The sequence below is a fragment of the Actinosynnema sp. NPDC049800 genome, from assembly GCF_040656635.1.
Taxonomy (GTDB): Bacteria; Actinomycetota; Actinomycetes; order Mycobacteriales; family Pseudonocardiaceae; genus Actinosynnema.
In genome coordinates, this window is sequence record NZ_JBFAMT010000061.1 from 1 (window position 1) to 52,050 (window position 52,050).

General features: G+C 71.7%; 53 protein-coding genes and 1 riboswitch. Of the genes, 27 read left to right on the plus strand and 26 right to left on the minus strand.

Translation table 11 applies throughout. The features are described 5' to 3' along the window. Positions 1 to 101 precede the first annotated feature (101 nt). Positions 102 to 893, minus strand: a complete 792-nt coding sequence (locus AB0I91_RS38365; RefSeq protein WP_498783901.1) for a SigB/SigF/SigG family RNA polymerase sigma factor — start codon at positions 891 to 893, stop codon at positions 102 to 104. Next, positions 890 to 1,321, minus strand: coding sequence for an ATP-binding protein (locus tag AB0I91_RS38370; protein ID WP_498783903.1), 432 nt, complete (start codon positions 1,319 to 1,321; stop codon positions 890 to 892). Before AB0I91_RS38370 ends, AB0I91_RS38365 begins: the two co-directional genes overlap by 4 nt. Positions 1,322 to 1,446: 125 nt before the next feature. Between AB0I91_RS38370 and AB0I91_RS38375 the strand changes: the two genes are divergently transcribed. Next, on the plus strand, positions 1,447 to 2,202 hold the full coding sequence (locus AB0I91_RS38375) for an ATP-binding protein (RefSeq protein ID WP_498783905.1): 756 nt from the start codon (positions 1,447 to 1,449) through the stop codon (positions 2,200 to 2,202). Between the two features lie 21 nt (positions 2,203 to 2,223). Here the strand turns inward: AB0I91_RS38375 and AB0I91_RS38380 are convergent, their stop codons facing one another. After that, the gene (locus AB0I91_RS38380; RefSeq protein WP_498783907.1) at positions 2,224 to 2,643 is read right to left on the minus strand and encodes an STAS domain-containing protein; all 420 of its coding nucleotides are present in this window, start codon (positions 2,641 to 2,643) and stop codon (positions 2,224 to 2,226) included. Positions 2,644 to 3,087: 444 nt separating this feature from the next. On the opposite strand from AB0I91_RS38380, the gene AB0I91_RS38385 reads away from it, so the two are divergent. The 8 genes from AB0I91_RS38385 (at position 3,088) to gcvP (ending at position 11,016) form a co-directional block, all read left to right on the plus strand. Further along, the gene (locus AB0I91_RS38385) at positions 3,088 to 3,330 is read left to right on the plus strand and encodes a hypothetical protein (protein WP_498783909.1); all 243 of its coding nucleotides are present in this window, start codon (positions 3,088 to 3,090) and stop codon (positions 3,328 to 3,330) included. A 70-nt stretch (positions 3,331 to 3,400) separates the two neighbouring features. Then, positions 3,401 to 3,988, plus strand: a complete 588-nt coding sequence (gene clsA / locus AB0I91_RS38390; protein WP_498783911.1) for a cardiolipin synthase ClsA — start codon at positions 3,401 to 3,403, stop codon at positions 3,986 to 3,988. A gap of 61 nt (positions 3,989 to 4,049) precedes the next feature. Further along, complete coding sequence (gene gcvH / locus AB0I91_RS38395) at positions 4,050 to 4,433, plus strand: glycine cleavage system protein GcvH (RefSeq protein ID WP_387499723.1); 384 nt, start codon at positions 4,050 to 4,052, stop codon at positions 4,431 to 4,433. A 113-nt stretch (positions 4,434 to 4,546) separates the two neighbouring features. Further along, a complete protein-coding gene (gene garA / locus AB0I91_RS38400; protein WP_033427969.1) occupies positions 4,547 to 5,008 on the plus strand; it encodes a glycogen accumulation regulator GarA in 462 nt (153 codons plus the stop codon). 14 nt (positions 5,009 to 5,022) lie between these two features. Continuing rightward, entirely contained in the window at positions 5,023 to 5,697 is a 675-nt protein-coding gene (gene ftsR, locus AB0I91_RS38405) for a transcriptional regulator FtsR (RefSeq protein WP_498783914.1), read from the plus strand. A 143-nt stretch (positions 5,698 to 5,840) separates the two neighbouring features. Beyond that, the gene (locus AB0I91_RS38410; RefSeq protein WP_053720858.1) at positions 5,841 to 6,314 is read left to right on the plus strand and encodes a bifunctional nuclease family protein; all 474 of its coding nucleotides are present in this window, start codon (positions 5,841 to 5,843) and stop codon (positions 6,312 to 6,314) included. An 848-nt stretch (positions 6,315 to 7,162) separates the two neighbouring features. Further along, positions 7,163 to 7,729, plus strand: coding sequence for a MerR family transcriptional regulator (locus AB0I91_RS38415; protein WP_308257181.1), 567 nt, complete (start codon positions 7,163 to 7,165; stop codon positions 7,727 to 7,729). 155 nt (positions 7,730 to 7,884) lie between these two features. After that, positions 7,885 to 7,975, plus strand: a riboswitch (glycine riboswitch). Positions 7,976 to 8,127: 152 nt separating this feature from the next. After that, positions 8,128 to 11,016 carry an aminomethyl-transferring glycine dehydrogenase gene (gene gcvP, locus AB0I91_RS38420; RefSeq protein WP_499641250.1) on the plus strand — a complete coding sequence of 963 codons (2,889 nt, stop codon included), beginning with the start codon at positions 8,128 to 8,130 and terminating at the stop codon, positions 11,014 to 11,016. Between the two features lie 263 nt (positions 11,017 to 11,279). Here gcvP and AB0I91_RS38425 read toward each other — a convergent pair whose 3' ends face one another. Beyond that, positions 11,280 to 11,684 carry a DUF3224 domain-containing protein gene (locus AB0I91_RS38425; protein ID WP_499641252.1) on the minus strand — a complete coding sequence of 135 codons (405 nt, stop codon included), beginning with the start codon at positions 11,682 to 11,684 and terminating at the stop codon, positions 11,280 to 11,282. 49 nt (positions 11,685 to 11,733) lie between these two features. On the opposite strand from AB0I91_RS38425, the gene AB0I91_RS38430 reads away from it, so the two are divergent. Continuing rightward, positions 11,734 to 12,693, plus strand: a complete 960-nt coding sequence (locus tag AB0I91_RS38430) for a helix-turn-helix transcriptional regulator (RefSeq protein ID WP_498783920.1) — start codon at positions 11,734 to 11,736, stop codon at positions 12,691 to 12,693. Positions 12,694 to 12,823: 130 nt separating this feature from the next. Here the strand turns inward: AB0I91_RS38430 and AB0I91_RS38435 are convergent, their stop codons facing one another. From AB0I91_RS38435 to AB0I91_RS38445, 3 genes are all read right to left on the minus strand, one after another. Further along, positions 12,824 to 13,357: a hypothetical protein gene (locus tag AB0I91_RS38435; protein ID WP_498783921.1), complete on the minus strand. Its 534-nt coding sequence runs from the start codon at positions 13,355 to 13,357 to the stop codon at positions 12,824 to 12,826. A 394-nt stretch (positions 13,358 to 13,751) separates the two neighbouring features. Beyond that, positions 13,752 to 15,533, minus strand: a complete 1,782-nt coding sequence (locus AB0I91_RS38440) for a substrate-binding domain-containing protein (protein WP_498783923.1) — start codon at positions 15,531 to 15,533, stop codon at positions 13,752 to 13,754. A gap of 98 nt (positions 15,534 to 15,631) precedes the next feature. Beyond that, positions 15,632 to 16,456 carry a 3-methyladenine DNA glycosylase gene (locus AB0I91_RS38445; RefSeq protein WP_498783927.1) on the minus strand — a complete coding sequence of 275 codons (825 nt, stop codon included), beginning with the start codon at positions 16,454 to 16,456 and terminating at the stop codon, positions 15,632 to 15,634. A 297-nt stretch (positions 16,457 to 16,753) separates the two neighbouring features. Here AB0I91_RS38445 and AB0I91_RS38450 point away from each other — a divergent pair, with 297 nt between their 5' ends. Beyond that, positions 16,754 to 18,118, plus strand: coding sequence for an MFS transporter (locus AB0I91_RS38450; protein WP_499641255.1), 1,365 nt, complete (start codon positions 16,754 to 16,756; stop codon positions 18,116 to 18,118). A gap of 446 nt (positions 18,119 to 18,564) precedes the next feature. Here the strand turns inward: AB0I91_RS38450 and AB0I91_RS38455 are convergent, their stop codons facing one another. From AB0I91_RS38455 to AB0I91_RS38465, 3 genes are all read right to left on the minus strand, one after another. Beyond that, positions 18,565 to 18,834: a hypothetical protein gene (locus tag AB0I91_RS38455; RefSeq protein WP_498776846.1), complete on the minus strand. Its 270-nt coding sequence runs from the start codon at positions 18,832 to 18,834 to the stop codon at positions 18,565 to 18,567. Between the two features lie 61 nt (positions 18,835 to 18,895). Next, on the minus strand, positions 18,896 to 19,828 hold the full coding sequence (locus tag AB0I91_RS38460) for a CU044_5270 family protein (protein ID WP_499641257.1): 933 nt from the start codon (positions 19,826 to 19,828) through the stop codon (positions 18,896 to 18,898). Continuing rightward, positions 19,821 to 20,390, minus strand: a complete 570-nt coding sequence (locus AB0I91_RS38465; RefSeq protein ID WP_499612106.1) for an RNA polymerase sigma factor — start codon at positions 20,388 to 20,390, stop codon at positions 19,821 to 19,823. The genes AB0I91_RS38460 and AB0I91_RS38465 overlap by 8 nt, the downstream gene beginning before the upstream one ends. Before the next feature lie 158 nt (positions 20,391 to 20,548). Between AB0I91_RS38465 and AB0I91_RS38470 the strand changes: the two genes are divergently transcribed. Then, on the plus strand, positions 20,549 to 21,211 hold the full coding sequence (locus AB0I91_RS38470; protein WP_498776852.1) for an LmbU family transcriptional regulator: 663 nt from the start codon (positions 20,549 to 20,551) through the stop codon (positions 21,209 to 21,211). Here AB0I91_RS38470 and AB0I91_RS38475 read toward each other — a convergent pair. From AB0I91_RS38475 to AB0I91_RS38495, 5 genes are all read right to left on the minus strand, one after another. Beyond that, positions 21,180 to 21,632 (minus strand): nuclear transport factor 2 family protein, encoded by a 453-nt coding sequence (locus AB0I91_RS38475; protein WP_499641259.1) that lies wholly within the window; start codon positions 21,630 to 21,632, stop codon positions 21,180 to 21,182. The genes AB0I91_RS38470 and AB0I91_RS38475 overlap by 32 nt on opposite strands. Positions 21,633 to 21,695: 63 nt before the next feature. Further along, complete coding sequence (locus AB0I91_RS38480) at positions 21,696 to 22,730, minus strand: hemolysin family protein (RefSeq protein ID WP_498776856.1); 1,035 nt, start codon at positions 22,728 to 22,730, stop codon at positions 21,696 to 21,698. Next, positions 22,727 to 24,067 carry a hemolysin family protein gene (locus AB0I91_RS38485; protein ID WP_499612110.1) on the minus strand — a complete coding sequence of 447 codons (1,341 nt, stop codon included), beginning with the start codon at positions 24,065 to 24,067 and terminating at the stop codon, positions 22,727 to 22,729. The genes AB0I91_RS38480 and AB0I91_RS38485 overlap by 4 nt, the downstream gene beginning before the upstream one ends. 151 nt (positions 24,068 to 24,218) lie before the next feature. Continuing rightward, the gene (locus AB0I91_RS38490) at positions 24,219 to 25,259 is read right to left on the minus strand and encodes a LacI family DNA-binding transcriptional regulator (RefSeq protein WP_499641262.1); all 1,041 of its coding nucleotides are present in this window, start codon (positions 25,257 to 25,259) and stop codon (positions 24,219 to 24,221) included. A gap of 114 nt (positions 25,260 to 25,373) precedes the next feature. After that, positions 25,374 to 25,982: a TetR/AcrR family transcriptional regulator gene (locus AB0I91_RS38495; RefSeq protein ID WP_499612112.1), complete on the minus strand. Its 609-nt coding sequence runs from the start codon at positions 25,980 to 25,982 to the stop codon at positions 25,374 to 25,376. Positions 25,983 to 26,047: 65 nt separating this feature from the next. On the opposite strand from AB0I91_RS38495, the gene AB0I91_RS38500 reads away from it, so the two are divergent. From AB0I91_RS38500 to AB0I91_RS38515, 4 genes are all read left to right on the plus strand, one after another. Continuing rightward, on the plus strand, positions 26,048 to 26,812 hold the full coding sequence (locus AB0I91_RS38500) for an SDR family oxidoreductase (RefSeq protein ID WP_499641265.1): 765 nt from the start codon (positions 26,048 to 26,050) through the stop codon (positions 26,810 to 26,812). A gap of 126 nt (positions 26,813 to 26,938) precedes the next feature. Continuing rightward, on the plus strand, positions 26,939 to 28,078 hold the full coding sequence (locus AB0I91_RS38505) for a Gfo/Idh/MocA family protein (protein WP_498776866.1): 1,140 nt from the start codon (positions 26,939 to 26,941) through the stop codon (positions 28,076 to 28,078). Then, positions 28,075 to 29,193 (plus strand): dihydrodipicolinate synthase family protein, encoded by a 1,119-nt coding sequence (locus AB0I91_RS38510; protein ID WP_499612116.1) that lies wholly within the window; start codon positions 28,075 to 28,077, stop codon positions 29,191 to 29,193. The genes AB0I91_RS38505 and AB0I91_RS38510 overlap by 4 nt, the downstream gene beginning before the upstream one ends. Continuing rightward, positions 29,190 to 30,023, plus strand: coding sequence for a sugar phosphate isomerase/epimerase family protein (locus AB0I91_RS38515; protein WP_498776870.1), 834 nt, complete (start codon positions 29,190 to 29,192; stop codon positions 30,021 to 30,023). The genes AB0I91_RS38510 and AB0I91_RS38515 overlap by 4 nt, the downstream gene beginning before the upstream one ends. Here the strand turns inward: AB0I91_RS38515 and AB0I91_RS38520 are convergent. Beyond that, positions 30,020 to 31,342, minus strand: a complete 1,323-nt coding sequence (locus tag AB0I91_RS38520) for a Dyp-type peroxidase (RefSeq protein WP_499612120.1) — start codon at positions 31,340 to 31,342, stop codon at positions 30,020 to 30,022. The two genes, AB0I91_RS38515 and AB0I91_RS38520, sit on opposite strands and share 4 nt — an antisense overlap. A gap of 124 nt (positions 31,343 to 31,466) precedes the next feature. On the opposite strand from AB0I91_RS38520, the gene AB0I91_RS38525 reads away from it, so the two are divergent. Beyond that, complete coding sequence (locus AB0I91_RS38525; RefSeq protein ID WP_499612121.1) at positions 31,467 to 32,306, plus strand: PP2C family protein-serine/threonine phosphatase; 840 nt, start codon at positions 31,467 to 31,469, stop codon at positions 32,304 to 32,306. Between the two features lie 35 nt (positions 32,307 to 32,341). Here AB0I91_RS38525 and AB0I91_RS38530 read toward each other — a convergent pair whose 3' ends face one another. Further along, positions 32,342 to 32,608, minus strand: a complete 267-nt coding sequence (locus AB0I91_RS38530; protein WP_498776876.1) for a hypothetical protein — start codon at positions 32,606 to 32,608, stop codon at positions 32,342 to 32,344. A gap of 168 nt (positions 32,609 to 32,776) precedes the next feature. Between AB0I91_RS38530 and AB0I91_RS38535 the strand changes: the two genes are divergently transcribed. Together AB0I91_RS38535 and AB0I91_RS38540 are read left to right on the plus strand one after the other, a co-directional pair. Continuing rightward, positions 32,777 to 33,652: a helix-turn-helix domain-containing protein gene (locus tag AB0I91_RS38535; protein ID WP_499612123.1), complete on the plus strand. Its 876-nt coding sequence runs from the start codon at positions 32,777 to 32,779 to the stop codon at positions 33,650 to 33,652. Continuing rightward, positions 33,649 to 33,837 (plus strand): DUF397 domain-containing protein, encoded by a 189-nt coding sequence (locus tag AB0I91_RS38540; RefSeq protein ID WP_499641267.1) that lies wholly within the window; start codon positions 33,649 to 33,651, stop codon positions 33,835 to 33,837. Before AB0I91_RS38535 ends, AB0I91_RS38540 begins: the two co-directional genes overlap by 4 nt. Positions 33,838 to 33,936: 99 nt before the next feature. On the opposite strand, the gene AB0I91_RS38545 is transcribed toward AB0I91_RS38540, so the two are convergent. From AB0I91_RS38545 to AB0I91_RS38555, 3 genes are all read right to left on the minus strand, one after another. After that, entirely contained in the window at positions 33,937 to 34,902 is a 966-nt protein-coding gene (locus tag AB0I91_RS38545; protein ID WP_499641269.1) for a hypothetical protein, read from the minus strand. Positions 34,903 to 35,002: 100 nt separating this feature from the next. Next, entirely contained in the window at positions 35,003 to 35,521 is a 519-nt protein-coding gene (locus AB0I91_RS38550) for a hypothetical protein (RefSeq protein ID WP_498776883.1), read from the minus strand. A 62-nt stretch (positions 35,522 to 35,583) separates the two neighbouring features. After that, positions 35,584 to 36,624, minus strand: coding sequence for a serine hydrolase (locus AB0I91_RS38555; RefSeq protein ID WP_499641271.1), 1,041 nt, complete (start codon positions 36,622 to 36,624; stop codon positions 35,584 to 35,586). A 99-nt stretch (positions 36,625 to 36,723) separates the two neighbouring features. On the opposite strand from AB0I91_RS38555, the gene AB0I91_RS38560 reads away from it, so the two are divergent. After that, positions 36,724 to 37,431 (plus strand): SDR family oxidoreductase, encoded by a 708-nt coding sequence (locus tag AB0I91_RS38560; protein WP_498776887.1) that lies wholly within the window; start codon positions 36,724 to 36,726, stop codon positions 37,429 to 37,431. Here AB0I91_RS38560 and AB0I91_RS38565 read toward each other — a convergent pair. Continuing rightward, complete coding sequence (locus AB0I91_RS38565) at positions 37,385 to 38,341, minus strand: helix-turn-helix transcriptional regulator (protein WP_498776889.1); 957 nt, start codon at positions 38,339 to 38,341, stop codon at positions 37,385 to 37,387. The two genes, AB0I91_RS38560 and AB0I91_RS38565, sit on opposite strands and share 47 nt — an antisense overlap. Positions 38,342 to 38,383: 42 nt before the next feature. Between AB0I91_RS38565 and AB0I91_RS38570 the strand changes: the two genes are divergently transcribed. Together AB0I91_RS38570 and AB0I91_RS38575 are read left to right on the plus strand one after the other, a co-directional pair. Next, entirely contained in the window at positions 38,384 to 39,028 is a 645-nt protein-coding gene (locus AB0I91_RS38570; protein WP_499641273.1) for an alpha/beta fold hydrolase, read from the plus strand. Positions 39,029 to 39,061: 33 nt separating this feature from the next. Further along, complete coding sequence (locus AB0I91_RS38575) at positions 39,062 to 39,793, plus strand: maleylpyruvate isomerase family mycothiol-dependent enzyme (protein ID WP_498776894.1); 732 nt, start codon at positions 39,062 to 39,064, stop codon at positions 39,791 to 39,793. 96 nt (positions 39,794 to 39,889) lie between these two features. On the opposite strand, the gene AB0I91_RS38580 is transcribed toward AB0I91_RS38575, so the two are convergent. Continuing rightward, a complete protein-coding gene (locus AB0I91_RS38580; protein ID WP_498776896.1) occupies positions 39,890 to 42,715 on the minus strand; it encodes a glycoside hydrolase family 9 protein in 2,826 nt (941 codons plus the stop codon). A 300-nt stretch (positions 42,716 to 43,015) separates the two neighbouring features. Here AB0I91_RS38580 and AB0I91_RS38585 point away from each other — a divergent pair, with 300 nt between their 5' ends. Together AB0I91_RS38585 and AB0I91_RS38590 are read left to right on the plus strand one after the other, a co-directional pair. Further along, positions 43,016 to 43,882, plus strand: coding sequence for an LLM class flavin-dependent oxidoreductase (locus AB0I91_RS38585; RefSeq protein WP_499612138.1), 867 nt, complete (start codon positions 43,016 to 43,018; stop codon positions 43,880 to 43,882). Then, complete coding sequence (locus AB0I91_RS38590; protein ID WP_498776900.1) at positions 43,882 to 44,778, plus strand: alpha/beta fold hydrolase; 897 nt, start codon at positions 43,882 to 43,884, stop codon at positions 44,776 to 44,778. Before AB0I91_RS38585 ends, AB0I91_RS38590 begins: the two co-directional genes overlap by 1 nt. A gap of 7 nt (positions 44,779 to 44,785) precedes the next feature. Here AB0I91_RS38590 and AB0I91_RS38595 read toward each other — a convergent pair whose 3' ends face one another. Beyond that, complete coding sequence (locus AB0I91_RS38595) at positions 44,786 to 45,295, minus strand: carboxymuconolactone decarboxylase family protein (protein WP_498776902.1); 510 nt, start codon at positions 45,293 to 45,295, stop codon at positions 44,786 to 44,788. A gap of 458 nt (positions 45,296 to 45,753) precedes the next feature. On the opposite strand from AB0I91_RS38595, the gene AB0I91_RS38600 reads away from it, so the two are divergent. Further along, a complete protein-coding gene (locus tag AB0I91_RS38600) occupies positions 45,754 to 46,821 on the plus strand; it encodes a glycoside hydrolase family 19 protein (protein WP_498776904.1) in 1,068 nt (355 codons plus the stop codon). A gap of 38 nt (positions 46,822 to 46,859) precedes the next feature. Here the strand turns inward: AB0I91_RS38600 and AB0I91_RS38605 are convergent, their stop codons facing one another. Further along, the gene (locus tag AB0I91_RS38605; protein ID WP_499641275.1) at positions 46,860 to 47,690 is read right to left on the minus strand and encodes an alpha/beta fold hydrolase; all 831 of its coding nucleotides are present in this window, start codon (positions 47,688 to 47,690) and stop codon (positions 46,860 to 46,862) included. 11 nt (positions 47,691 to 47,701) lie between these two features. Next, positions 47,702 to 48,718, minus strand: a complete 1,017-nt coding sequence (locus tag AB0I91_RS38610) for a C40 family peptidase (RefSeq protein WP_498776908.1) — start codon at positions 48,716 to 48,718, stop codon at positions 47,702 to 47,704. Between the two features lie 193 nt (positions 48,719 to 48,911). Between AB0I91_RS38610 and AB0I91_RS38615 the strand changes: the two genes are divergently transcribed. Continuing rightward, a complete protein-coding gene (locus tag AB0I91_RS38615; RefSeq protein WP_498776910.1) occupies positions 48,912 to 49,652 on the plus strand; it encodes a lytic polysaccharide monooxygenase in 741 nt (246 codons plus the stop codon). An 87-nt stretch (positions 49,653 to 49,739) separates the two neighbouring features. Next, complete coding sequence (locus AB0I91_RS38620; protein WP_499641277.1) at positions 49,740 to 50,306, plus strand: DUF305 domain-containing protein; 567 nt, start codon at positions 49,740 to 49,742, stop codon at positions 50,304 to 50,306. A gap of 72 nt (positions 50,307 to 50,378) precedes the next feature. Here AB0I91_RS38620 and AB0I91_RS38625 read toward each other — a convergent pair whose 3' ends face one another. Beyond that, positions 50,379 to 51,911 (minus strand): NF041680 family putative transposase, encoded by a 1,533-nt coding sequence (locus AB0I91_RS38625; RefSeq protein WP_499641279.1) that lies wholly within the window; start codon positions 51,909 to 51,911, stop codon positions 50,379 to 50,381. Between the last annotated feature and the right edge of the window lie 139 nt (positions 51,912 to 52,050).

Genomic DNA, 52,050 nt, shown 5'->3' on the forward strand with positions numbered 1-52,050 from the left:
TCGTTGGTGAGGTTTCTGCTGTCCTGCGGGTGGCTGTCCCGCTGCCCGCCTGACCCGGGTCAGGCGCCCTCCGCGCGATTCTTCTCGCTCCGCGCGCCGTCCTACTCGGTCAACCCCTCGCGCAGCTGCCGCAGCGTCTTGGCCAGCAGCCGCGACACGTGCATCTGCGAGATGCCGACCTTCTGCGCGATCTGGGTCTGCGTCATGTTCCCGAAGAACCGCATCACCACGATCTTGCGCTCCCGCTCCGGCAACTTCTCCAGCAACGGGTGCAGCGCCTCGCGCTGCTCGATCGCCTCCAGCTCCGGGTCCTCCTCGCCGAGCGTGCTGCCCAGCGAGATGGAGCTGTCGTCGGCCACGAGCAGGTCGTCCAGCGACGCGCTGTGGTAGGCGTTGCCGGCCGCCAGTCCTTCGTGGATCTCTTCCCGGGTCAACCCCAGGTGCTGCGCCAGCTCGCTGGGCGTCGGCGCGCGGCCGAGCTCCTGCGACAGCCGCGCCGACCCCGCGTTGATCGCCAGGTGCAGCTCCTTGAGCCGCCGCGGCATCCGCACCGACCAGCTGGAGTCGCGGAAGTACTTCCGGACCTCGCCCATGATCGTCGGCACCGCGAACGACAGGAAGTCGCTGCCGCGTTCCGGGTCGAACCGGTCCACGGCGTTGATCAACCCGACCGTCGCCACCTGCACCAGGTCGTCGTGCGGCTCGCCGCGGTGGCCGAACCGCCGGGCGATGTGCTTGGCCACGGGCAGGTGCTCGGTCACCAGCTCGTCGCGCAGCCGCTCCCGCTCCGGGTCGTCCTTCGCGGTCGCGGCGAGCCGGACGAACAGCGGCGCCAGGTGGTCGTAGTCACCCTGGGTGCCGGACCGCGTCGTGCCCCCGTCCGACCCCGTCACGCATCCACCGTCCCCAGCGACCGCTTGACCAGGTCGATGTGCACCTCGAACGCGTCCGCCTGCGGCGCGACCCACGTCGTGACCGAGTCGACCAGCGCGCTCAGCACCCGCCAGCCGAAGCTGTCCCGGTCCGGCGGCGCCGACCGCTGCGAGCCCACCTTGGTGAACACCTGCACCGAACCGTCGACCACCACGAACTGGGCGCTGAGCACGGCACCCCCGGCGGCCAGCGAGATCAGGGTCGAGCACGCCTCGTCGACCGCCAGCTTCAAGTCCTCGATGGAGTCAAGGTCGAAGTCCTGCCGCATGGCGATGTCCGCCGCCACGGCTCGGACGATCGACAGCTGCGTGGGGTCGGCCGCCATCCGCAACTCGACCCCGGCCAGGGCGTTATCCGACTCACCGCTTCGCGGCTCAGTGTGCGACACGCTCACCTCGTCGTCCGTTCTGTCTCGTTGTGCTGCTGAAGCTATCGATACCCGAATTGATCGTCGTTCACACGTGTAGCCGACGCGCGGGCCGGGAAGACTGCTTGGTGCGACGGGGAGGCCTTTTGACCGATCAACTCGCGGACCACCACTGGGGTGTCGAGTTCCCGGCACAGCCCGGGCAGCTCGCCGTGGTACGCGCCCGGCTCGACGCGTGGCTGGCCGCCGAGGGACTGCCGGAGGACGACCGGTACGACCTGCTCCTCGCGGTGAACGAGGCCGCGAGCAACGCCGTGGAGCACGCCTACGGCCCTGACGAGCACGGTCTCGTCCACATCGACGCCGACGCCAGGCCCGACGGCAGCGTGCGCGTCGTGGTCAGCGACCACGGCGGCTGGCGCGTGCCGCCGCCGACCCTGACCGCCCGCGGTCGGGGTCTGCTGCTCATGCGCGAGAACGTCGACGAGGTGATGGTCGACCGCAGCGCGACCGGCACCACCGTCACCCTGGTCCTCGGTCCGCGCCACCGCTCTCGCGGCACGTTGCTCGCCGTACCGCCACCGGTCGACCCGGTGGACGTGACGGCCCGTGACGGCTGGGTGGAAGTGCACGTTCGCGGCGACGTCCCGGCGCACGCCGCGCCCGCCGTCCGTCGCCGCATCCTGACCGCCGCACGGGGCGGGACCGTACCGGTGGTCGTCGACCTGCGCGCGTTGGGCGAGCGCAGCGAGGGCCTGATCCGCAGCCTGCGCGCCGTCGCCGACGCCGCCGCCGCGGCGGGCAACCGGGTCGTCGTGCGCGCACCCGAAGACGGCCACGCCCGCCGCGCACTCGTCGCGGCGGGCGTGGACCAAGTCGTCGACCTGGTGCCGCACGTCTAGCCCCGGTCCGTCATCGCCGGCTCAGCGGGACTCGTCGGCCTCCAGCGCCTGGTCGACCGACTCGAAGACGCTGAACACCTCGCCCAGGCCGGTCGCGGCCAGCGGGCGGGTCACGGCGCGCTCCACCGCCACGACGCGGAACGCCGCGCCACGGCGCTTGGCGTGCTGCGAGGCCTCCACCAGCACCGCGAGGCCGGCCGAGCCGAGGAAGCTGACCCCCGACAGGTCCAGCACCAGGGCGCTGCCCGCGTCGAGGTGCTGCAACGCGTCCGCCCGCAGTTGCGGCGCGGTGAGCATGTCGATCTCACCGCTCACCGCGAGCACGGTGACGCCTTCGGCCGCGGTGCGCGCGGCGAGTCCGAGCTGCCCGGCCCGCGGGCTCTCGGCCGCGGCGGACTCGGCTCCGCTCGTCGCCACGACGTCCGGATCCTGAACCGTCACGAGGCACTCCTCTTCAGCTGGAACCGCTGGGTGGGAAGCCCGGACGCACCAAGTGTGCGCGCACTACAGAACAGCAGCGTGGCGGAAACGTTTCCCCGCTAGCCGGACTTCCCGGCGCGGCTGTTGGCTCAACCGCTGCGCCACCCACCGTACGGAGCCGGTCGCGACACCACAAGCGCGTGGGTGGCGCCCTGATAGGCACCAGTGTAATGCGCTGTTCGGTGTGCGGTGGACGACGCACGGTGAACGGTTTGGGGCCGCCGGGGCCGGTTACACCTCGAGGGAAGCGTTACCGCCCGTGGCGCGCAACTGGGCGACACAACCGCCCGCCGGCCGGAATCGGGCATGAATGAGGAGGTGGTCTCGACCACAGTCGCGCAGAATCGGGTGACGGGGATAACGCCGCGAGAGCCGTGAGCGACAACCCTGGTGGAGGGATTTCACATGAGCACCAGAACGGAAACCGAGTCCGAGCCCGCGAAGCGCGGGGCGGCGCGTGCCGGCGCCACAGGCGCGGCGGCGCTGCCCACAGCCCCCTGCAGCGTGGTGTGGAGCAAGGGCCACGCCTACGTGCTCGAAGGTTTCCGGGCCCGCTGGGTCGGCGTCGACGACCGAGGTCGTCCGCAGGCGCTCAGCGGTGACGAACTGCAACGCCGCGGCTGGAGCCGCACCCGTTCGAACAACTGAACGAGCCCGCGAGGGGTCGCACCGCGAGTCGACCACCGGGGCACGCCGGGCGGCCATCTACAGTGCGGACGTGTCGCACGATCCAGCCGACCGGCTGCTGACCATCCCGAACGCGCTGAGCGTGTTGCGGCTGCTCGGCGTGCCCCTGTTCCTGTACCTGCTGCTCGGGCCGCACGCCGACGGCTGGGCGCTGGTCGTGCTGGTCGCGGCGGGCCTGTCCGACTGGCTCGACGGCAAGATCGCCCGCTGGCTCGACCAGGCCAGCAAGCTCGGCGCCCTGCTCGACCCGGCCGCCGACCGCCTCTACATCCTCGCCACGCTGGTCGCGTTCGTCGTGCGCGGCATCGTGCCCTGGTGGGTGGCGGCGGTGCTGGTCGGCCGCGAGCTCGTCGTCGGCGTCTGCCTGCCCGTGCTCCGGGCCCGCGGCTACGGCCCGTTCGAGGTCAACTACCTCGGCAAGGCGGCCACGTTCAACCTGCTCTACGCGTTCCCCATGCTCCTGCTCGCCCAGGGCGCCTCCACCGCCGCGCAGATCGCCCGTCCGGTGGCGTACGCGTTCATGGTCTGGGGAGGAGCCTTGTACCTGTGGTCAGGCGTGCTGTACGTCTACCAGTTCGGCCTCGCGATGCGGCGACGGCCGGGTGTCGCGCCGGCCTGAAGGTCGACGTGGGAAGATCCGGCGGAGCGTTGATCCACCGTCATTGAAGGAGCACACCGCGGTGATTCCCGAGGAGCTCAAGTACACCGAGGAACATGAGTGGGTGCTGCGCACCGGTGAGGACACCGTGCGCGTGGGCATCACCGACTACGCCCAGGAACAACTGGGTGACGTCGTGTTCGTCCAGCTCCCGGAGCTCGGCGAGCAGGTCGCGGCCGGGCAGACGCTCGGCGAGGTGGAGTCGACCAAGAGCGTGTCCGACATCTACGCGCCGCTCGCGGGCGAGGTCGTCGCCCGCAACGACTCGCTCGACCAGCAGCCCGACCTGGTGAACTCCGACCCGTACGGCGAGGGTTGGATGGTGGAATTGCGGCTGGAGGACCCGTCCGCGGTCGACGACCTGCTCGACGCCGCCGCGTACCAGGAGCTGGTGGCACAGGGGTGACGTCGATCTTCCGGCGGCTCTTCGGTCGGTGGGGGAGCCGCTCCTCAGACCAGGGTTCGGGCACGATAGGTTCTAGCGGTCTCGACGGTTCCAGCAGCAGGAGGAGAGCTCAGGTGAGCACGAACGACGGGCCAGGCGTTCCGCCCGAGCAGTCCCCGGAGCGGACCTCCGTTTTCCGGGCCGACTTCCTCGCCGAGGTCGAGGGCGCCGAGGCGCCCGCCCAGGAGCCGGCCGTCGCGGGTGTCGACGCACTGCCCGCCGGTTCGGCGCTGCTCGTGGTCAAGCGCGGCCCCAACGCGGGGTCGAGGTTCCTGCTGGACCGCGACACGACCAGCGCGGGGCGGCACCCCGACAGCGACATCTTCCTCGACGACGTGACGGTCTCCCGCCGCCACGCCGAGTTCCGCCGCGAGGGCGGCGAGTTCGTGGTCATCGACGTGGGCAGCCTCAACGGCACCTACGTCAACCGCGAGCCCGTCGACCAGGCGGTGCTGGCGAACGGCGACGAGGTGCAGATCGGCAAGTTCCGCCTCGTGTTCCTGACCGGTCCGGGCGCCGGGGGCCAGGGGGCCTGAGCGATGGGGCTCCGGTGACGGCGGCCGGGCGGCCACGCGGGGGGTTGAGCATCGGGGCGGTGCTGGCGCAGCTGCGACCCGACTTCCCCGACGTCACCATCTCCAAGATCCGATTCCTGGAGTCGGAGGGCTTGGTCCGCCCGGCGCGCACGGCCTCGGGGTACCGGCAGTTCACGTCCGCCGACGTGGACCGCCTGCGGTACATCCTGTCCGCTCAACGGGACAGGTACCTGCCGCTGAAAGTCATCAAGGAGCAGTTGGACGCGGCCGACCAGGGCGCGTCGAAGGCGATGCGCGCGGTCGACCTCGCACCGGCCGCCGGGCACCGGGTCACCCGCGAGGACCTGCTGGCGCGCGCGGGCATCGAGCCGGGCGTGCTGGCGGACCTGGAGCAGCACGGCCTGATCAGGCCAGGTGCGGGCGGGTTCTACGACCACGAGGCCGTGCAGATCGCCTCGACGGTGCGGGCGATGGCCGAGCACGGCCTGGAGGCCCGGCACCTGCGCCCCTTCCGCGCCGCGGCCGACCGCGAGGTCGGGTTGGTGGAGCAGGTCGTCGGCGCGGCCCACCGCTCGCGCGACCGTGACGACGTGGTGCGGGAGTTGGCGGCGCTCTCCGTAACGCTGCACACACTCTTGGTGAAGGTCGGTTTGCGAGAGGTCGTCGGACGACCTGTTTCGCCGAGGTGAACACGTGTCCGCATCGTGATCCGAAGCGGGCGGGCGGTTGCGCACAGGGCCCGCTTGGCGGGTAGCGTCGAAAGAGTACGTGGGGGATCCTCGTTGGTAGCGGGGACGCCAGAATTTCAGCGCGCTGAGGGAGGCGAGACCCGATGAGCGAAATGCGCGTCGTCGGCGTGCGGGTGGAACTGCCCGCCAACCAGCCGATCCTGCTGCTGCGCGAAACCGAGGGCGAACGGTACCTGCCGATCTGGATCGGATCGGTCGAGGCCACGGCGATCGCGTTGGAGCAGCAAGGTGTCCGTCCTGCCCGGCCGTTGACGCACGACCTGCTCAAGGACGTCATCGGAGCCCTCGGCCGGCAGCTGGAGCAGGTGCGGATCACGGACTTGCAGGAAGGCACCTACTTCGCGGAACTCGTCTTCGACGGCGACATCCGCGTGTCCGCGCGGCCGAGCGATTCGGTGGCGCTGGCCCTGCGGATCGGCGTGCCGATCCACGCGGAGGAGTCGGTGCTGGCGGAGGCGGGCCTCATCATCCCGGACGAGCAGGAGGACGAGGTCGAGAAGTTCCGCGAGTTCCTCGACTCCGTATCGCCCGAGGACTTCCGCGGCGCCGACACGTAACCGTCCGCCCCCACCACGCCCTGCCTACCGGCACGGCCCCGGCACACCAGAGCACGCCTCCCCACAGCCGTCCACTGACACGCCCTTGCCCACGTCCTTCCCGAAGGAAGGGCTTCGTGTCATCCCGCCGACCTGGCTCCGCCCTACCGCGCGTGTCAAGGGGGCTGTGTGTCCCTTGCCGCGCCCGTCCACCGATGCCTGCCCCCTTGATACGTGTGGTAGCCCGTAGGAGGTCGGTGGGATGACACGAAACCCGCACCACAACGGACCCGGCGCGTACCCACCCACCCCGCCGTCATCCTGCTGATCTGCCCGTCCGGCGAGGACATGCTTTTCAGCCTGCACGCACCCCCGCCGCACCCCGCCGCACCCCTACCGCCTGGGACCGCACACCACTGCCCCGGGCCTCACACCAACCTGCCGCTTGCGGACAAGCGGGTCGGGTGCTTGACAAAACCAGCCCGTCACCGATCCGTCGAACCGCTCTCCACCACGCCCCGCGAAGGGCCGCGCCCAACGGCCCCACACCGTCAACGGCCCCTCGCGAGCGTGTGCGGTGCGTTGTGGATCAACCCCGCGTGCCACCTCCAGGTGTCACGCCTCTGGGTTACACAACGTCAACCTTCGTCCGCTAAACGATCACTAAACGTCACCCGAATGGCTTACGACAGGCGACTCTCTCAACCTCAACCTCACGTTGAGGCAAGACACGCCCAGCGCGTCGCGTTGACCTGCCCCCTACCCGGTCTTACCGTCGAACTCAGGTGAATTGCCACGGTGTGATTCGGGCACCGCGGCGGCTTCACGTTGGTCGCCGGTCGTCGTGACCGGACCGAGGGGAGGCAGGCGTGGTCGAGGAAGCGCCCATCCGGGCCGGATCCGGCGAACAGGGTGAGCTGTTCCCGGACTCCTCGCTGCCGGACGAACTGGTCGGGTACCGCGGCCCCGCCGCGTGCCAGATCGCGGGCATCACCTACCGCCAGCTGGACTACTGGGCGCGCACGGGGTTGGTCAACCCGACGATAAGGAGTGCCCACGGCTCCGGCAGCCAACGGCTCTACTCGTTCAAGGACATCCTGGTCCTCAAGGTCGTCAAGCGGCTGCTGGACACCGGTGTCTCGTTGCAGAACATCCGGGTCGCGGTCGACCACCTGCGCCGCCGCGGCGTGCAGGACCTGGCCCGGATCACGCTGTTCAGCGACGGCACCACCGTCTACGAGTGCACGTCGCCGGAAGAGGTGGTCGACCTGCTCCAAGGCGGCCAAGGGGTGTTCGGCATCGCGGTCTCCGGCGCGATGCGGGAGATCAGCGGCACGATCCACGACTTCCCCGCCGAACGCGCGGACGGCGCCGAGATCGTGGAGCCTGCCGACGACGAGCTGTCCCGCCGGCGCCGCACGAGGGCCATCGGCTGACCGCCCGGCGCAAGGCGGCCGGCTGACCGACGTGCTCGCCCGGCGCAACGCGGCCGGCTGACCGGCCCGCACACCCGGCGCAACGCGATGAGATCCACGTCGCGCCGGCGGTACCGCTCACCCACCCGCCGGGTACGATTTCGCGCGTAGTCGCTTTATCCCGTGCGGGAGAGTCCGAGCCAGTCTCGGCGCCGAAGGAGCAAATCCTCCCCGGAACCTCTCAGGCGCAAGGACCGTGCGGGTGAGACGCCTCTGGAAAGCGGGTCGGCCACCACCGACCGACCCCGCCGACGGTGCAAACCCGACAGCCGGGTGAAGCTCTCAGGCGCCCGCCGGGCAGAAGACAGAGGGGGAGGGCAACGGCAGAAGTCTGTCCGGAGCCCTGGAGGCCAGCACCGATGACGCAGGACCGCATCCCCCTCGCCGCACTCGAGCACGGCACCCCGTTCGCCGACCGGCACGTGGGCCCGCGGCCCGCCGAGCTGGCCCGCATCCTCGACGTGATCGGTGTCGGCTCCCTGGAGGAACTGGCGCAGCACGCCGTCCCCGAGTCGATCCGCGAGCGCGACCTGGTGCTGGACCTGCCCGCGCCCGCCACCGAGACCGAGGCGCTGGCCGAGCTGCGCGCCCTCGCCTCCCGCAACCGCCCGATGACGCAGATGATCGGGCTCGGCTACTACGGCACGACCACGCCGCCGGTGATCCGCCGCAACGTGCTGGAGAGCCCCGCCTGGTACACCGCGTACACGCCGTACCAGCCGGAGATCTCCCAGGGCCGCCTCGAAGCCCTGCTGAACTTCCAGACGATGGTCGCCGACCTGACCGGCCTGCCGCTGGCCAACGCCTCGATGCTGGACGAGTCCACCGCGGCCGCCGAGGCCATGACGCTGGTTCGCCGCGCGGGACGGTCCAAATCGAACAAGTTCGTCGTGGACGCCGACACGCTGCCGCAGACGCTGGCCGTCATCGAGACGCGCGCCGAGCCGCTGGGCATCGAGATCGTGACCGCCGACCTGTCGCAGGGCATCGAGGGCCTCGGCCTCGGCGGCGACTTCTTCGGCGTGCTGCTGTCCTACCCCGGCGCGTCCGGCGTGGTGCGCGACCACGCGGCGGTCGTCGAGGAGATCCACAAGGCGGGCGCGCAGGCCGTGGTCGCCGCCGACCTGCTGGCGTTGACGCTGCTGCGCCCGCCCGGCGAGATCGGCGCGGACGTCGTCATCGGCACCACGCAGCGCTTCGGCGTGCCGATCGGGTTCGGCGGGCCGCACGCGGGCTACATGGCCGTGCGCCAGGGCTTGGAGCGGCAGCTGCCCGGCCGGCTCGTCGGCGTGTCCGTGGACGCGGACGGCTCGCTCGCCTACCGCCTCGCCCTGCAGACGCGCGAGCAGCACATCCGCCGGGAGAAGGCGACCAGCAACATCTGCACCGCTCAGGTCCTGCTGGCGGTGATCGCGTCGATGTACGCGGTGTACCACGGTCCGGAAGGGCTGAAGGCGATCGCGACCCGCGCCCACCGGATGGCGACCGTGCTGGCCGCCGGCCTGCTGGAGGGCGGCGTCGAGATCGTGCACGGCGAGTTCTTCGACACCGTGCGCGCCCGCGTCGAAGGACGTGCCGCCGCCGTCGTCTCCGCCGCGCGCGACCTCGGCGTGAACCTGTGGCAGGTCGACGACGACGTGGTGTCCATCGCGTGCGACGAGACCACCACGCGCGAGCACCTGGTCGCGGTGTGGAAGGCGTTCGGCGTGACCGTCGCGGACGTGGACGGCCTGGACGCCGACACCGCCGACGGCATCCCCGCGGACCTGCGCCGCACCAGCGACTACCTGACCCACCCGGTGTTCCACTCGCACCGCTCCGAGACCGCGCTGCTGCGCTACCTGCGCGCGTTGTCGGACAAGGACGTCGCGCTGGACCGCAGCATGATCCCGCTGGGCTCGTGCACGATGAAGCTCAACGCCACGGCCGAGATGGAGCCGATCACGTGGCCGGAGTTCGCCGACCTGCACCCGTTCGCGCCCGCGTCGGACGCCGACGGGCTGCTGAGCATCGTCGGTGACCTGGAGCGGTGGCTGGCCGAGGTCACCGGGTACGACGCGGTGTCGTTGCAGCCGAACGCGGGCAGCCAGGGCGAGTTCGCGGGCCTGCTGGCGATCCGCGCCTACCACCGCGCCAACGGCGACGACCACCGCGACGTGTGCCTGATCCCGTCCAGCGCGCACGGCACCAACGCCGCGTCCGCCGTGATGGCCGGGATGCGGGTCGTGGTCGTCAAGTGCGACGACCACGGCAACGTGGACATCGAGCACCTGCGTTCGACGGTCGACGCGCACCGCGACGACCTGGCCGCGATCATGATCACCTACCCGTCGACGCACGGCGTGTACGAGGACACCGTGCGCGAGGTGTGCGGGCTGGTGCACGACGCCGGTGGCCAGGTGTACGTCGACGGCGCGAACCTCAACGCGCTGATCGGGTTGGCGCAGTACGGCAAGTTCGGGTCGGACGTGTCGCACCTGAACCTGCACAAGACGTTCTGCATCCCGCACGGCGGCGGTGGCCCGGGTGTCGGGCCGATCGGCGTGCGGTCGCACCTGGCGCCGTTCCTGCCGAACCACCCGTTGCAGCCGTCGGCCGGTCCGGCGACCGGTGTCGGCCCGATCAGCGCCGCGCCGTGGGGTTCGGCGTCGATCCTGCCGATCTCGTGGGCGTACGTGCGGATGATGGGCGCCGACGGCCTCCGCCGCGCCACCCTCACCGCCGTGGCGGCGGCGAACTACGTGGCCCGCCGCCTGGACGAGCACTTCCCGGTGCTCTACACCGGCGAGGGCGGTTTCGTGGCCCACGAGTGCATCCTCGACCTGCGGCCGATCACCAAGGCGACCGGCGTGACGGTGGACGACGTGGCGAAGCGGTTGGCGGACTACGGGCTGCACGCGCCGACCATGTCGTTCCCGGTGGCGGGCACGCTCATGGTGGAGCCGACGGAGAGCGAGGACCTGGGCGAGATCGACCGGTTCATCGACGCGATGATCGCGATCCGGCACGAGATCGACCGCGTCGGCTCGGGCGAGTGGCCGGTGGACGACAACCCGCTGCGCAACGCGCCGCACACGGCGGCCTCCATCGCGACGGAGTGGAACCACCCGTACAGCCGGGAGGTGGCGGTGTTCCCGGCGGGCACGTCGGCGCCGAAGACCTGGCCCCCGGTGCGCCGCATCGACGGCGCCAAGGGCGACCGCAACCTGGTCTGCTCCTGCCCGCCGGTCTCCGCTTACGGCGGCTGACCACCCGCCGGTCTCCGCTTGCGGCATCTGACCGGTCTCCGCTCACGGCGGCTGACCGGTTCCCGCTCACGGCGGTTGCCCACCGCGGCGTCGCACGGGAACCCGGGGGGACCGGGTTCCCGTGCGGCACCGTCGTGGCTCAGCCGGTCGCACGCGCAGCGGGCTGTCGCAGGGCGCCACGACGAACCCCTCACCCACGAGGTCGCGCGGACCAGTCGAGTGATTACGCACTGTCACCCGATCGGGTTTCCGGACGTCGACGATCAGGCGAGCTCGTAGTCCAGTTCGAACCGTCCCGGCTCGCCTTGGGCCCACGTGATCCGGCCCGTGCCGGTGAGGCCCGCCAGCTCGCCGGTGGCGGAGGTGATGGTGACGGTGGCGTCCGCCACGCCGTCGTGGAAGCCGCCGACGTGGTGCAGGACGAAGCTGCCGGTGCGGCCGTTCAGGGCCCCGGTGACGACCTCGTAGCCGGTCGAGGCGCAGGAGTCGTCGTCCGCGTACGACATGACGAAGCGCAGGTCGCCCACGGCTTCCAGGTCACCGGTGTAGGTGGCCGTCATGCCGCCGACCGTCTGCTTCGGGCCGGTGACCTCGTCGTAGCGCTTGCCGTCCCACGTGTGCTCGTCCCAGCTCTTCATCTCCGCGCGTGCGGTGGCGTGTGTGGTCATGGGGTGGAGCCTGCCGGACGTACCTGACAGTTCCTGTCAGGATGGTCCGATGCGCGCCAGTCGGTTGCTGTCCCTGCTCCTCCTGCTCCAGTCGCGCGGCCGGATGACGGCGCAGGAGCTGGCGGACGAGCTGGAGGTCTCGGTCCGCACCGTGTACCGCGACGTGGAGGCGCTCGGCGCGTCCGGCGTGCCCGTGTACGCCGACCGCGGGCCGGCGGGTGGCTACCGGCTGGTCGACGGGTACCGCACCCGGCTGACGGGGTTGACCACCGAGGAGGCCGACTCGCTGTTCCTGGCGGGTATGCCCGGCCCGGCGGCGGAACTCGGGTTGGGCGCGGTGGTGGCGGCGGCGCAGCTCAAGGTGCTCGCCGCGCTCCCGCCGGAGCTGCGGTCGCGGGCGTCGCGGGTCCGGGAGAGGTTCCACCTGGACGCGCCCGGCTGGTTCCGCGGCAACGAGGGGACGCCGCACGTGGCCGAGATCGCGGAGGCGGTGTGGCAGCAGCGGCGGCTGCGGATCCGGTACGTGCGGTGGGCGGGGGTCGAGGTGGAGCGGACGGTCGAGCCGCTCGGGCTCGTGCTCAAGGCCGGCACCTGGTACCTCGTCGCCCGGACGGACGGCCTGCGCACGTACCGGGTCTCGCGGGTGCTGGAGCTGACCGCGCTGGACGAGCCGTTCGACCGGCCCGAGGGGTTCGACCTGGTCGAGTACTGGGCCGGCTGGTCGGAGCGGTTCGAGGAGCGGATGTACCCGATGCGGGTCACGGTCCGGATGACGCCGGACGGGCTGCGCGGCGCCCGGGTCCTGCTCGGCCTCGTCGCCGCCCGGGAGTTGGAGGGCGTGGAACCGGAGGGGGAGTGGACGACCGTCCGGGTGCCGGTCGAGTCGCTGGACCACGCGCTGGTGGACCTGCTGCGCCTCGGGCCCGAGGTGGACGTGGTGGAGCCGCCGGAGCTGCGCGAACGCGTCATCGCCCGGATCGCGGCGATGGCCGCCGTCTACCAGCGCTGACGGTCGCCAGCCGGCGCTGGTGGTTGCTGATCGGCGTTGACGGGCGCTGGCGGGCGTTGACGGGCGTTAGAGGGCATTGGAGGGCGCTGACCGGGAGGGAGGCGCGCCCCGGCGGGACGCGCCTTCCGGGTCAATCGATCGTCGTGGCGTTGCTGTAGTTGCAGATGGCCGGCGCCATCACCTGCGCGGCGCTGCCCCAGCCGGCGCACTGGTAGGACGAGTGGCCGTACCAGTTGTGGCCGAACTCGTGGGCGGCCAGGAGGGCGTCGTCGTTCACGCCGCCCATGTAGAGCGCGATCCGCTGGCCCGCGCCCCAGTTGCAGCCGACCACCCGACTGCCGCCGCCGCAGTCGGTGATGTAGCCGTTGCGGCACTCGACCGGGGTGCCGCTGGAGCTCTCGGTCAGCCCGCTCCACGCCCGCGCGCCGGTGCGGATCGCCGACGCGTACGGCGAGCAGGAGCTGAGGATGCGGTACGTCCGGGGGTTCGGCACGGGCCACGCCGCCGCCGTGGGACCTTCGGACAGCACCTCGGCAGGTGCCGCCGCCAATTCCACGGCACTGGTGCCGTGCCCTTCCACGGTGAACGCGCTTTGCGAGCTCGGCGCCACGAGAACGGCGAGCACCAGCGCCAGCAGGGCAGGCGCCAAGAAGAGTTTCCTCACCTTGTTCGTCCTTTCGTGTGCAGGGATCTCGACGTTGTGCAGGGACGTCGAAGCACTCGAAGTTACGAGACCATTGGGCGCCGATCAACCGGGTCGGACCGCGATTGATCAGCGCGGAAACGATCAGATTACGGCCACCGGCCAGGGGTGATCCGATTCCGGGAAAGATCGGAAATGCGTCGGGTGTGAATTTAACAGGTCGAATGGCGCGGTCAGGTCCGTCGATCGGCGCAATTCGACGCGATGTCGCCACGCGCCGCAGCCGTCGTTCGCGGAAATGGGGTCACCGCGGCGACGGCTGCGGCCGTTCGAGTGCCGAGGCGCGTGGTCCCGGTCGCCGTGAGCAGCCGTCGAGGCCGGCCCAGCCGCTTCGGCCGCGATCAGTCGGCCGCGATCAGTCGGCCGAGAGGAGCTGGCCGAGGGCGGCGTCCACGCCGCGGCCGTCCTCGACCACCGACAGCGTGCCGCCGGTGGACCGGGCCAGCTCCGACAGCGGCGCGCGTTCCGGGTCGGGACCGAGCGCGATGACGCTGATCGCGATGTCCTTGCCCGGCTGCTTGAGCGACGCGAGCCGCGACGTCAGCTCCTCGAACGTCAGCCCGCCGTCGTTCACGCCGTCGGTGAGCACCACGATCCGGTTGCGCTTGCCGTCCTGGTAGTCGGCCAGCACCCGCTCGTACAGCGCGAGCACGCTGGTGTAGAGCTGCGTGGCGCTGCGGGGCTCCAGCTCGGCGACGCCGTCCAGCAGCGCCTGCCGCTGGGTGGCGACCGGTCCGGTGGCGACGAGCTGCCGGTACGGCTTGTCGCCGTCGAGCTGCCGGGAGAACTCCCACAGCCCGAGCGACCCGGACACCGACCGGTTGACCTGCCCGGACAGCGCCTGCTTCACCCAGTCCATCCGGCTGCGGCCCTCGCCGCCGGGCTCCTCCATCGACTTCGACGTGTCCACCAGCACGGTGACGACCTGGCCGTTGTCGGCGGTCGCCCACGCGGCCGAGATCTGCTGCGTCGTGTTGGCGTCGGCGGAGGTGAGCGTGTCGGTCACGGCGGCCCACCGGATGCCGGGCGACGGCTTGGGCCGCTCGGTGGTCGCCTCGACCCGCAGGCCCGCGCCCGCCAGGATCTTCTGCTGGTCCGGCTCGCGCAGGAACTCCCGGAACGCCTGGGCCGCGCGCACCTGGGCCTCGCCGACCCAGTCGCCGGCCAGCGGCACGAACGGGAAGTCCGCGATCGGCGTCGGCCCGCCCGCCGCCACCCCGTACAGGGGCTGCGACGGCGCCGTGCCGCTGTCCTTGCCGGTGTTGTGCCGGTACAGGTCCACCTCGAACACCGGCACCGCGCTGTACCCGGCCGCGTTCACCGCGTCGCCGTCGGACAGCGCCTTCAACGCCTCCCACGTGCTCGCGGGCGTGTGCTCGGGCTTGGACGCCGACAGCCGGCTCATCGTGCTCTTCACCGGTTCCAGCGCCAGCATCTCGGTGGTGACGGGGCCCTTGCCCTCGGGGCTCGCGCCCGCCAGCGCCGCCTGCACGGCCATCGCGGTCGCCGTGCTCGCGGTCGGGTCGGGCATGGCGACGGTGAACCGGCCCCACTCGGGGTGGCCGAACCGGCCCCAGCCGTCCGCCGCGCCCGCGAGGTCGGGCAGGTCGGTCCAGCGGAACCCGGAGCCGGACTGCACCGCCTGCGCCGCGTCCTGGGGCAGGGCGAGCAGCACGGGGCTGGCCGCGATCGACTCGGGAACCGCGCCGAGCAGGGCGGCGTTCTGCGCGGCGAGGCGGTTGGCCCACAGCATCGAGTCGGTGACCCACGCGTGCGGCCGTTCGCCGATCTTGGCGGTGTCCCAGCCCTGGGTGAGGCCGTGCAGCACGACCTCGGAGTCGATCGACTGCACCTCGATCTCGATGCAGTGGTCGTAGACGACGGGCCGCTGCCTGCTCCACGCCTCGGCGACCTGCTTGACCGCCTCGGCGACGCTGGGCGTCGAGGAGACCCGGAGCAGCGCCTGGCCCTCGTGGCAGTCGCCCGCCTGGGCCGCGGCACGGCGTTCCACCAGCCCGCCGACCCAGTTCCAGCCGAGCCACCCGAGCACGATGAGGACCACCAAGCCGACGATGGCCACGGGCCACGTCGCGATGCCGCGCCGCACCTTCGTCCGCAGCGCGCGGTGTCGAGACATCGTCTTCCCTCTCAGCGTCCGACCGGATACGGCTGGCGAATCCCGACCGGCGTCACGCTAACAGGTAACGTCTGCGGATCGGGTGAAGTTACTCCAGGTCATCGAGCGGCGACGGCCGCCGTCGCGAGCACGCGGCTCAGCTCGATCAGCCTGGCCCTCAGCGGCGCGGCGGCCTCGGCGAACGCGCTCTGCCGCCGGACGTACTCGGCGCGGCCCTCGGCGGTCTCGATCGGCACCGGCTCGTAGCCGAGGTCGGCCAGGTCGTACGGGCTGGCCCGCATGTCCAGCTCGCGGATCCGCACGGCCAGCTCGAAGCAGTCCGCGACCAGCTCCGACGGCGTGGCCGGGTCGAGCTTGTAGGCCCACTTGAACAGGTCCATGTTCGCGTGCAGGCAGCCCGGCTGTTCCAGTTCGACCTGCGTCTCGCGGGTCGGCTGCACCGCGTTGCGCGGCCGTGCGTCCGGGGTGAAGAAGCGGAACGCGTCGAAGTGCCCGCACTGCACCCGGTGCGACTCGACCACCCGGTCGGTGCCCTCGCTGCCCAGCCGCAACGGCCACGCGTCGTGCCGCACCTGCTCCGGCCGCTGCCGGTAGACCATCGCCCACTCGTGCAGCCCGAAGCAGCCGAGCCGGGGCGCGCGGCCGGCGGTCGCGGTGAGCAGGCGGCCGGCGAACTCGATCGTGTTGGCCCGTTCCCGTGCGAACGCCTCGACGTCCAGCGTCACGCCGTCGGTGGTGCGCCGGTAGACGGGCCACTTCAGGTAGGCGAGGGCGGCGTCGCCTTCGAGGACCACGCCGGGGCCGGGGTGCCAGCGCTCCAGTCGTGACGGGCGGTGCGAGTAGTAGGAGAACAGGAAGTCCAGCACCGGGTGCTTGCGGCCGGCGGCCTTGCGCTCGTGGTGCGGCCCGGTCCAGCGCCTCATCCGGGCCGCGTGCGCGTCACGGCGCGCGGTCCACTCCGATTGCGACAAAACGACCCCCACGAGATGACAGGGTACTTCGGGTCGGGCGGGGGTCGGTCCGAGCCCGGTGCGTGACGAGATCGACTCACGTTCGGTGCGGGTCGGTGGGACCTGGCGGTGGGCTGCTGGGCGGGACTGGTCTCAGGTGAAGTTGAGCAGGCGGTGTTTGGTCCGCGCGATTCGGCGATCGTTTTTGCATGGGTGCACTACACGCTAAAAGGACTGGCGTTGTCGGCACATGTTGGCAGGGTGTGGACCATGTCCAGGGGGTGGGTGCGGCTGCAGGCCGTCGTGGTGTCCGGTTCGGTGGCCGAAGGCCTGATGTTGTCGGTGTTGCCGTGGATCGCGGCGACGATCACGTCCGACCCGCGGCAGCTGTCGCTGGTCAACGTGGTCGGCCAGTCGCCGTGGCTGTTGTTCTCGCTGGTGGCGGGCGTGCTGATCGACCGGGTGCGGCGCAGCGCCATGCTGACGTGGGCGTACGCGGTGCAGGGGTGCGCGGCGCTGTCGATCGCGGTGGCGGGCGTGACGGACGCGTTGAGCTTGCCGCTGCTGGTGGTCGTGGCGTTCGTGGTGACGTCGGCGCAGGTGCTCGGTGACGGCACGACGGGCGCGTTGGTGCCCGAGGTGGTGGAGCAGGGGCGGTTGGCGGCGGCGAACACGCGGCTGATCGTGATCGACCGGGGCGTGGTGCAGTTCGCCGTGCCGCCGGTGGCGGGTTTCCTGGTGGCGTTCGGCCTCGGCACGCCCGCTTGGGTCGCCGTCGTGGCCGCTGTGGTGGCGTTGTTGCTGGTCCGGGGGCTGCGTTCGGCGCGGGTGTCGGGGGCGGTGTCCGGGGCGGGGACGGTGTCGGGGGCGGGGGCGGGGGCGGGGGAAGCGTCGGCGAAGAAGCACCCGTTGCGTGACATCGGTGAGGGGTTGAGGTTCCTGGTCCGCACGCGGCTGCTGTTGTCGATCACGGTGGCGGTGGCGCTCGGGTCGTTCGCGGCGAGCGCCACGATGTCGATGTTCGTGCTGTACGCCAAGGAGTTGCTGGGGCTCGGCGCGGTCGGCTACGGCGTGATGCAGGCGGCGATGGCGGCCGGGTGGGTGGCGTCGTCGTTCGTGGTCGCCCGGGTGGTGCACCGGCTCGGGTACGCGTGGTCGATGCGGCTCGCCCAGGTCGGGATGGTGGTGACCGTCGCGCTGTTCGTCGTGCTGCCGCCGTGGGCGTGGGCGATCGGGGCGGTGATGTTCGTGCAGTCGGCGATCGTGATGGTGTGGAACGTCTGCTCGCAGTCCAGCCGGCAGCTCTTCACGCCGTCCGCGCTGCTCGGGCGGGTGCTCACCAGCCATCGTGCGCTGGCGTGGGGCCTGACGCCGCTGGGCGCGCTGGCGGGCGGTTTCGTCGCCGCGGGGTTCGGGTTGCGCGCGGTGTGGGTGATGGCCGCGGTGATCCAGGTCGGCGCCCTGATCACCGCGTGGCGCGGCCTCTCGCCGAGGGCGTTCAGGGAGGCGGAGTTGGTGGCGGCGGGTGAGGTGAAGAGCGGTGAAGATCAGGGGCAGGGGCAGGGGCAGGGGAAGGGGAAGGGGAAGGGGAAGGGGAAGGGGAAGGGGAAGGGGCAGGAAGTCGGTCACGCCTAGGTCGTGTTCCGGACGGCGAGCTGACTCCGCTCAGTGCGGGAGCGGCACGTTGCGTGGTCGGAAAGGGAATCGGAAAGGGAAAGAGTCCTCGCCGGACGGGCAGATCAGCAGGATGACGGGCCGGTGGGTGGTTCGGCGGCGGGTCCGTTGTGGGTCGGGTTTCGTGTCATCCCACCGACCTCCCTACGGGCTACCACACGTATCAAGGGGGGCGACATCAGTGGACGCCGAGGTATAGGTGAGACAGCGCCCCCCTTGACACGCGCGGTAGGGCGGAGCCAGGTCGGCGGGATGACACGAAGCCCTTCCTTTGGGGAAGGGTGTAGGCAAGGGCGTGTCAGTGGACGGGCGCCTGGGCTGGTGTTGGGTGGGCTGCGCAGGCGTCCCCGGCAAGGGGACCCCTGTTTTTATTTTGCCGGCGAGGTCTGACAATTTGAGGCGGTCGGTTAGAGCGGAGGGATCAGGCCTGGGAATTTGCGGGCGCCCACGCAGTGTGGGCACTCGCGGCCGTTGTCGACGGTTCGCGGGGTGCCCCCGATCACGGCGGAGGTCGGATTGGCGATGAACCCCGCCCCGCCGCACAGGTGGCAGATGGTGCGGGGTTCCGAGGTCACGCCGAACAGGTCGTCCTCGTCCTCGACGTCATCGTCGTCGAACCCGTCCTCGTCCTCATCGGGGTCGAAGTCGTCCTCGTCGTCATCCTCACGCGGATCCACGTGACCAACCGTAGTCGGGTGGGACCGGGCGCGCCCCGGCGGACCGGTCCCACCCGCGGGGTCACGGCAGCTGCCCCACCTGGTCCACCACTGCCCGCGCGGTGATGGCGTGGAAGTTCGTGCCGAGCAGCTCGTAGGTCTTCGCGTCGAACACGATCACCACCGGCTTGGCCTTCGGCGACGAACCCGGCGGCACGGGCCACGTGATGCCGACCCCCGGCCGACCCGCCGCGTCACGAGCGTCCGCCACCACCGTCAGCCCCGGCACGCGAGCCGCCGCCTCGTACAGCGCCGCCCTGCTCAACGGCGGCAGGAGCGACTCGTTGATCAGGCCGAGGACGTCCTTGCCGCGCGCGTTGACGCTGCCCGGCTCGCCGCTGGCGTTCGCGTCGAGGTAGGTCAGCATCCCGTCCACGTCGGTCGGCAGGTCGGACCGGTACGCCGGGCGCGGCTCGCACGGCTCCGTGCCGAGCACCACGGCAGGATCCTTGAAGACCTCCTGCTGCCCGTTCACGCACCCCGGGAACCGGGACGTCGTGCCGTCGGGGTGCTTGAGCAGGCCGTCGTGGGTGCCGTCGACCGACAGCCAGATCTCCCGGGCCGGCTCCGGGCCCGCCTCGCTGCGCGTGTACACGAACTGGTCCGGGCGGGGCGGCGCGGACGGATCGGCGCGGGCCGCCCTGGCGGCGAACGCCAGCAGCCGCACGGGGTCGGTCACCGGCTCGGCCACCGGGGACGTCGTGGACTTGGTCAACGCCTGGCCACCCGGCGCGGGCTGACCGGAGGGCAGCAGCGTGATCGTCGCCGCCACGGCCGCCGCCAGGCCGATCGCCGACGCGCCGACCAGCGAGTACCTGGACCGGCGCTTGCGCAGCCGCACCGTGCCCCGTTCGGCGATGCCGGCCAGCAACGCCGCCCGCGCGGGCGCCAGCGCCGCCTCGTCCGGCAACGGCGTCTCGTCGCCCAGTTCGCGCAAAAGCTGCAGGTCATCCATTGTTCAGCAACTCCTCGACCTCGGTGGGGTTCCGCCCGCCCAACGCCTCCCTGACCTTGCGCCGGGCCCGGTGCAAGCGGGACCGCACCGTGCCGACGGGGATCGTCAGCGCCGCCGCGACCTCCTCGTAGCCCAGCTGTTCCCACGCCACGAGCAGCAGCACGTCGCGGTCCTCGGCGGACAGCCCGTCCAGCGCGCCCGCCAGCCGCGACCGCACGGCCCACGCGGTCACCTCGGCGGCGACGCGGTCCGAGTGGTCGTGCTCGGCGAGGTCCGCCGAACGCTCCCGGTAACGGCGCGCCTCGTGCCTGCGGTGCTGTCCGACGAGGTTGGTCGCGATGCCGTACAGCCACGGCCGGGCGTCCGGTCTGGCCGGGTCGTAGCGCTGCCGCTTGTCGAACGCGGTCAGGAACGTCTCGGCCACGAGGTCGTCCGCGACCTGCGCGCCGAGCCTGCGCTCGAGGTACCGCCGGATGTGCGGCGCGTGCCGGTCGAAGATCGCCGCGAAGGCGTCCGGCTCGTGCCGCGACCGGTCGATGATCTCGGCGTCGGTGGGTGTCATGGTGGCCTTTCCGGCTGGTTCCCGGTGAAGGGCGGTCACCCGTTATCCGCCGCCCGGCCCGATCGGGTTCACGGTGTGAGCGGAAGTTGACCGGTGTGTGAGGCCCCCTGGAGTAACAAGAACACCCATAAGCTGATCAGGGGGAGCAAGTGGACAAGGTGAACGCAGTGCAGCGCCGTCGTCCCGGCGGCGCGGTCGAAGGCCGGATCCTCACCACGCCGGTGGGGCTGGCGTTCCCTCGGGACGTCACGTTCGAGACGTGGGAGCAGGCGGGTCAGCGGATCTCCCGCATCGCCAGCTCGTCGGCCTGGTACCTGGGTGACTGGCTGGTCTTCGGGCAGGACAAGTACACGGACAGGTACCGCCGGGCGGTCGAGGCCGTGGGGCTGGACTACCAGACGCTGCGCAACTACGCGTGGATCGCGCGGAAGTTCGAGCCGTCACGGCGTCGTCAGGGCCTGCCGTTCCAGCACCACGCCGAGGTGGCCGCGCTGCCGCCGGCCGAGCAGGACGAGTGGCTCGACCGAGCCCAGCGGGAAGGCTGGTCGCGCACGGCGCTGCGGCGGGCGTTGCGGGAGAGCCGCGACCCGGGCGCGAGGTCCGAGCGGGTGGTGATGCCGCGGGTCAACCCGGGCAGCGACGCGGTGGACCGGTGGCGGCGGGCCGCGATGGCCGCGAACGCCGACTTCGAGGCGTGGATCGTGACGGCCCTCGACCGCGCCGCCGACCAGGACCTCGAGTTGGTCAGCGTGCCGCCGTTGGCGGAACTGCCGGAGGAGCGCGAGTACGTCAGCTTGCCCGCTGTGCGGCCAGCGTCATGATGTGCTGATTGCCCGTGGCCCACGTCGTGGTCATGGTGATCGCGTCGATGCGCCAGCCGCCGTCGGCGCGCACGAGGCCGAAGCGGTAGTGGCCGCCCAGGGTCCAGGTCGGGTCGCCGTGCGGGTTCGCCAGCACGTGCACGGCCTGGAACTGGGCGGTCACCACGGCCCGGTCGCCGTCGACGTCGACCAGGTGGTTGGACACCAGGTGCTGCGTCGCGTCGAGGCCGCCGAGCCCGGCGCGCCACCCGGCGACGACGTCGGCGGCCGCGAGCCGGGCGGGCTCGCCGCCGGTGAGGCTGGTGTAGTCGAGGTCCACCTCGTCGGCGAACACGGTGAGCAGGGCGTCCCAGTCGCGGCGGTCGGCGAACCACGCCATGCGGGTGGTCGCGTCGACGATCTCGAAGCGGTCGTTGATCACGGCGAGAACCTTAGGCGGACGGGCGTGGCGCGGGGCCGGAATCACGGCACCCGCGCCACCCCGTCACAGCTCGCGGCGGACGTGCGTGCCGTCGCGGACGGTGCCGACGTACTCCTCGACCAGGTCCTCCAACGCCACCAGGCCGCGCACGACGCCGTCGGCCGACACGGCCTGCGCCAGGTGGCTCTGCGAGCGCCGCAGCGCCGCCACCGCGTCGTCCAGGCTCGCGTCCACCGGCACCCGCGGCAGGCCGCGGACCCGGCCCGGCGGCACCCGCGTCGACGGGTCGGCGTGCGCCAGGTCCAGCACGTCCTTCACGTGCAGGTAGCCGATCAGCCGGTCGTCCTCGCGCACCGGGAACCGGGAGAAGCCGGTGGCCGACACGGCGGCCTCCACCTCCTCCATGGTCGGCCGCGACGGCACCGACGTGATCCGGTCCAGCGGCACCAGCACGTCGGCCACGGTCCGCTCGGCCGACGACAGCGTCTGCGTCAGCCGCCGGTGCTCGGAGTCCTCCAGCAGGCCTTCCTGCCGCGACTGCCCGATCAGCAGGGCCAGCTCGTCCCGCGTGTAGGCCGACTCCAGCTCGTCCCTCGGCGTCACGCCGACCAGCTTCAGCACCGCCGTCGACACCACGGTGAACCCGCGCAGCAGCGGCGCGACCAGCCGGCAGAACCAGTAGTGCGCGGGCACCAGCAGCAGCGCGGTGCGCTCGGGGCCCGCGATGGCCAGGTTCTTCGGCACCATCTCGCCCAGCACGGTGTGCAGCGCCACCACGATGATCAGCGCCAGCGCGAACGCCACGCCGTGCCGCACCGCGTCCGGGATGCCGACGCCGTGGAACGGCGCCTCCAGCAGCGCCGCCACCGCCGGCTCGCCCAGCGCGCCCAGGCCGAGCGAGCACAGCGTGATGCCCAGCTGCGCGCCCGCGATCAGCAGCGGCAGCTCGCGGCCCGCCTTGATCACCGTGCGCGCCCGGCTGCTGCCCGTGTCGGCCAACGCCTCCAGCCGGTCCCGCCGGGCGGTGATGATGGCGAACTCGGCGCCGACGAAGAACGCGTTGCCCGCCAGCAGCAGCATGATCACCAGCACGATCATCGCGACACCCCCGAGTGGTCGGAGGTCGCCGGGTCGACCCGGGCCACCCTCAGCTCGGCGATCCGGTGCCGGTCCATCTGCACCACGGTGATCCGCCAGTCGTCCACCCGGATCTCGTCACCCGCGTCGGGGATCCGGCCCAGGGTGGCCAGCACCAGGCCCGCCACGGTCTCGTAGTCGCCCTCGGGCATCCGGAACCCGGTCGCCTCGGCGATCTCGTCGTCGCGCAGCAGCCCGGACACCAGCCACGCCTCGCCGCCGAGCCGCCGCACCGGCGAGGTCTCCCGCCGGTCGTGCTCGTCCCGCACGTCGCCGACGATCTCCTCGACCAGGTCCTCCAGCGTGACCAGGCCCGCCGTGCCGCCGTACTCGTCGACGACCAGCGCCGTCTGCAGCCCGGAGGCGCGCAGCCGGTCCAGCAGCGCGTCGCCCTCCAAGGTGGCGGGCACCGTCTGCACCGGCCTGGTCAGCGCCGATACCGGAGTGGTCGCCCGCTGCGACCGGGGCACGCCGAACGCCTGCTTGACGTGCACGATGCCGCGCACCTCGTCCAGGTCGCCGGTGTAGACCGGGAACCGGGAGAACCCCGTCTCCCGCGCCTTGGCCACCAGGTCGAGCACGGTCGCGTCCGAGCGCAGCGACTCGACCCGCACGCGCGGCGTCATCAGCTCCTCCGCCGTGCGGTCGCCGAACCGCAGCGAGCGGTCCAGCAGGGTCGCGGTGCTCGGGTCGATGGTGCCCTGCTCGGCGCTGGAGCGGATCAGCGCGCCCAGCTCCTGCGGCGAGCGGGCCGAGGCCAGCTCCTCCGCGGGCTCGACGCCGAGCCTGCGCACCAGCCAGTTCGCGGTGCCGTTCAGCAGGGTGATCAGCCACTTGAACACCGCGGAGAACCCGGCCTGCACGCCCGCGACGGCACGTGCGGTCGCCAGCGGCTTGGCGATGGCGAGGTTCTTCGGCACCAGCTCGCCGAACACCATCGACAGCGACGTGGCCAGCGCCAGCGCCAGCGTCAACGCGATCGGCCCGGCCACCGACGCGGGCACGCCGGCGCCGGTCAGCGCGGGGGAGATGAGCTGCGCGATGGCGGGTTCGGCGATGTAGCCGGTGATCAGCGTGGTGATGGTGATCGCCAGCTGCGAGCCGGAGAGCTGGAAGGACAGCGACCGGTGCGCCTTCTCCACGGTCCGCGCCTTGGCGTCACCCACTTGGGCGACGTGCGCCTCGACCGTGCTGCGCTCCAGGGCGGTCAGGGAGAACTCGGCGGCGACCGCGATGAACGTGCCGACGGTGAGGAGCACGACGGCGCCGAGGCCGAGCAGGCTGAACAGGATGGTCATCGGACCCACCGGTGGTGGGCGGGGCGGGGCTGGCAGCCGGGTATCGGACCCGGCTCGGTACTGCAGCCCGGTGACTGCGCGTCGCGCACGGAAGGGATCACTCCTCGTGAGGGGTGGTCGAACGGAGTCCAGAATAGAGCGTAATCACCGGTCAGCGCAGTCCGATACCGCTGGGTTGCGAAGTCGACGCCCGGAGCACGACCTCGCCGGCGACCCGGACCGTGCGCGGGGAGGCCACCACGTCGTCGAGCACCAGCCGTGCCGCCCGTTCGCCCATCTCCTCCAGCGGCAGGCGCACGGTGCTCAGCGCCGGCACCAGGTCGCGCAGGGTGGGGATGTCGTCGAACCCGGCGACCGAGACGTCCTCCGGCACCCGCAGGCCGTGTTCGCGCAAGCCCGCCATCGCGCCGAGCGCCATCACGTCGTTCACGGCGAACACGCAGGTCGCGCCGGTGCGCGCGGCGATCAGGTCGGCCACGGCCGCGTGCCCGCCGTCCCGGGTGAAACCGCTCGCGATCACGTTGGCGTCGGGCAGCTCCAGCCCTTCGTCGGCCAGTCCCGCCTTGAACCCGGCCAGCCGGTCGCGCGCCACCAGCAGGTCCGGCGGCCCGGCCAGCACGGCGAACCGGCGGTGGCCGAGCGCGGCCAGCCTGCGCGCCAGCGCACGGGCGCCGGAGCGGTTCGCGGGCACCACCGTGTCCGTGCCGAGCTTGGCCTGGGAGACGCACGCCACCCGGCCGCCCTGCGCGGTGAACGCGGTGATCTCCTCGGCCAGCAGCCGTGACGCCGACCGGTCGGTGGTGCGGCTGCCCGCGATCACCAGGGCACGGGCCCGGTGCGCGCGCAGCGTGTTGACCAGCTCCACCTCGCGGCGCGGGTCGCGGCCGGTCGTGCCGAGCACGACGACCAGCCCGGCGTCCTCGGCGATCCTCGTCACACCGGCGGCGATGCTGGAGAAGTAGGGGTCGGCGATGTCGTGCACGACCAGGCCCACCAGCACGCTGGAGTTGCGGGCCAGCGCCTGCGCCGAGGCGTTGGGCAGGTAGCCGAGCCTACGCGCGGTGCCGAGCACGCGTTCGCGCAGCTCTTCGCTGACCTGCCGGGTGCTGCCGTTGAGCACGCGTGACGCGGTGGCGAGCGACACGCCCGCGTGCTTCGCCACTTCCGCCAGCGTGACCTGCCGCGACGTCAACGCCGCCTCCTTCGCGTTCCTGGTCGGGCGAGACTAGCCGTTTCGCCGGGCGGGGCGGGCGGGAGTTCGCCAGGTCGGGCCCCCGGCGGGCGCTCGGGGCCGACCGGTGGGCGGTCAGCCGAAGTCGTCGTCGAACGCGGCGGCGAGCGCGGCGGCGATCAGGCCGGGCAGGTCCGGGCGGCCGTCCTCCCGGGCCCACCGCACCAGGGCGACGTGCAGGGCGGCCAGGCAGGCGCCCGCCGCGGCCTGCGCGCGGAACTCCGCCTCCGGGTCCGGCGTGTCGCCGAGCACCGCGTCGACGACGGCCTTCTGCGTGGCGTACTGGCTGTCCAGGTGGCGGGCGCGCAGGGCGGGCGTGTCGACCATCAGCCGGAGGCGGGCGAGGAGCAGGTCGCGTTCCGCCGACGGGGCGCCCTCGGCGGGTCCGACGAGGGAGCGGGTCGCGTCCACCAGGGTCCGCCCGATCCGGAGCACGACGGGCTCGTCGGCCGGCCGGGCCGCGACCCGCTCCGCGAGGAGGTCGTCGTACCGGTCGTGGAGCACCAGGTCTTCCTTGGTCGGGAAGTGCCGGTAGACGGTCATCGGCGAGACGCCGGACGCCCGCGCGACGTCGGTGACGGTGGTCGCGTCGTAGCCGTGCTCGACGAACAGCCGCATGGCCCGCGACTGGATCAGGCGTCGGGTCTCCGCCCGCCGGCGTTCGCGCAGGTTCGGCCCGTTCATGCGGGAGACGATACCGTTATGGTAGTAACTACCAACTAGGGAGTAACTAACATTCAGGAGTGGGCATGGGCAGGCTGGCAGGCAGGACCGCGCTGGTGACCGGGGCGTCGCGTGGCATCGGGCGGGCCATCGCCCGACGCCTCGCCGCCGACGGCGCGGACGTCGCCGTGCACTACGGCAGCGACGAGTCGGCGGCGGAGGAGACGGTCGCCGCGATCGAGGCGGCCGGGGGGCGCGCCTTCGCGGTCCGGGCGGAGCTGGGCGTGGAAGGCGATGTCGACACCCTGATGGCCGGCCTGGAAAGCGGGCTGGCCGGGCGGGGGCTGGACATCCTGGTCAACAACGCCGCCGCGCCGCCGGCCGGTCCGATCGCGACGGACACCCCCGAGCGGTTCGACCACCTCTTCGCGGTCAACGTCAAGGCGCCGTACTTCCTCGTCCAGCGGGCGCTGCCGCTGCTGCGCGACGGCGGCCGGATCATCACCCTGACCTCGGTCGCCACCAGGGTGGCCAACCCCGGCCAGGCGTCCTTCGCCATGGGCAAGGGCGCCCTGGAGACGATGACCCTCACCCTGGCCGGCGCCCTCGGCACCCGCGGGATCACGGTCAACGCGGTCGCTCCCGGCGCCACTCGGACCGACGTGAACGGGGCCGTCTTCGACGCCCCTGGGCTCACGGAGTTCATCACCGGCCAGACCGCGCTCGACCGCCTCGGTCGGGCGGAGGACGTGGCCGACGTCGTCGCCTTCCTCGCCTCCGACGACGCGCGGTGGATCACCGGCCAGGTCCTCGACGCCAGTGGCGGCCTCCACCTCGGCCTCCGGGGCTGAGGTCGGGGGAGCACGCGGGACGCCCCTCGCGGACCGTCGCCGATCCCACCGGGAGGTTGACGTCCGCGAGGAGCCGACCGTAGCGTGTTGGAAAGCGCTTTCCACGAACTTGAGCGGGGTGTACGCATGGCGGTGCGCACGATCGGCGTCGCGTTGAACGGGGTCACGGGGCGGATGGGGTACCGGCAGCACCTCGTCCGGTCGATCCTGGCCCTCCGCGAGCGCGGCGGGATCCGGGTCGGTGACGACGTGCTGGTCCCCGAGCCGCTGCTGGTCGGCCGCAACTCCGCGAAGCTGAAGGAGATCGCCGAGCGGCACGACCTCCCGCGCTGGACCACCGACCTCGACGCGGCGCTCGGCGACCCGGACGTGTCGGTCTACTTCGAGGGCCAGGTCACGTCCGCGCACGCCGCCTCGCTCACCGCGGCGATCGACGCGGGCAAGCACGTCTACAGCGAGAAGCCGGTCGCGGCCACGCCCGAGGAGGTGCTGGAGCTGGCCCGGCACGCCGACGCGGCGGGCGTGAAGCACGGCGTGGTGGCCGACAAGCTCTACCTGCCCGGCATCCGCAAGCTCAAGCGCCTGCTGGACGGCGGCTTCTTCGGCCGCGTGCTGTCCGTGCGCGGCGAGTTCGGCTACTGGGTGTTCGAGGGCGACTGGCAGGCGGCGCAGCGGCCGTCGTGGAACTACCGCGCCGAGGACGGCGGCGGGATCGTGGTGGACATGTTCTGCCACTGGAGCTACCTGCTGGAAGGGCTGCTCGGCCCGGTGGAGGCGGTGACCGCGCGGGCCGTCACGCACGTGCCGACGAGGTGGGACGAGAACGGCGCGCCGTACGCGGCGACGGCCGACGACGCGGCGTACGCGATCTTCGAGATGACCGGCGGCGTGGTGGCGCAGGTGAACTCGTCCTGGGCGACCCGGGTCAACCGCGACGAGCTGGTCGAGTTCCAAGTGGACGGCACGCACGGCAGCGCGGTGGCCGGGCTGCGCAACTGCAAGGTGCAGTCGCGGGAGATCACGCCCAAGCCGGTGTGGGACCCGGACGTGCCCTCGTCGATCGACTTCCGGTCGCTGTGGCAGGAGGTCCCGGACAACGAGGTGTTCGACAACGGGTTCATGGTGCAGTGGGGCGAGTTCCTCAGGCACGTCGCCGTCGACGCGCCGTTCGCGCACGACTTCCACTCCGGGGTGCGCACGGTGCGGCTGGCCGCGCTGGGCCTGGAGTCCTCCCGCACCGGCCGCCGGATCGAGGTGCCGGCATGACCTCCGTGCGGCTGCCCGGCCGGGACGGCGCGTTCCGCGAGCACGAGCTGTCCCCGCCGAGGGCCTGGGACACCGGCGCGTTCACCTCGCGGGTGGCGTTCGCGGCGGCGCACGTGGTCGCGGACCCGTTCGGCGGCAACGGCCCCGGCGCGCCCGCCGTGCTGGACTGGGACGCCACCCTGGCCTACCGCGTGCGGTTGTGGGAGCACGGTTTCGGCGTCGCCGAGGCCATGGACACCGCGCAACGCGGCATGGGCCTGGACTGGGACACGGCGCTGGAGCTGATCCGGCGCAGCGCCTCGATCGCCTCCGGGAGGCTGGCGGCAGGCGTGGGCACCGACCACGACACCGCGGACCCGTTGACGGCGTACCGGGAGCAGTTGGCGGCCGTCGTCGAGGCGGGCGCGCAGCCGATCCTGATGTGCAGCCGCAAGCTGGCGGCGCAGGCGCGCGGGCCCGAGGACTACCAGAAGGTCTACGGCGCGCTGCTGGAGGAGGTCGACCAGCCGGTGGTCCTGCACTGGCTCGGCACGGCGTTCGACCCGGCGCTGGAGGGCTACTGGGGCTCGTCGGACGTGCCGACGGCGACCGGGCACTTCCTGGACCTGATCAAGGCCTACCCGGACAAGGTCGACGGCGTGAAGGTGTCGCTGCTGGACGCCTCGCACGAGGTCGGGTTGCGGCGGGCGCTGCCGGCCGGCGTGCGCTGCTACACCGGCGACGACTTCCACTACCCGGAGCTGATCGCGGGCGACGGGCACGGGCACAGCGACGCGCTGCTGGGGATCTTCGACGCCATCGCGCCGGCCGCGTCCACCGCGTTGCGGGCGTTGGACGCCGGTGACCGCGCCCGGTACGACGAGGTGCTGGAGCCGACGGTCGCGCTGTCGCGGCACGTCTTCGGCGCGCCGACGTACTACTACAAGACCGGTGTGGTGTTCCTGGCCTGGCTCGGCGGGTTCCAGGACGCGTTCGGCATGGTCGGCGGCCTCCAGTCGGCCCGGGACGTGGTGCACCTCGGCGAGGCGTTGCGGCTGGCGGACCTCGCCGGCCTGCTGCCCGACCCGGACCTCGCCGCCCGGCGGTGGGGACGACTCCTGGACGTGCTGACGTGAGGCTCTCGTTGAACCAGGCCACGGTGAAGCGGGCGTCCGTGCCCGAGGTGGTCGACCTGTGCGTGCGCCACGGGATCGGCGCGGTCGGGCTGTGGCGCGACCCGGTGGCCGAGCACGGGCTGGAGCGGACGGCCGCGCTGGTCGCGTCGGCGGGGCTGGAGGTCTCGTCGCTGTGCCGCGGCGGGTTCTTCACCGGGTTCGACCAGCGGCTGGACGACAACCGGCGGGCGATCGACGAGACCGCCGCGCTGGGCGCGGGGTGCCTGGTGCTGGTGCCCGGCGGCGTGCCGGACCGCGACCTCGTCGCGGCACGGGGGCGCGTCGCGTCGGCGCTGGAAGTGCTGGCGCCGTACGCGGAGGCGGCCGGTGTCCGGTTGGCGGTGGAGCCGATGCACCCGGTGTTCTGCGCCGACCGCGGCGTCGTGTCGACGTTGGGCCAGGCGCTGGAGCTGGCCGCGCCCTACCCCGCGTCGGTGGTCGGCGTCGTCGTGGACGCCCTGCACGTGTGGTGGGACCCGGCGTTGGCGGCCGACGTGCGGCGGGCCGGCCCGCGCATCCACTCCTACCAGGTGTGCGACTGGGTGACGCCGCTGCCTGCCGACGTGCTGCTGGGCCGCGGCCTGCCCGGTGACGGGCACATCGACCTGGTCGGGCTGACCTCGCTCGTCGCCGGGACCGGCTACGACGGGTTCGTCGAGGTCGAGGTGTTCAACGAGGAGGTGTGGGCGCGGCCGTTCGACTCGGTCGCGGCGGACCTCGTGCGGCGGCACGCGACGGGGTGGGAGCCGGTCGTGGACGGCGGCCACGACCGACTGCCCGTCACCCCTTAACGGGGCAGCTCGCGACCCGCGGCGAGCAGTCTGAGGGTGCTGACCGACGGCGTCAGCGCGTACAGGGCCCCGGTGGTCCGCACGAAGTCGCCGCCGATCACGGCGTCGACCCCGGTGGGCGCGCCGCGCTCGCCCGGCGCGAAGTCCGGGTTGCGCGCCCACGTCCGCTGGATGTACTCGAACTGCTCCGCCAACGACGTGCAGTGGGCCACGAACACCAGGCCGCGCTCGCCGTCGTCGGCCGCACCGGGTTCGGCGGGGCCGGTGCCGAACGGGATGCCCCGGCGCAGGATCCGGTGCTCCCGGGGCGTGCGGTGCGTGAACGACCTCGGGTTCGTCTTGCGGATGTGGGCCGGGCACGGCGTCGCCGTGCCCGCCGGGTCGTCGGAGTAGTCGAAGTCGTTGTGGCCCAGGCTGGTGGCGAGCGGGCGGCCGTCCGGGTGCCTGCCGATCAGCTCCGGTCCCCGGCCGTGCCGCTCGACGGCGTCCTGCCAGCCGGCCACGTCCTGGGTGAGGCGGCGGACCACCTGGATCGAGCCGTCGGTCAGCCAGGCGGCGGCGTGCGGTCGGGCCGACTCGGCCGGGTGTCCGAAGACGAACTCGCCCGCGTCCACCAGGAGCGTTCCCGGCCGGCCGGCGCGGTGACCCGGCCGTTCGGGGTCCTCGTGGTGGAAGCCGCGCACGCCGGGCTGCGAGATGCCGTGCCGGTAACCGAAGTGCTCGCGCCCGCGCCGGTCACCGGGGAGCGTGGCGGCGCGCTGCTCGTGGACCGTCACGACGCCGAGCAGGGTGTCGAGCACGTCCAGGTTGCGCTCGGTCTCCGCCAGGCGGTCCGGGTCGTCGGACGCGACCGTGACCACGGCGTGGACCCGCTGGTCCGCGCGGCCGAACAGCCAGTGGTCCGGGGCCGAGTCGCCGGTGTCGCCGTTGGCCCGCGCCGCTTGTTCGGCGGTGTGCGGGAAGTGCTCCCGCAGGTCTTCCCGCGTCGCGTCGGGGTTGATGCTCAGCTCGACCAGGCCCTCGGGCGTGAGCGACACCGTCGCCCAGGTGGCGGTCAGCCCTTCGGGGTCGCCGCCGAACATCGTGCGGCCGAGGGAGAAGACCTCGTTGAAGGCCTCCACGTCGGCGGTGGCGCTGACGTGCCCGAGCATGGCGGCGAGCCACGTGCGCCCGAGCCGGTCGTCGGTGAAGCGGACGAACCGGAACAACTGGTGGTCTTTGTTGAACGCGGCCAGGACGTTGCCCTGGATGTCGCGGGACCGGCGCAATGGCGGACGCACCTCCCGCCGTCGTGCGTGCCGGTGCAGCAGGTCGGTCATCGTTCACCCCCTGCCGTACAGGAGCGTCACGGTGCGCGCTGGATACGTCGCGCTGAGTTGGAATCCCCCGACCGTGTAGCGCGTCTACCCCCACAGGTGACGACGACTGCGCGAAGATCCGACCATGACCGACCCGGCCGACCTCGGCGCGCACGTCCAACCGGGAGTGGCGACCTCCCAGGGCCCGAACCGCCCGCTCAACGCCGACGCCCACGCCCTGCACCGGCACCGCGGCACGTTCGCGGCGGCGGTGGTGGACGGGACGGGCTCGACACCGGAGGTCGCCCACTTCGCCCGCGTCGCCGCCTCCGTCGCCGCCCGCGTCGCCGCCCGGGAGACCCCGGTGCTCGGCATCGTCACGGCCGCGATCCCTTATGCCGAGGGGGATGACGACGACAGCGCCGAGCCCAACGGGGCGATCGTCGTGGCCTCGGTGCGAGCGGGCGGGTACTGGCGCGTCGCCTACGCCGGCGACAGCTCCGCCTACGGCCTCAAGGACGACGGCACCCTGCGCCGCTTCACGACCCCGCACACCCTCGGCGAGGAGATGCGGCAACAAGGCGTCCCCGAGGCCGAAGCCGCCGCCCACGACCACAAGCTGCGCCACAACCTGGGTCGCGTCCCGATCTACGGCGTCGAGGGCTTCGAGGCGGTGGCCCGGCTGCTGGTCCTCGCCTCCGACGGCCTCAAGCTGCCCCTCGACGAGTTCCGGGACCTGCTCCTCGAGCACGGCGACGACCCGCAGCGGTGCGCCGAGGAGCTGGTCGCCGCGACCCGCGCGCGCGGCAGCCGTGACGACGTCACGGTCCTGGTCATCCCCCACCCCGACCGCCCTGCGACCACCCGTGTCACCGACGAGAGGAACGACCATGGCGAACGCCGAGCAGAAGAACCCCCAGGACCCGCCGCCGGACGAGAGCCCGACGCAGGAGTTCCCGAAGGTGCCGTCGAAGTAGTCGCCTGACGGAGCCGGGTGGCGCGGCCGCGCCACCCGGCCCCCTAGCCGAGCCACACCAGGTGGGCGCGCCGGGTGCCCGCCGACCGCGAGCTGATCTCGAACAGGACGCGCGCGTTCTCCGCGCTCCGGGAGCTGAGGCGGAAGCCGCCTTCCACCGCGCTGACCTCGGCCCGGTCCTCGAAGGCGACGCCGTAGCCCGCCACCCGGACGCTCTCCCGCTCGCCGTGCTCCTCCACGATGGCGAACAGCCTCGGCGCTTCCTCCTGTGCCACTTCGTGCACCAGCGCGGTGAATTCCTGCTCGGTCATGGTGCTCCTCTCGCCCCACCGGTCCAGGCGGTGGTGGTTACGCTGCGTCGTCGATACCGTGACTGCCCGCAAGGCTGCCGACCTCCGGCGTGGAACGCAAAAAACGCAAAGAGGTGCCTTGCATTCGCCGTGCAGCACTCGTGCAGCATCGAGGGAGGACCGGACGTCGTGGCCGCGAAGAAGAGCACGCCGACCATCAGGTTGCGCCGGTTGGCCGGACAGCTCAGACGACTTCGCGAGAGCACCGGCCTGCGCCGGGAGGACGTGGAAGACCGGACCGGGCTCCACTCCACCACCCTCTACCGCATCGAGACGGCCCGGTCCCGCCCCCAGTACCGGACCTTCGACATGCTGCTCAAGCTGTACGGAGTGCCGACGGACGAACAGATCCGGCTGAAGGCGCTCTACAAGCAGTCGGCCGGTGAGGGGTGGATCCAGCCCTGGCACGAAAGCCTGCGTGAGGAGTACACGACCTACATCAGCTTCGAGCGTGAGGCTCACGGCATCCGCCACTACTCGGCGATGTTCGTCCCCGGCTTGCTTCAGACCGAGGACTACACCCGTGCGGTGGTTCGCGGAATCTCCTACTCGGCATCCCCGGACAAAGTCGAGGACCGGGTGCGCACCCGGATGGAACGACAGGCGGTCCTGACGCAGGAGCGGCCGATCAAGCTCTGGGCGATCATCGACGAGGCCGCGCTGCATCACGAGGTCGGAGGCCGGGACGTCATGCTGGCCCAGCTCGACCGCTTGGGAGAAGCGGCCACAGCTCCGAACACGACGATCCAGGTCGTGCCGTTCAGCGCGGGCGCTCACCTCGGGATGCCGGGTCAGTTCCTCATCCTGGACTTCGATGATCCACTGGACACCGACTTGGTCTACATCGACAGCCAGGCAGGTGAGATATTTTTGGAGTCTGACACCGACATCGAGCGCTTTCGGGACAGCTTCGAACACCTGGTCGCGGTGGCCATGAGCCCTGAGGACTCGGTCGGGCTGATCGCTGAGATCGCCGACTGTCAGGGACGGAGGAGGTACGGGTGACTTTGGCCTGGCGCAAGAGCAGCTACAGCGGGGAAGGCGAATCCTGCGTCGAAGTGGCACTCGTGGGTAAGGGAGTCGCCACGCGGGACTCCAAGAACCCCTCCGGCCCGACGTTGTCCTTCTCGGCGGGGGAGTGGCGGAAGTTCCTCGCCGGACTTGAGGACGGCCGGTTCGAAGGCTCCTGACGGGCATGAGGAGCCTCGCTCACGCGTCTGCAAGGACGAGGCTTTCTCGACGGGAACCCATGGGAATCGGACAGATGCGGTCGAGTGCGGGTGCGGCGGTCACTTACGCAAGATCTGCAGCAAGCTTGGTTCGTCGCCCTCCACCATGATCAGCGCGTCGAAGTTGCCGGACACGATGTGCTTCGTCGCACCGCTGTACTGGGCTTCGTAGCTGACCTCGGAGGCGTAGCTGCCGGTCACGTGGATCAGCCCGCTTGACTTGTCAAACGTGATGCTCACGTTGAGTATAGGATCGCCGGTGAAGGTCCACGAAACCTGTTCCCGTTTGGCGAGGTTGGGTGCTTGTGGGCACTTGAGAGGCAGCGGAATACTGGTTGCTTCTTCGCACTCCCGGAACATCGCTCGCATCAGCGGGCGCAGTTCGTCGAGGGATACGCCGGTAACGCGTTTCTGGATCTTGGCATCGGACAGCGCTGCGATGTTGCCGATCGGTCCGACGCTGGGCCTGTCATCGTGCCAATCGACCCGTGTCTGGTATCCGAAAACATACGTGCTCAACTTCTCGCCCCAGTAATCCTGGTACACCACGGACATCACCACGTTGCCGCGGACGTTGAAGTGGTCGTCCCGCCAGGCTGCCTGGTACCCGTCGGCAGGGTCACCGTGCAGCGTCCACGAGACGACCTGGTTCCCCACAGCCGTTGAGCTGCCTACCTGAGGGCAGTTGAGCGGCGTGAGCACCACAGCCTTCGCGCAGTTTCGGAGCGCCTCCCGCACGGCGGTCGCGACGTGGTCGTTCGTGGCGGCAGAGGGTCTGGCGCCGCTGTCCTCCGTGAAGTCTTCGTCCGGGTCGGAGAAGCAGGAGAACAGGATCATGAGCAGAACGACCGCCGCGATCGCGCCGCCCACCGCACGTCCCGGCTTGGCCGCTGCACCGGACGGGGCCGGAGCCGGTGGCGGGGCCTCCGGGAAGCCGATGTTGATCGTCGGCTGGAACAGGTTGCCGGTGTTGGCGGTTGAGCCGTTGCCGGACGCGGTGGCCGAGCCGGTATCCCCGGCATCCATGCCAGAAGATGGTGTCATCCGTGCCAGTACTCCTCGTCGCCGCGCAGCTCAGCCGTACCAAGACGCGGCCTCCTGCGGGTCTCCCGCTGTGCGTTCTCGATCAGTCCAGTTGGATACCGGTGTTGGCGTTCCCTCCACCGGTTGCCTTGGCGTTGCCTGTATTGCGCACCTGCATCGAACCGACTCCCCGAGCCTTCCCCCGAATACCAGTGTTGGCGTCAGCGCCTTCCTCGGCCGTGGCGTCACCGGTGTGTGAAACGACCACTGATCGTCCTGAGTTTGTGCCGCGCAAAGCTGCCCAGACCGCGACACCGACCGCTGCGACTGCTCCTAGGGCCGATGCCACGGCGGCGATCTTGTTCGCGTCGGCCCACTCTGCCACGGCGAACCAAACGCCCAGACCGGCCACTGCGATGAAGGTGGTGATCAGTACTGCTCGCCCAACAGTCATGGTAAGAGCATCGCCCATATGAGTGCTGTCGTCACACATGGTGCCGTGGACCACGGCCGGCTGTTCACCCCAACAGCGCATCTTCGACCAGTTGGCGCTGCGTGCCTGTGACGGAAGGGTGTTGAGGCTGCTCCACTTGGCCGGCGCGAGTGGAGGGATGGCGTTCATACGACAGCAAAGAGCCCGACCCGCCTGAAAGCGAGCCGGGCTCCGTCCCTGCAGGGGTGTGATCAGCCGCCGTTGCCCGGGCGGTACTGCTGGGCGCGGTAGGTGCGCGGGGTGTTCGCGGTGATGCGGAGGACCGAGTCGTACAGCGTGCGGCCCAGGGCGGCGCGTGCGCGCAGGGCCGGGTGGGTGGTGCTGTAGTTGTCGGCGTTGGCCGCCTGGTCACCGGCGAACTGGCCGGACGCGAACAGCGCGTAGGTGATGATCGGCTTGCCCGCCGCGTCGAACACGATGCCGGCCTCGTTGCGGCCGTCGTTGAACCAACCGGCCTTGGTCGCCACGTTCAACCGCTCCGCCGACGACAGGTTGAGCCGGATCCCGTCCGTGAACGACGTCAGCGACCGCAGCACCTTCAGCAGGTGCTCGGTGGACGCCGCCGACAGCAGCTGACCCGCGGCCAGCTTCTGGAGCAGCGTGAACGTCTCCCGGGGCGTGGTGGTGCCCAGGAAGAACCGGTTCGGGTTCGCCACCGGCACGACCTGCGTGTGCACGAAACCCTTGGAGCGCAGGATCTCGTTCAGCTCCAACGCGGGCACGACCAGGCCGCACAGCCGCACCGCCGTGTTGTCCGAGACCGTCAGCAACGCCGCCAGCGCGTGCCCGACCGTCACCGAGCTCGGGTAGGCCCCGTCGAGCCCGAAGATCCCGTCGGTGTCCTGGATGACGATCGCCTGCGTGACGTCGACCCGCTGGTCCAGCGTGATCAGGCCGCGGTCGACCTTGTCCAGCACGGCCACCGCGACCGCGATCTTGTTCACGCTGTACGCCTCGACCACCCGGTCGGCCTCGACCTCGACGGCGGGCTTCACCGTGCCGTCCGGGTCGGCCACGCCGATGTAGGACGACCACGTGCCACGCGCGCGCGAGACCAGCGCGGAGTACTTCCACGCGATCTTGCGGCGTGCCTGGTCAGCCGTGGTCGGGATCAACGCGTCCCACTCCGCCTCGGTCGTCTGCGCCTGCGCCGCACCGGCGGTCGTGCCGAGCACGGCGCCGGCCGCCGCGACCGAGCCCAGCCCGAGCGCGAACCTGCGGTTGATGTTCATGTGCCCCCAATCAGTGGATACGCCCCTTGAGACGCCCCAACTGGCCCAAATGTTGCTCCGAACCGGTGAACCCGATCTAACCAGCGGTAATCTGCGGCCATGGCGCAAGGGGTGTTCGTGGTGACCGGGGCCAGTCGGGGCATCGGCGCGGCGACCGCCCGCCTGGCCGCCGAAGCGGGGTACCGGCTGGTCCTCACGGCCCGGGACGCGTCCCGGCTGGCCGAGCTCGCGGCCCGGATCGGCGGGTCCGACCGGGTGTGGGTGGCCTCGTGCGACGTGCGGGTGTACGACGAGGTCGCGGCGCTGATGGGCCGGGTCGAGGAGGAGTGGGGGAGCGTCGACGTCGTGTTCGCCAACGCGGGCGCGAGCGTGACGACCTCGTTCACCTCGACCGACGGCGCGCCGCCCGCCGAGTGGAGCGACATGGTGCTGACCAACGTGTGCGGCCCCGCGTTCACCGCGCGGGCGGCGATGCCCGCGTTGATGCGCCACGCCGGCCACCTGGTGCTCACCGGGTCGGCGGCCGGTCGCGGCGTGCGGCCGGGGAACCTCTACTCGGCCACCAAGTGGGCGGTGACGGGGCTGGCGCAGGCGATCCGCGCCGAGTGCGTCGGCACGGGCGTCCGCGTCACGCTCGTGCAGCCCGGCCTGACCGACACCGGCGGCATCCCGCCGTCGCGCGCCGCCGACCCGAAGCTCGCGCCGGAGGACGTGGCCCGCGCCGTGCTGTACGCGGTGGGCCAACCTCCGTCGGTGGACGTCAACGAGATCCTGGTGCGCCCGGTCGGCCAGGACGCCTACCGGTGAGCCCGGACCCGGCCGCGCGCAACGCGGCCAGCACCTCGGGCGTCGCGTCGAGCGCGTAGTCCGCGCCGAGCAGCAGCAGGTCCGCGGCCACGTGCTCGATCTCGTCGGCGCCCAACCGCACCCGGCACGTCCGGTCGTCGATCGGCTCGACCCGGCCCGGCAGCGCCACCACCAGCCGTGACCGCACGACGTCCGCCGGCGCGTCGACCACCGCCGTGCACGTGTACCGGTACGGCGCGGCGGTCAGCGAGCGCGCCACGTACGTGGCCGGGTCCTCGGGCGGCTCACGCGGCGTGAAGCGGCGGCCGGTGGCCCGCGGCGCGCCCATCCGGTCCACCCGGAACGTCCGCCAGTCCTCCCGCGCCGGGTCGTAGGCCAGCAGGTACCAGCGCCGGTAGGCGGTCACCAGGCTGCGCGGCTCCACCCGCCGCTCCTGCCCGCGGTGCGTGAACGCGACCACCTCGTGGTCCCGGCACGCCGTCGCCAGCACGCCCAGCGCCGCCGGGTCGGACACCGGGCCGGCCACCGCCATGACCGCGATGGCGTCCCGCACCGCCGCGATCCGCTGCCGCAGCCTGGACGGCAGCACCTGCTCCAGCTTCGCCAACGCCCTGGTCGACGACTCCTCGATGCCCTGCACGCCCGCCGCCGTGCGCAGGCCGACGGCCACCGCCACCGCCTCGTCGTCGTCCAGCAGCAACGGCGGCAGGTTGCGGCCCGACGCGAGCCGGTAGCCGCCGGCGGCGCCGGTCGTGCCGTCGACCGGGTAGCCCAGCTCGCGCAGCCGCTCGACGTCGCGGCGCACGGTCCGGTCCGTGACGCCGAGCCGCTCGGCCAGCTCCGACCCCGTCCAGTCACGCCTGCCCTGCATCAGGGACAGCAGGCGCAGCATCCTCCCCGGCATCGTCATCACGGACACCCTATGTCCTAAAGGGCTCCTAGCGTGGTGGCCATGACGACTTACGTGCTCATCCCCGGCGCCTGCCACGGCGGGTGGTACTACGACCCGATCTCCGAACGGCTGCGGGCCGAGGGCCACCAGGTGCACGCGGTCACGTTGAGCACCGGTCGGGTCAACCTGGACGACCACGTGGCCGAGGTGCTGGACCTGGTCGAGCGGCACGACCTGCGTGACGTCGTGCTCGTCGGGCACAGCTACGGCGGCATGGTGACCACCACCGTCGCCGACCGCGTGCCCGACCGGATCGCGACCCTGGTGTACGTGGACGCGTTCGTGCCGCGTGACGGCGAGTCCGCGTACGACATCGTGCACGGGGACTGGCGCAAGTGGTACGTCGAGGGCGCGGCGGGGGACGGGTTCTCCATGGCGCCGCTGCCGATCTTCGACGAGCGCGCCACGGCGCACCCGCTGGCCACCCTGCTGCAACGGGCGTCGATCACCGGCGCCGTCGACCGGGTGACCGACCGCCGGTACCTGTTCATGGCCGACTTCCCGGACAGCCCGCTGGCCACCACGTACGAACGGTTGCGCGACGACCCGGGCTGGCACGTCGAGGCGTGGCCCGCCGGGCACAACGTGCTGCGCGACGCGCCGGAGCGGTTCCTGGAGGCGCTGAAGTCCGCAAGAAAGCAATAACAGTGTGATCCATAGACGCTCTAGCGTGGACGGATGAAGGTCCACGACATGCTCGTTGAAGAGCGGCGTCGGATGGCGGACCTCCTCGACGGGCTGGACGCGGGCCAACTGGCCACGCCCAGCCTCTCGGCGGGGTGGACCGTGCACGACATCGGCGCCCACCTGATCACGTACCTGAAGTTCGGCCAGCTCAAGCTGTACTGGGGCATCGTCTCCATGGCGGCCGACTTCGACCGGCTCAACCGGGAGCTCACCGCCAAGGCGGCCCGGATGCCCACCTCGGAGATCACCGCGCGGCTGCGCCGGTGGTCGACGTCGAAGACGACCATCCCGCGGTCGGGCTACGACCCCGTGCTGGCCGACATCCTGCTGCACGACTACGACGTCCGCCTGCCGCTGGGCATCGAGCGCGACATGCCGGAGGACCGGCTGTGGGTGGCGTTCCAGCACCTGGCGGCCAAGCCGTCGCCGGGGTACGCGATGGGCTCCCGGCTGGCGGGCCTGCGGCTGGAGGCCGTGGACACCGGCTGGGCGTCCGGCAGCGGTGCGGTGGTGCGCGGGGACGCCGAGTCGCTGGTGCTGGCGATGAGCGGCCGCGCGGTGGGGCTCGACGCGCTGGAGGGCGACGGCGTGCCGCTGCTGCGGGAACGCGTCGCCGCGCCGCCGCCGCGCGGACCGCTGGAGCGGCTGAAGACCGTGCTCAACGTCGTGGTCGACCCGCCGCCCGCGGACCGCCGTTCCCGCGACGCCGTCGGCGGTTCCTGACACCCAGGGAAAAGCGAACCGGTGGCGGGGTCCGTGGGGACCCCGCCACCGGTCATGCGGTCGGTCCGTGGTGCCGGACCGCCCGTTCTGGTCGGATCACCCCACGGTGCAGGGGTTACCGTTCACGCGGAAGTCGGTCGGCGGGGTCGTCGTGCCCGACCCCGAGGAGTTGAAGCCGACGTTGACCGAACCGCCGACCGGCACGTTGGCGTTCCACCCGACGTTCGTCGCGGACGCCGCCTGACCCGACTGGGCCCACGTGGCCGACCAGCCCTGCGTGATCTTCTGGTTGCCCGGCATGGTGAACTCCAGCTTCCACGACGTCCACGCCGACGGGCTGGTGTTCGTCACGGTGATGTTCACCGACATGCCCGTGGACCAGGTCGAGGCGCGCCAGACCACCTTGCAGTAGTTGGCCGACACGTCCGGCTTGGTCCGCACGCTCACCTGCGGCGACATGCCCGAGCGCAGGTTCGCGCCGTTCTTCGCGATGACGGCGAACTGGTAGGCCGTGTCCGGCCGCAGGCCCGTCAGCGTCGCCGTCGGCGAGGTGACCGTGGCGACGACGCGCAGCGCGTCACCCTCGACGGAGATGACGTCGTACTCCTTGACGCCGCTCTCCGGGTCGGTGGACGCCGTCCACGTCAGCTTCGTGCCCGTCGTGGTGGTGTCGGAGGCCACCGGGGTGCCCGGGGTCGACGGCGCGGTGGTGTCGACCGGCGGGGCGGTCGTGACCTTCTCCGCGGCCCAGCTGGCGATCCACGCGAACGCGGAGTTCCAGTTGACCGTGACCTCGTTCACCGAGTACGCCTCGATGTGGTCCACGAAGCACTTCTGCGCCTTGCAGCCCGTGAGCAGGCGCGCCGCGATCGGGTCCTGCAACGCGCTGTTCGGACCACCCGAGAGCGCGCCGGGCGGCGCGGTCGGCAGGGTCGGCTCCAGCTGGTTCGCCCAGTGCCGGTGGTGCACGTTCTTCACCGGCTGCTCGCCGTAGCCCGAGACGTACGAGTACGACATCGGGTTGCGGCCCAGCAGGTAGTTCAGGCCCTGGAACACGCCCGCGCGGTACTTGGCCGCGCCGGTGAAGTCGTGCGCCAGCGCGAGCACCGAGATGTTGTTCGCGACGAGGCCGTTGGAACCCCAGTCGTAGCCCTCGGTCGGGCGGTACGGCGCGGGGTAGCCCTGGGTCGACATCTGCGACAGGTGGGCGTCCGCGACCGTGGTGAACGCCGACTTGATCGCGGTGATGTCCGAGGCGGGCAGGCCGTTGGGCACGAGCGCCAGCGTGATGTCGCCCAGCGGGCCGGTGGAGCCCCAGTCGAAGCCGCGCGCCGTCAGGCTCTTGCCCTTGAAGTGCGTCGACGACGTGAGGTCGCTGCGGTAGGAGGACTCACCGGTGGTGGTGAACATCTCCGCCGCGGCCCAGTAGAACTCGTCGGTCAGCGTGGCGTCGCTGTAGGAGCCGCCGCCGGTGCCGTCGTTCGGGTCGGCGATCTTGTTCGGGTTCGCCTTCGCCGCCGCGTACGCCTTGGTGGCCGCCGCGAGCGCCTTCGCCGAGAACGCCGGGTCGATCGTCTTCCAGATGCGGGCCGCCTGCGCCGCCACCGCGGCCGTGTTCAGCGTCGCCGCCGTGCTGGTCGCGGAGAGGCGACGGGCCTGCGGGTCCTGGTGGGGGAGCAGCGGCAGGCCGGTCCAGTTCTGGTCGTGGATCTTGTGGTGCACCATGCCGTCGGGCGCCTGCATCTTCAGCAGGAACTCGACCTCCCAGCGCGCCTCGTCCAGGATGTCCGGCACCCCGTTGGCCTTCTCCGGGATGTTCAGCTTGCCGTCGCCGAGCGCGGCCGCGTCGCCGATCAGCTTCGCGCGCTCGTAGGTGTTGAGCACCTGCCACGCGGAGATGCCGCCGTTGACGACGTACTTGCCGTGGTCGCCCGCGTCGTACCAGCCGCCGCGCACGTCGAGCGTGTAGCCGCAGGTGATGGTCGCGAGGCAGGGGACGTTGTCGTCACCCTGGTTCGGCGCGACGTTGAGGTGGCCGGCGGGGCGCGCGTACTGCTCGCCCACGTACTGCGCCTCGATCGGGATGCCGCTGCGGTTGTGGTAGAAGTACGCCAGCGCGTCGTACCGCAGCTTCTTGATCTCGTCCGTCGCGATGTCGAACGGGAAGCTGGTCTCGGTGCCGACGGTCAGCGTGTAGCCGGTGCCCGCCGTGTCGAACGACGAGAAGTCGATCAGGTGCGTGGAGTCGCCGGACTCGGCGTCCAGGCCCTTCGGCGTCGTCTGGCCCGAGGCCACCGTCGTGCCCGCGGAGTTCTTCAACGCCCACGGCTGCGCGGTGGTCGCGTCCGAGGTCAGGGTCGCGTGCTTGGGCAGGCCCGGCACGTAGGCGACCTGGTTGACGTTGATCTTCTTCGCCGGGTTGGCCGGGTCGCCGCCCGGCGGCTTCACGCCGCCGATGAGGGAGACGTTGTCCACGCAGACCGTCGTGTCGGCCGCCACGGCGCCCAGGTGGAACGTCACCTGGCCATTGCCAGCGTCGGGGAAGTCCAGCGTGGAGGTGAACGTGAAGGTGAAGCGCTGCTTCGTGGTGGTCAGCGCGATGTCCTGCTTCGCGATCGTCCGGTAGGGGCTCACGCCCTCACCGGCCGCCGCAGCCGCCGGCCGGGCGACCGAGGCGTAGGCGTCGAAGGACATCGTGTAGGACTGGCCCGCCTCGAACGGAACGCCGTTCTGGCCGATCAGCGAGTCCCACGGGTTGACCGTGCCGCCGGTGACCGTGGCGCACAGCTCGCCGTTCGTGACGCGGTTCGACACGCCCGCGCTGGCCCACCACGGGTCGGCCGAGCCGCTGCTGAACGTGCCGTTGACCAGCCGTTCGTAGTCCGCCGCGTAGGCCGTTCCGGACGCTAGCGCGCCGCTCACCGCCACTAGTGCGAGGGCCGCGGTGGCCTGGCGGCGCCACCGGGGAGAAGGAAGCGATCTCATGGACTTGGGTCTCCTCCGTCTGCTCTGACGGTTGACGACGCTTCTGGGAGCGCTCCCTGGGAGCGCTCCCAGGGACTCTAGAGTGACTCGGCTTACATTCACAACCCTCGATTTGACCTCTAGTTAGCTGGAGGTCACACAGTGTGAGCGCCAACTTCGGTCGCTTTTCGGGGATGAGGTGCGCGTAATGCGTTCGACGGGGTTCGACGGGATGAGCGCTGCCGTCGTGGTGGCACGATGACGCACGTCGGGATCACGTTGCCGGGCTTCGGGACCGACGCGGTGGAGCACGCGCAGCACGCCGAGGGGCTGGGGCTGGAGTCGGTGTGGCACGGCGACCACCTGATCCCGGTGAACCCGTTCCTGGACTCGACGTTGGTGCTCGCGACGGTCGCCGCCACCACCAATCGGATCAAGCTGGGGTTCGGCGTGATGGTCCTGCCGCTTCGGCCGGTCGCCTGGGCGGCCAAGCAGGTCGCCACCCTGCAGCACCTGTCCGGGGAACGGGTGCTGCTCGGCGTCGGCACCGGCGGCGACGCGCACGGCGAGGCGGCGTGGCGCGCGGTCGACGTGCCGTTCGCGGAACGCGGCCGGCGGGCGGACGCGGCGCTGGCCGTGCTGCCGGGCCTGGTGCGGGGCGAGGCGGCGTCGGTGCACGGCGCGGACGTCGTGCTGTCGCCGGGCGCGGCGATGCCGCCGGTGCTCGTCGGCGGTGGCGGCACCGCCGCGCTGCGGCGGGCGGCGCGGTTCGGCGACCACTGGTACCCGGCGTTCGTGCCGTTCCGCGTGGTGTCGTCGGGCACGGCGCGGTTGCGGGAGCTGGCCGGGGAGCACGGGCGGCCGGTGTGCGGGGTGACGGTCGGGGTGAGCGTGGCGCTGGGCGACGTGCCCGCGTCCGTGGTGGAGCACCGGATCCGGTCGATGACCGACTACGGGCTGACCGAGGGGCAGGCGCGGGAGGTGCTCGTGACCGGGTCGGTCGAACGGGCCCGCGACCACTTCGGGCGGCTGGCGGAGGCGGGCGCGGACCGGGTGGTCGCGATGCCGTTCACCGAAGACCGGTTCCGGCAGGCCGAGCTCGTCGCACGGGCTACGGTGGCGTGATGACCGAGAGGATCTTGCGGGCCAACGGCGTCGACCTGTGCGTGGAGACCTTCGGCGCGCCGGCGGACCCGGCGGTGCTGCTCATCGCCGGCGCGACGGGGTCGATGCTGTCGTGGGCCGACGGGTTCTGCGCGCGGCTGGCGGACGGCGGGCGCTACGTCATCCGGTACGACCACCGCGACACCGGTCGGTCGCTGACCTACCCGCCGGGCGAGCCGGGCTACGGGTTCGCGGACCTGGCGGCGGACGCGGTCGGCGTGCTGGACGCCCTGGCGGTGGCGCGGGCGAACGTCGTCGGCATCTCGATGGGCGGTGGGCTCGCGCAGCTCCTCGCGCTCGACTTCGCCGACCGGGTGGCGTCGCTGACGCTGATCGCCACCAGCCCGGCGGGCCCGAACGCGCCGGGCCTGCCGCCCATGTCGCCCGCGTTGCAGGCGCACTTCGCCGCCGGCGCCCCACCCGCGCCCGAGTGGACCGACCGCGCCGCCGTGGTCGAGCACCTGGCGACGGCGGACCGGCCCTACGCCGGACCGCGTCCGGTGGACCTGGACGCGGCACGCGCGACGGCGGGGCGCGTGTTCGACCGGGCGCGGGACATCGCGTCGAGCGCCAACCACTTCCAGGCCGGCGGCGGTGAGTCGTGGCGCGCCCGGTTGGGCACGATCTCGGCGCCGACGCTGGTGGTGCACGGCGACGTGGACCCGCTGACCCCGCCGGGGCACGGCGAGGCGATGGCGCGGGAGGTGCCCGGCGCGCGGTTGCTGCTGCTGGAGGACTGCGGCCACGAGTTGCCGCCGGGTGTCTGGGACGTGGTCGTGCCGGCGATCGTGGAGCACACCGACCTGGCCGGGCCGTCACCCGAGGAGGTGGCGGCGCGGAGCCTGCGGCTCGGCTGACTCCCGCTCAGCCGCGGTCGATGATCGCGGCGTAGCCGTGGGGCACGATGCGCTCGGCCATCTGCCGGTACGCCTCCGGGTCGTCGGGCGCCCACGTGGCCAGCCCGTCGACGTAGCGGTTGGCCGCGCAGAACATCGCGGCGATCAGCACGGTGTCGTGCACCTCGATGTCCGTGGCGCCCTGCTCCTTCGCCTTGGCGATCAACTCGGCCGTCACCGCGCGCCCGCTCTCGGTCACCGCCGTCGCGATGTCCAGCAACGCCAGCATCTTCGGCGTGTGCTCGTAGTCCTCGGGCAGTTGGGCGGCGGCGAAGGCGCCGTGGGAACCCGCGCAGAACTTGCACTTGTTCAACTCGGAGACGTGCGCGGCGATCAGCTCGCGCTCGCCGCGGGACAGGTCGCTCGGGCCGCGCAGCATCACCTCGGTGAGCTCGGTGAGCGGTCGGCCCGTCTCGGGGCGGTAGTTCATCAGCCCGGCCATCCCGGGCAGGTCGTTGTGCAGCTCGATGTGCGGCATGTGATCAGTGTTCCGAGCGCTGGGCACCCTGGTCGAGCGGCGATCGGGCGAAAACAAAACACAGTTATGTTACGTGTTCGCCCGACTCGCCGCCCCGGTTCACCTGAACGGGCGGTGCGTGCCGCGTCCGAGTGCGTGTCAGGCGCAGGCGTCGCGGTCGACCTGGTAGGCCGGGGCGTTCCGCTCGGCGCGCACCGGCGTGGTGGAGATCGCTGGGGCGACACGGTGTGGGCCGGGTCGCAAGCGGAGTGCTCGACCGAGCCCTGTCCTTTGTGGATGAACGGGATAGGCGTGACCCGCTGCCCGGGCGGTGGTGCCGCCGTTCGTGTGAGCGCTCCCACGACGCGGGGCAAGAATGTGCGAGTAGTTCGCGTTCACCCTTGACTGGTGTAGACCATTTCCGGTTGAGTGGCCCCCATCACACGTCCGAGGGCGCTCGAACGGAAAAGAGTGATCTTGTGTCGAGATTCCGCGTAGTGGCGGCGATCGCCGCTTTCGTGGTCGGGGCGGCGCTGACCGTCGTGGTGGCCAACACCGCCGCCGCGGCCGCCTGTGCGTCCGCTTGGACCCCGTCGGCCGTCTACACCGGCGGCATGACGGCGTCGCACGCCGGGCACAACTGGCAGGCCAAGTGGTGGACCCAGAACGAGACCCCGGGCTCGGCCGCGGTCTGGGCCGACCAGGGCGCCTGCGGCGGTGGCACGACGCCGCCGCCCGCCTGCGACTACCCGGCGTGGGTGCAGGGCCAGTGGTACACCGCCGGCAGCATCGTGCGCTACACCGACGGCAAGTACTACATCGCCGAGCACGACAACCCGGGCTACGACCCGGTCATCAGCACCTGGTACTGGAACCCCCACAACTGCGGCTCGACCCCGACCACCACGACCACCACGCCCGCGCCGGGCGGCTTCGTGGTGAGCGAGGCGCAGTTCCGGCAGATGTTCCCGAACCGGAACCCCTTCTACACCTACGCCGGGCTCACGGCCGCGCTCGGCGCGTACCCCGGTTTCGCCAAGACCGGCTCGGACACGGTCCGCAAGCAGGAGGCGGCGGCGTTCCTGGCCAACGCCAACCACGAGACCGGCGGGCTGGTGCACATCGTCGAGCAGAACCAGGCGAACTACCCGCACTACTGCGACGCGGGCCAGCCCTACGGCTGCCCGGCCGGCCAGGCGGCCTACTACGGCCGCGGTCCCATCCAGCTCAGCTGGAACTTCAACTACAAGGCGGCGGGCGACGCGCTCGGCCTGCCGCTGCTGACCAACCCGTGGCTGGTGCAGAACGACGCCTCGGTGGCCTGGAAGACCGCCCTCTGGTACTGGAACACGCAGTCCGGTCCGGGCACGATGACCCCGCACAACGCGATGGTCAACGGCTACGGCTTCGGCGAGACGATCCGCAGCATCAACGGGTCGCTGGAGTGCGGCGGGCGCAACCCGGCGCAGGTCCAGAGCCGGGTCGACGCCTACCAGCGGTTCGTCGGCATCCTCGGCGTGCCCGCGGGCGCCAACCTGTACTGCTGAGGTGGTGACGGGGGTCGCGCGGCGGCCCCCGTCCCGCATCACCGGTCCAGGTGCGCGAGCACGGCCCACCCGAACGACCCCGGCGACTCGACCCACGGCAGGTGGCCCGCGCCGGGCAGCACGACCCGCGCCACGTCCGGCAGCGCGGCGGCCAGCGAGTCCACCGCCCACCGGGGCCGCACGTCCGCCGCGCCGTCCACGATCAGCGTCGGCACAGGCAGGTCGCGGCAGCGGGCGATCATCTCCTCCTCGTCCCGCTCGCGGGATTCCGCGTTCAACGCGGCGTTGGCCTCCTCGTTCACGCCGAACCACGGCGTGGCCAACTCCTCGGCCCGCTGCCGCGCCGTGGCCGGGTCGGCGAAGTCCGCCGTCCACCGGCGGACCGCCGCGTCACGCCCGACCTGGCCCGGGACGTCCGGCCCGAGCCGTTCGGCGAGGTTGCGCCGGTACTCCTCGCGCCACCGCCGGCCCAACCCGGTGCCGGAGACGTAGACCAGCGACGAGACCCGGTCGGGGTGGGCCAGCGCGTAGTGCAGCGCCACGTCCGCGCCCCAGGAGTGGCCGAGCAGGGCCATCTTCGACAGTCCGAAGTGGACTCGGACGGCGTCGAGGTCGGCGAGCGTCCGGGCTGTCGAGTACGGCCCCTCGCGCTCGGACCGGCCACCGCCGCGCTGGTCCCAGCGGATCACCCGCACCCGGTCGGCCAGCAGGGCGGCGAGCCCGTCGAGCACGTCCCACAGCCCGGGGCCGCCGTGGCACAGCACGAGCGGCTCGCCTCGCCCCCAGTCGCCTCGCCCCGAGTCGGCACGCCCCGAGTCGACAGCCCACAACACGCGGCCGTCGTCCGCGATGACCTTGTGCTCCTCCATGCAGCCCAGTGTCAGCCAACCAGGCGTCGGATCACACTGATCGGACCAATTGAGTCGATGTCGGCGATCTTCACCGGCACGCCCTCGGTCGACGCGTGCACCGCGCGCACGCCGTCCACGGCCATCGCCACGTGCGACTGACCGGCGTAGTAGATGATCAGGTCACCCGCCCGGACCTGCGCCCTCGTCACCGCCCTGCCCGCCGTGGCCTGCACGTAGGTGGTGCGCCCGATCGTCACGCCCGCCTCGCGGTAGGCGGCCTGCGTGAGGCTGGAGCAGTCCCACGCGTCGGGTCCGTTGGCGCCGAACACGTACCGCTCGCCGCGCTGGGCGAGGGCGAAGTCCAGCGCCACGCCGGCGGCTCCCGGCGGGACGGCGACGTCCGAGGTGTCGCCGGGAGCCGCGAGCACCGCCTTGTCGGCCGCGCTGAGCGACCGGTACTGCGCCCGCGCGTCCGCGACCTGCCGGTCCACCGCCGTCTTGCGGCCCGCGAGGTCGGCGACCAGTCGTTCCGCCTCGCCGGCCGCGGTGGCCGCGCGTCGCTGCGCGTCCTGCGCGCCGGCCGTGGCCCGTTCGGCGTCGTCGACGGCGGCCGACAGCCGGCCCAGCGCCTCCTCGTTGTCCGCGGCGAGCACGCCGAGCGCGCTCATCCGGTTCAGGAAGTCCTGCTGCGAGTCGCTGATCAGCAGCGCGGACAGCCCGGTGAACCGCGCGCCCTCGAACGACGCCTCGGTGAGCAGGTCGACCTGCCCGCGCACGGCCTCCTGGTCGGCTCTCGCCCGGTCGCCGAGCCGCGTGGAGTCGGCGAGGTCGGCGTTGGCGCGGTCCAGTTCGCCCTGCTTGGCCTTGAGGTCGTCCTGGGCCTTCAGGTGCTCCTCGTGCAGCCGTTCGGCCTCGCGCGACAGCTCCTCGTACGTCGCCAGCGCGTCCGACGCGTTCGGCTGCGCGAGGGCGGGCGCCGGCACGGTCAGCGCCGCGACGACGGCCGCGGCCAACGCGGTGGCGCGCCTACCCGGATGTGCGTTCACAGTCAGGGCTACGGGTGGCTGGACCAGTCGGTTCAGATCCTTGACCCGGATGACGTTCACGATTATGGTCTAGACCACATCGCGGGGTGTGACGCACCGTTCCCGGTTCGTCACCGTCGCGTGTTCCGGCCGCCGCGGAAATGGACCCTGCCTTGGAGACCCCCTCCGGGTCTCCTCCGAAGGAGCTGGACACATGAGCCTGAAACGCAAGCTCGCGGTGGCACTGGCCGCCGTGGGCATCACCCCGTTCTTCGTCGTGATGTCGGCGGGAACGGCGAGCGCGCACGGCTACATCTCGTCGCCGCCCAGCAGGCAAGCGATGTGCGCGCAGGGCCGGATCTCCAACTGCGGCCCCATCGTCTACGAACCGCAGAGCGTGGAAGGTCCGAAGGGCCAGCGCAACTGCCACGCCGGGTTGAGCCAGTTCGCCCAGCTCAACGACGACAGCCGGCCCTGGCCCACCACCCAGGTGGGCAACAGCGTGACGTTCAACTGGACGCTCACCGCCCGGCACGCCACCAGCACGTGGGAGTACTACGTCGGCGGCACCCGGATCGCCGAGTTCAACGACGGCGGCAGGCAGCCCGCGGCCACCGTGACGCACAACGTGAGCCTCGGCGGTCGCACCGGCCGGATCAAGCTGCTGGCCATCTGGAACATCGCCGACACGCCCATGGCGTTCTACTCGTGCGTCGACCTCCAGGTCGGCTCCGGTGGCGGCACGCCGACCACCACGACCACGCCGACCACGACCACGCGGCCGACGACGACCACGACGCAACCCCCCGCGGGCGGCACGTGGGCGGCCAACACCGCCTACTCGGTCGGTTCGCAGGTGACGTACGGCGGGGTGGGCTACCGCTGCATCCAGGCCCACACGTCCCTCGTGGGCTGGGAGCCGCCGAACACCGCGTCCCTGTGGCAGCGGCTCTGAACCCCTGACGCGGAGCCGATGTGACCGCAGCCCGTCCGCGCCGACCCTGTGACGGCGCGGGCGGGCCGTCCGGCGAAGGAGACGACCTTGCGACGCCTCGCAGCCCTGGTGGCCGGTGTGCTCGTGCTGGCCGGTTGCGGCTCCACCCCCGCGGCGGCCCCGGCCCCCGCTCCGACCGTGGTGGAGAGCAACGAGTTCAACGAGACCGACGTGATGTTCCTGCAGATGTCCGTGCCGCACCACAAGGCCGGGCTGGAGATCGTGCGGCTGGCCGAGGACGGCCCCGTGCGCGCGGAGGTGAAGACCCTGGCCGCGGCCATCGAGGTCACCCAGCTGTCCGAAGTGGACTCGATGACCCAGTGGCTGGCGGACTGGAAGCAGCCCGAGACGGCGGGCCAGGACCCGCAGCTGCACGCCGGGCACGGCGGTGACCACTCGACCAGCCCGGAGGCCATCGCCGAAGTGGCCGCGACCGGTTCCGCCGACTTCGAGAAGGCGTTCCTGAACCTGCTCATCGGCCACCAGCACAACGCGGTGGCGATGGCGAAGCTGGAGAAGGAGGGCGGCGTCAACCCGCAGGCGAAGGAGCTGGCGGAGCGGATCTTCCACTCCCGCACCGCGCAGATCGCGCAGATGCTCGGCTACCTCGGCTAGGGCCGTGACCGGCGCCCTTCGCCGCGGCGGACCGTCCGACGGAGGCCGCCGGTCGCGGCTCTAGCTTGAGTTTTAACCTGTTCGGCGTGGTCGTGGAGTGGTCGACTTCGTCTTCCTGCGCTGCTTCGGTTTCTGGCCGTTCGTGCTGGTGAGGGTGTGGACGTCGTGTCGTGGTGCTGGTGTGGCGTTGGGCACTCCGGCCGGGCGTCCGGGACCCGGTCGGGAGGGTTTCGGGACACGTGCCGGGCAGGCGATGCGTGGGCGTAGGTGCCGAAACCCTCGTCGGAGGCGGGCCGGGGACAACCGTTCGGGTGGAAGGGTTCTTTCCCAGGGACGCCGTAGGTCGACGGCCGACCGGCGGGCCAGGCGGAGTTGGGTGTAGGCGGCCAGCAGCAGCCAGGTCCACCGGTCGGCCTGTTCGGGCGAGCGGAGTTTCGGGGTGGTCCAGCCCAGGGTCTGTTTGAGCATGCGGAAGGTGTGCTCGATGTCGAACCGGCGCAGGAACGCCTGCCAGGCCAGGTCCACCGCCGCCGGGTCGGGACCGGTGCGGGAGTGCCACAGCCACACCGGTTTCGGAACCGCTCCCGATGGCAGGCGGTGGACCTGCAGGCGGATCACGGTGCCTTCCAGGATCGGCAGCTTCCCGGCGTGGGCGGCCCAGGCGACGCGGTGGGTCAGTCTCGGGTGCAGGCGATCCCACGCCCGTGCGTGGGCCGGGCCGTAGAGGCGGGTCTCGGTGCGGGTCTCGACATCCGGATCGCCCCAGGTGTCCGGGTCGCCGAAGGCGAACTCGCCGCCGTGGCGGCGCGGCCGGCCCATGGTGCCGGGCGGGTGCGGCGGCGCGGGTCGGCGCAGGACCCGGTCCGAGCGCATCCGCGCCACCACGGTCACCGGCAGGTCGGCCAGCACGTGGGCCAGACGCGGCCCGTCGTAGCCGGCGTCCGCAACCAGCATGATGTCGGGATCGCCGGGCCGCCAGTGCCCCGCGACGATCAGCCGGTCCACCACGCCACGGACCTGGGCGGCGGTCACGGTCGCGGCGTCGTCGCCGGGTGCGAGCCGCACCGCGTCCAACGGCGCGGTCCAGGAACCACGACCGGTCTCCAACGCCACGACCACCGAGTAGGGCCAACCGGGCACCATCATGTGCTGGTCCTTGCCACGCCCGTAGGTGTGGCACAGGATCCGCTGCCTGCCGGTGTGTGCCTCCGGGCGCAGCCAACCGGTGACGTCCACCGCCAACACCACCCGGCCGTCCGCCGCCCGCGGGATCGACACCGCGCTCAACGCGGTCCGCAACCGCGCGACGTCGATCCCGCCGCGCGCCAGTGCGGCATAGCCGCTGCCATGCCCGCGCCGATGCTCGCCCACCAGCGACAACTCCGCGATCGACCGCACCGGCCCATCGGCGCACAACACCGCGTCACCCAGCTCGAACAACGCATCCGCCCGCCGGGTCAGGCACTGGTAGAACTCCCGCCGGAACCCGGACAACTCCCCGTCGACACGCCCGTCACCGGCGTAAGGCACACTGATCACCGCAGCCCTCTGGTCGATCTTCCAACTGTCGCAAGAAGGAATGATCAACCAGAGGGCCGCACCCATGATCAACAGGGGTAGGCCGCCACCACCCGAAGGTTGAAACTCAAGCTAGCGCCTGTTTCACAAGTCTCGTTCGATGAGAGTCGCGCCTGAGGTGGTTCCCGGCGGTGCGGCCGAATGGGCCGCATACCGCTGTTGTATG

What these genes read in the sequence shown, in the direction of transcription:
- AB0I91_RS38410 (WP_053720858.1), top strand. Translation starts at nt 5,841, where the DNA reads ATGAGCGAAATGCGCGTCGTCGGCGTGCGGGTGGAACTGCCCGCCAAC.
- AB0I91_RS38625 (WP_499641279.1), bottom strand. Translation starts at nt 51,911, where the DNA reads ATGGGTGCGGCCCTCTGGTTGATCATTCCTTCTTGCGACAGTTGGAAG.
- AB0I91_RS38440 (WP_498783923.1), bottom strand. Translation starts at nt 15,533, where the DNA reads ATGTCTCGACACCGCGCGCTGCGGACGAAGGTGCGGCGCGGCATCGCG.
- AB0I91_RS38530 (WP_498776876.1), bottom strand. Translation starts at nt 32,608, where the DNA reads ATGACCGAGCAGGAATTCACCGCGCTGGTGCACGAAGTGGCACAGGAG.
- AB0I91_RS38480 (WP_498776856.1), bottom strand. Translation starts at nt 22,730, where the DNA reads ATGATCGTGCTGGTGATCATGCTGCTGCTGGCGGGCAACGCGTTCTTC.
- AB0I91_RS38570 (WP_499641273.1), top strand. Translation starts at nt 38,384, where the DNA reads ATGACGACTTACGTGCTCATCCCCGGCGCCTGCCACGGCGGGTGGTAC.
- AB0I91_RS38510 (WP_499612116.1), top strand. Translation starts at nt 28,075, where the DNA reads ATGACCTCCGTGCGGCTGCCCGGCCGGGACGGCGCGTTCCGCGAGCAC.
- AB0I91_RS38615 (WP_498776910.1), top strand. Translation starts at nt 48,912, where the DNA reads ATGAGCCTGAAACGCAAGCTCGCGGTGGCACTGGCCGCCGTGGGCATC.
- AB0I91_RS38595 (WP_498776902.1), bottom strand. Translation starts at nt 45,295, where the DNA reads ATGCCGCACATCGAGCTGCACAACGACCTGCCCGGGATGGCCGGGCTG.
- AB0I91_RS38555 (WP_499641271.1), bottom strand. Translation starts at nt 36,624, where the DNA reads ATGAACATCAACCGCAGGTTCGCGCTCGGGCTGGGCTCGGTCGCGGCG.
- AB0I91_RS38445 (WP_498783927.1), bottom strand. Translation starts at nt 16,456, where the DNA reads ATGAGGCGCTGGACCGGGCCGCACCACGAGCGCAAGGCCGCCGGCCGC.
- AB0I91_RS38575 (WP_498776894.1), top strand. Translation starts at nt 39,062, where the DNA reads ATGAAGGTCCACGACATGCTCGTTGAAGAGCGGCGTCGGATGGCGGAC.
- AB0I91_RS38545 (WP_499641269.1), bottom strand. Translation starts at nt 34,902, where the DNA reads ATGGATGCCGGGGATACCGGCTCGGCCACCGCGTCCGGCAACGGCTCA.
- AB0I91_RS38450 (WP_499641255.1), top strand. Translation starts at nt 16,754, where the DNA reads ATGTCCAGGGGGTGGGTGCGGCTGCAGGCCGTCGTGGTGTCCGGTTCG.
- AB0I91_RS38385 (WP_498783909.1), top strand. Translation starts at nt 3,088, where the DNA reads ATGAGCACCAGAACGGAAACCGAGTCCGAGCCCGCGAAGCGCGGGGCG.
- AB0I91_RS38605 (WP_499641275.1), bottom strand. Translation starts at nt 47,690, where the DNA reads ATGGAGGAGCACAAGGTCATCGCGGACGACGGCCGCGTGTTGTGGGCT.
- AB0I91_RS38525 (WP_499612121.1), top strand. Translation starts at nt 31,467, where the DNA reads ATGACCGACCCGGCCGACCTCGGCGCGCACGTCCAACCGGGAGTGGCG.
- AB0I91_RS38495 (WP_499612112.1), bottom strand. Translation starts at nt 25,982, where the DNA reads ATGAACGGGCCGAACCTGCGCGAACGCCGGCGGGCGGAGACCCGACGC.
- AB0I91_RS38560 (WP_498776887.1), top strand. Translation starts at nt 36,724, where the DNA reads ATGGCGCAAGGGGTGTTCGTGGTGACCGGGGCCAGTCGGGGCATCGGC.
- AB0I91_RS38460 (WP_499641257.1), bottom strand. Translation starts at nt 19,828, where the DNA reads ATGGATGACCTGCAGCTTTTGCGCGAACTGGGCGACGAGACGCCGTTG.
- AB0I91_RS38505 (WP_498776866.1), top strand. Translation starts at nt 26,939, where the DNA reads ATGGCGGTGCGCACGATCGGCGTCGCGTTGAACGGGGTCACGGGGCGG.
- AB0I91_RS38485 (WP_499612110.1), bottom strand. Translation starts at nt 24,067, where the DNA reads ATGACCATCCTGTTCAGCCTGCTCGGCCTCGGCGCCGTCGTGCTCCTC.
- AB0I91_RS38590 (WP_498776900.1), top strand. Translation starts at nt 43,882, where the DNA reads ATGACCGAGAGGATCTTGCGGGCCAACGGCGTCGACCTGTGCGTGGAG.
- AB0I91_RS38565 (WP_498776889.1), bottom strand. Translation starts at nt 38,341, where the DNA reads ATGACGATGCCGGGGAGGATGCTGCGCCTGCTGTCCCTGATGCAGGGC.
- AB0I91_RS38550 (WP_498776883.1), bottom strand. Translation starts at nt 35,521, where the DNA reads ATGAACGCCATCCCTCCACTCGCGCCGGCCAAGTGGAGCAGCCTCAAC.
- gcvP (WP_499641250.1), top strand. Translation starts at nt 8,128, where the DNA reads ATGACGCAGGACCGCATCCCCCTCGCCGCACTCGAGCACGGCACCCCG.
- AB0I91_RS38500 (WP_499641265.1), top strand. Translation starts at nt 26,048, where the DNA reads ATGGGCAGGCTGGCAGGCAGGACCGCGCTGGTGACCGGGGCGTCGCGT.
- AB0I91_RS38520 (WP_499612120.1), bottom strand. Translation starts at nt 31,342, where the DNA reads ATGACCGACCTGCTGCACCGGCACGCACGACGGCGGGAGGTGCGTCCG.
- AB0I91_RS38425 (WP_499641252.1), bottom strand. Translation starts at nt 11,684, where the DNA reads ATGACCACACACGCCACCGCACGCGCGGAGATGAAGAGCTGGGACGAG.
- AB0I91_RS38585 (WP_499612138.1), top strand. Translation starts at nt 43,016, where the DNA reads ATGACGCACGTCGGGATCACGTTGCCGGGCTTCGGGACCGACGCGGTG.
- AB0I91_RS38465 (WP_499612106.1), bottom strand. Translation starts at nt 20,390, where the DNA reads ATGACACCCACCGACGCCGAGATCATCGACCGGTCGCGGCACGAGCCG.
- AB0I91_RS38430 (WP_498783920.1), top strand. Translation starts at nt 11,734, where the DNA reads ATGCGCGCCAGTCGGTTGCTGTCCCTGCTCCTCCTGCTCCAGTCGCGC.